The sequence below is a fragment of the Microbacterium hominis NBRC 15708 genome (genome assembly GCF_001592125.1).
Lineage (GTDB): Bacteria > Actinomycetota > Actinomycetes > Actinomycetales > Microbacteriaceae > Microbacterium > Microbacterium hominis.
The window spans coordinates 1-55,555 of the sequence record NZ_BCWI01000020.1 but is presented as its reverse complement, the minus strand read 5'-3'; the positions used below and the strand labels follow the sequence as shown (position 1 = coordinate 55,555).

At 72.5% G+C, this 55,555-nt stretch carries 52 protein-coding genes (1 of these 52 cut by a window edge); 21 read left to right on the top strand and 31 right to left on the bottom strand.

Annotated elements, in window-relative coordinates; translation table 11 throughout:
- The 3 genes in view from rhaI to MHO01S_RS13860 are tightly spaced (at most 1 nt apart) and all read left to right on the top strand, a layout consistent with a single transcriptional unit that may run on beyond the window.
- A protein-coding gene (gene rhaI, locus MHO01S_RS13870; protein WP_060959935.1) for an L-rhamnose isomerase crosses the window boundary here: on the top strand, positions 1-236 show its final stretch. It extends 931 nt beyond the left edge of the window; only the last 236 of its 1,167 coding nucleotides appear in the window; its start codon lies off the left edge, out of view; its stop codon occupies positions 234-236.
- A gap of 1 nt (position 237) precedes the next feature.
- Complete coding sequence (locus tag MHO01S_RS13865) at positions 238-2,274, top strand: bifunctional rhamnulose-1-phosphate aldolase/short-chain dehydrogenase (protein WP_061782478.1); 2,037 nt, start codon at positions 238-240, stop codon at positions 2,272-2,274.
- Positions 2,271-3,683, top strand: a complete 1,413-nt coding sequence (locus MHO01S_RS13860; RefSeq protein WP_061782477.1) for a rhamnulokinase — start codon at positions 2,271-2,273, stop codon at positions 3,681-3,683. Before MHO01S_RS13865 ends, MHO01S_RS13860 begins: the two co-directional genes overlap by 4 nt.
- Before the next feature lie 15 nt (positions 3,684-3,698).
- On the opposite strand, the gene MHO01S_RS13855 is transcribed toward MHO01S_RS13860, so the two are convergent.
- On the bottom strand, positions 3,699-4,280 hold the full coding sequence (locus tag MHO01S_RS13855; RefSeq protein WP_061782476.1) for a DUF1349 domain-containing protein: 582 nt from the start codon (positions 4,278-4,280) through the stop codon (positions 3,699-3,701).
- Positions 4,277-6,331, bottom strand: coding sequence for a beta-galactosidase (locus MHO01S_RS13850; protein WP_061782475.1), 2,055 nt, complete (start codon positions 6,329-6,331; stop codon positions 4,277-4,279). The genes MHO01S_RS13855 and MHO01S_RS13850 overlap by 4 nt, the downstream gene beginning before the upstream one ends.
- A 72-nt stretch (positions 6,332-6,403) precedes the next feature.
- Here MHO01S_RS13850 and MHO01S_RS13845 point away from each other — a divergent pair, with 72 nt between their 5' ends.
- Positions 6,404-7,006 carry a TetR/AcrR family transcriptional regulator gene (locus tag MHO01S_RS13845; protein WP_060959938.1) on the top strand — a complete coding sequence of 201 codons (603 nt, stop codon included), beginning with the start codon at positions 6,404-6,406 and terminating at the stop codon, positions 7,004-7,006.
- Between the two features lie 48 nt (positions 7,007-7,054).
- Positions 7,055-7,408: a hypothetical protein gene (locus MHO01S_RS13840; RefSeq protein ID WP_060959939.1), complete on the top strand. Its 354-nt coding sequence runs from the start codon at positions 7,055-7,057 to the stop codon at positions 7,406-7,408.
- 19 nt (positions 7,409-7,427) lie between these two features.
- Here MHO01S_RS13840 and MHO01S_RS13835 read toward each other — a convergent pair whose 3' ends face one another.
- Both MHO01S_RS13835 and MHO01S_RS13830 read right to left on the bottom strand, forming a co-directional pair.
- A complete protein-coding gene (locus MHO01S_RS13835) occupies positions 7,428-7,775 on the bottom strand; it encodes a hypothetical protein (protein ID WP_061782474.1) in 348 nt (115 codons plus the stop codon).
- On the bottom strand, positions 7,772-8,098 hold the full coding sequence (locus MHO01S_RS13830) for a DUF7882 family protein (RefSeq protein ID WP_061782473.1): 327 nt from the start codon (positions 8,096-8,098) through the stop codon (positions 7,772-7,774). Before MHO01S_RS13830 ends, MHO01S_RS13835 begins: the two co-directional genes overlap by 4 nt.
- Positions 8,099-8,267: 169 nt before the next feature.
- On the opposite strand from MHO01S_RS13830, the gene MHO01S_RS13825 reads away from it, so the two are divergent.
- Positions 8,268-8,756 (top strand): MarR family winged helix-turn-helix transcriptional regulator, encoded by a 489-nt coding sequence (locus tag MHO01S_RS13825; protein ID WP_060959942.1) that lies wholly within the window; start codon positions 8,268-8,270, stop codon positions 8,754-8,756.
- Here MHO01S_RS13825 and MHO01S_RS13820 read toward each other — a convergent pair.
- On the bottom strand, positions 8,741-9,232 hold the full coding sequence (locus tag MHO01S_RS13820; protein WP_060959943.1) for a MarR family winged helix-turn-helix transcriptional regulator: 492 nt from the start codon (positions 9,230-9,232) through the stop codon (positions 8,741-8,743). The genes MHO01S_RS13825 and MHO01S_RS13820 overlap by 16 nt on opposite strands.
- A 75-nt stretch (positions 9,233-9,307) precedes the next feature.
- Between MHO01S_RS13820 and MHO01S_RS13815 the strand changes: the two genes are divergently transcribed.
- Genes MHO01S_RS13815 through MHO01S_RS13805 form a run of 3 tightly spaced genes read left to right on the top strand, consistent with a single transcriptional unit; the run spans position 9,308 to position 13,426 of the window.
- Positions 9,308-10,921: a carboxyl transferase domain-containing protein gene (locus tag MHO01S_RS13815; protein WP_060959944.1), complete on the top strand. Its 1,614-nt coding sequence runs from the start codon at positions 9,308-9,310 to the stop codon at positions 10,919-10,921.
- A gap of 4 nt (positions 10,922-10,925) precedes the next feature.
- Positions 10,926-12,950, top strand: coding sequence for an ATP-binding protein (locus MHO01S_RS13810; RefSeq protein ID WP_061782472.1), 2,025 nt, complete (start codon positions 10,926-10,928; stop codon positions 12,948-12,950).
- Positions 12,947-13,426, top strand: a complete 480-nt coding sequence (locus tag MHO01S_RS13805; RefSeq protein ID WP_060959946.1) for a MaoC family dehydratase — start codon at positions 12,947-12,949, stop codon at positions 13,424-13,426. Before MHO01S_RS13810 ends, MHO01S_RS13805 begins: the two co-directional genes overlap by 4 nt.
- Before the next feature lie 2 nt (positions 13,427-13,428).
- Here MHO01S_RS13805 and MHO01S_RS13800 read toward each other — a convergent pair whose 3' ends face one another.
- Genes MHO01S_RS13800 through MHO01S_RS13785 form a run of 4 tightly spaced genes read right to left on the bottom strand, consistent with a single transcriptional unit; the run spans position 13,429 to position 16,073 of the window.
- Positions 13,429-14,022: a TetR/AcrR family transcriptional regulator gene (locus MHO01S_RS13800; RefSeq protein WP_060959947.1), complete on the bottom strand. Its 594-nt coding sequence runs from the start codon at positions 14,020-14,022 to the stop codon at positions 13,429-13,431.
- Positions 14,023-14,044: 22 nt separating this feature from the next.
- Entirely contained in the window at positions 14,045-14,506 is a 462-nt protein-coding gene (locus tag MHO01S_RS13795) for a MarR family winged helix-turn-helix transcriptional regulator (protein ID WP_223848815.1), read from the bottom strand.
- Positions 14,507-14,532: 26 nt separating this feature from the next.
- On the bottom strand, positions 14,533-15,177 hold the full coding sequence (locus MHO01S_RS13790; RefSeq protein WP_060959949.1) for a GTP cyclohydrolase II: 645 nt from the start codon (positions 15,175-15,177) through the stop codon (positions 14,533-14,535).
- Positions 15,177-16,073, bottom strand: coding sequence for a VOC family protein (locus tag MHO01S_RS13785; RefSeq protein WP_082734181.1), 897 nt, complete (start codon positions 16,071-16,073; stop codon positions 15,177-15,179). The genes MHO01S_RS13790 and MHO01S_RS13785 overlap by 1 nt, the downstream gene beginning before the upstream one ends.
- Positions 16,074-16,252: 179 nt before the next feature.
- Here MHO01S_RS13785 and MHO01S_RS13780 point away from each other — a divergent pair, with 179 nt between their 5' ends.
- Positions 16,253-16,858, top strand: a complete 606-nt coding sequence (locus tag MHO01S_RS13780; RefSeq protein ID WP_061782471.1) for a TetR/AcrR family transcriptional regulator — start codon at positions 16,253-16,255, stop codon at positions 16,856-16,858.
- A 2-nt stretch (positions 16,859-16,860) separates the two neighbouring features.
- On the top strand, positions 16,861-18,528 hold the full coding sequence (locus MHO01S_RS13775) for an MDR family MFS transporter (RefSeq protein ID WP_061782470.1): 1,668 nt from the start codon (positions 16,861-16,863) through the stop codon (positions 18,526-18,528).
- On the opposite strand, the gene MHO01S_RS13770 is transcribed toward MHO01S_RS13775, so the two are convergent.
- Both MHO01S_RS13770 and MHO01S_RS13765 read right to left on the bottom strand, forming a co-directional pair.
- Positions 18,495-19,154 carry a response regulator gene (locus tag MHO01S_RS13770; RefSeq protein ID WP_060959952.1) on the bottom strand — a complete coding sequence of 220 codons (660 nt, stop codon included), beginning with the start codon at positions 19,152-19,154 and terminating at the stop codon, positions 18,495-18,497. The two genes, MHO01S_RS13775 and MHO01S_RS13770, sit on opposite strands and share 34 nt — an antisense overlap.
- Positions 19,151-20,335: a sensor histidine kinase gene (locus MHO01S_RS13765; protein WP_082808089.1), complete on the bottom strand. Its 1,185-nt coding sequence runs from the start codon at positions 20,333-20,335 to the stop codon at positions 19,151-19,153. Before MHO01S_RS13765 ends, MHO01S_RS13770 begins: the two co-directional genes overlap by 4 nt.
- A gap of 131 nt (positions 20,336-20,466) precedes the next feature.
- On the opposite strand from MHO01S_RS13765, the gene MHO01S_RS13760 reads away from it, so the two are divergent.
- Both MHO01S_RS13760 and MHO01S_RS13755 read left to right on the top strand, forming a co-directional pair.
- A complete protein-coding gene (locus tag MHO01S_RS13760; RefSeq protein ID WP_061782468.1) occupies positions 20,467-21,186 on the top strand; it encodes an ABC transporter ATP-binding protein in 720 nt (239 codons plus the stop codon).
- The gene (locus MHO01S_RS13755) at positions 21,183-22,478 is read left to right on the top strand and encodes an ABC transporter permease (protein WP_060959956.1); all 1,296 of its coding nucleotides are present in this window, start codon (positions 21,183-21,185) and stop codon (positions 22,476-22,478) included. The genes MHO01S_RS13760 and MHO01S_RS13755 overlap by 4 nt, the downstream gene beginning before the upstream one ends.
- 12 nt (positions 22,479-22,490) lie before the next feature.
- On the opposite strand, the gene MHO01S_RS13750 is transcribed toward MHO01S_RS13755, so the two are convergent.
- The 3 genes from MHO01S_RS13750 to MHO01S_RS13740 are packed head-to-tail and all read right to left on the bottom strand — an operon-like array spanning position 22,491 to position 25,953.
- Positions 22,491-23,336, bottom strand: coding sequence for a transglutaminase family protein (locus tag MHO01S_RS13750; RefSeq protein WP_060959957.1), 846 nt, complete (start codon positions 23,334-23,336; stop codon positions 22,491-22,493).
- Positions 23,333-24,265, bottom strand: a complete 933-nt coding sequence (locus MHO01S_RS13745) for an alpha-E domain-containing protein (protein ID WP_060959958.1) — start codon at positions 24,263-24,265, stop codon at positions 23,333-23,335. The genes MHO01S_RS13750 and MHO01S_RS13745 overlap by 4 nt, the downstream gene beginning before the upstream one ends.
- Positions 24,259-25,953 (bottom strand): circularly permuted type 2 ATP-grasp protein, encoded by a 1,695-nt coding sequence (locus MHO01S_RS13740; protein ID WP_060959959.1) that lies wholly within the window; start codon positions 25,951-25,953, stop codon positions 24,259-24,261. The genes MHO01S_RS13745 and MHO01S_RS13740 overlap by 7 nt, the downstream gene beginning before the upstream one ends.
- Positions 25,954-26,048: 95 nt before the next feature.
- Here MHO01S_RS13740 and MHO01S_RS13735 point away from each other — a divergent pair, with 95 nt between their 5' ends.
- Positions 26,049-27,587, top strand: a complete 1,539-nt coding sequence (locus tag MHO01S_RS13735; protein WP_061782467.1) for a molybdopterin-dependent oxidoreductase — start codon at positions 26,049-26,051, stop codon at positions 27,585-27,587.
- Between the two features lie 9 nt (positions 27,588-27,596).
- On the opposite strand, the gene rocD is transcribed toward MHO01S_RS13735, so the two are convergent.
- Together rocD and ddaH are read right to left on the bottom strand one after the other, a co-directional pair.
- The gene (rocD, locus tag MHO01S_RS13730) at positions 27,597-28,820 is read right to left on the bottom strand and encodes an ornithine--oxo-acid transaminase (RefSeq protein ID WP_061782466.1); all 1,224 of its coding nucleotides are present in this window, start codon (positions 28,818-28,820) and stop codon (positions 27,597-27,599) included.
- Positions 28,817-29,659, bottom strand: a complete 843-nt coding sequence (gene ddaH, locus MHO01S_RS13725) for a dimethylargininase (RefSeq protein ID WP_060959341.1) — start codon at positions 29,657-29,659, stop codon at positions 28,817-28,819. Before ddaH ends, rocD begins: the two co-directional genes overlap by 4 nt.
- A 94-nt stretch (positions 29,660-29,753) precedes the next feature.
- On the opposite strand from ddaH, the gene MHO01S_RS13720 reads away from it, so the two are divergent.
- Positions 29,754-30,509, top strand: a complete 756-nt coding sequence (locus MHO01S_RS13720; protein ID WP_060959340.1) for a hypothetical protein — start codon at positions 29,754-29,756, stop codon at positions 30,507-30,509.
- Between the two features lie 180 nt (positions 30,510-30,689).
- Here MHO01S_RS13720 and MHO01S_RS13715 read toward each other — a convergent pair whose 3' ends face one another.
- Together MHO01S_RS13715 and MHO01S_RS13710 are read right to left on the bottom strand one after the other, a co-directional pair.
- Positions 30,690-31,163, bottom strand: a complete 474-nt coding sequence (locus tag MHO01S_RS13715) for a GNAT family N-acetyltransferase (RefSeq protein ID WP_061782465.1) — start codon at positions 31,161-31,163, stop codon at positions 30,690-30,692.
- Between the two features lie 45 nt (positions 31,164-31,208).
- Positions 31,209-34,883, bottom strand: a complete 3,675-nt coding sequence (locus MHO01S_RS13710) for a proline dehydrogenase family protein (RefSeq protein WP_061782464.1) — start codon at positions 34,881-34,883, stop codon at positions 31,209-31,211.
- Between the two features lie 130 nt (positions 34,884-35,013).
- Here MHO01S_RS13710 and MHO01S_RS13705 point away from each other — a divergent pair, with 130 nt between their 5' ends.
- Positions 35,014-35,895: a LysR family transcriptional regulator gene (locus MHO01S_RS13705; RefSeq protein ID WP_061782463.1), complete on the top strand. Its 882-nt coding sequence runs from the start codon at positions 35,014-35,016 to the stop codon at positions 35,893-35,895.
- 14 nt (positions 35,896-35,909) lie between these two features.
- Here MHO01S_RS13705 and MHO01S_RS13700 read toward each other — a convergent pair whose 3' ends face one another.
- On the bottom strand, positions 35,910-36,470 hold the full coding sequence (locus tag MHO01S_RS13700) for an acyl-CoA thioesterase (RefSeq protein ID WP_060959337.1): 561 nt from the start codon (positions 36,468-36,470) through the stop codon (positions 35,910-35,912).
- 143 nt (positions 36,471-36,613) lie between these two features.
- Here MHO01S_RS13700 and MHO01S_RS13695 point away from each other — a divergent pair, with 143 nt between their 5' ends.
- Positions 36,614-37,132 carry a GNAT family N-acetyltransferase gene (locus MHO01S_RS13695; RefSeq protein WP_060959336.1) on the top strand — a complete coding sequence of 173 codons (519 nt, stop codon included), beginning with the start codon at positions 36,614-36,616 and terminating at the stop codon, positions 37,130-37,132.
- Between the two features lie 20 nt (positions 37,133-37,152).
- On the opposite strand, the gene MHO01S_RS13690 is transcribed toward MHO01S_RS13695, so the two are convergent.
- From MHO01S_RS13690 to MHO01S_RS13680, 3 genes are read right to left on the bottom strand one after another with little or no spacing between them, the layout of a single operon-like run.
- Positions 37,153-38,604: a cytochrome b/b6 domain-containing protein gene (locus MHO01S_RS13690; RefSeq protein ID WP_060959335.1), complete on the bottom strand. Its 1,452-nt coding sequence runs from the start codon at positions 38,602-38,604 to the stop codon at positions 37,153-37,155.
- On the bottom strand, positions 38,604-39,590 hold the full coding sequence (locus tag MHO01S_RS13685; protein ID WP_061782462.1) for an electron transfer flavoprotein subunit alpha/FixB family protein: 987 nt from the start codon (positions 39,588-39,590) through the stop codon (positions 38,604-38,606). Before MHO01S_RS13685 ends, MHO01S_RS13690 begins: the two co-directional genes overlap by 1 nt.
- A 20-nt stretch (positions 39,591-39,610) precedes the next feature.
- Positions 39,611-40,387: an electron transfer flavoprotein subunit beta/FixA family protein gene (locus MHO01S_RS13680; RefSeq protein ID WP_060958354.1), complete on the bottom strand. Its 777-nt coding sequence runs from the start codon at positions 40,385-40,387 to the stop codon at positions 39,611-39,613.
- Between the two features lie 112 nt (positions 40,388-40,499).
- Between MHO01S_RS13680 and MHO01S_RS13675 the strand changes: the two genes are divergently transcribed.
- Entirely contained in the window at positions 40,500-41,018 is a 519-nt protein-coding gene (locus MHO01S_RS13675; RefSeq protein WP_061782461.1) for a MarR family winged helix-turn-helix transcriptional regulator, read from the top strand.
- Here MHO01S_RS13675 and MHO01S_RS13670 read toward each other — a convergent pair.
- The 8 genes from MHO01S_RS13670 to MHO01S_RS13635 form a co-directional block, all read right to left on the bottom strand.
- Positions 41,005-41,781 (bottom strand): enoyl-CoA hydratase-related protein, encoded by a 777-nt coding sequence (locus tag MHO01S_RS13670; protein WP_060958356.1) that lies wholly within the window; start codon positions 41,779-41,781, stop codon positions 41,005-41,007. The genes MHO01S_RS13675 and MHO01S_RS13670 overlap by 14 nt on opposite strands.
- Before the next feature lie 4 nt (positions 41,782-41,785).
- On the bottom strand, positions 41,786-42,940 hold the full coding sequence (locus MHO01S_RS13665; protein WP_060958352.1) for an acyl-CoA dehydrogenase family protein: 1,155 nt from the start codon (positions 42,938-42,940) through the stop codon (positions 41,786-41,788).
- A 102-nt stretch (positions 42,941-43,042) separates the two neighbouring features.
- Complete coding sequence (locus MHO01S_RS13660; RefSeq protein WP_060958351.1) at positions 43,043-44,212, bottom strand: thiolase family protein; 1,170 nt, start codon at positions 44,210-44,212, stop codon at positions 43,043-43,045.
- Positions 44,213-44,218: 6 nt separating this feature from the next.
- Positions 44,219-45,409 carry a bifunctional 2-methylcitrate synthase/citrate synthase gene (locus MHO01S_RS13655; RefSeq protein ID WP_060958350.1) on the bottom strand — a complete coding sequence of 397 codons (1,191 nt, stop codon included), beginning with the start codon at positions 45,407-45,409 and terminating at the stop codon, positions 44,219-44,221.
- Position 45,410: 1 nt separating this feature from the next.
- Positions 45,411-46,313: a methylisocitrate lyase gene (prpB, locus tag MHO01S_RS13650; RefSeq protein ID WP_060958349.1), complete on the bottom strand. Its 903-nt coding sequence runs from the start codon at positions 46,311-46,313 to the stop codon at positions 45,411-45,413.
- Between the two features lie 67 nt (positions 46,314-46,380).
- Positions 46,381-47,907, bottom strand: a complete 1,527-nt coding sequence (locus MHO01S_RS13645; protein ID WP_061782460.1) for an MmgE/PrpD family protein — start codon at positions 47,905-47,907, stop codon at positions 46,381-46,383.
- A complete protein-coding gene (locus MHO01S_RS13640; RefSeq protein WP_082808087.1) occupies positions 47,904-48,533 on the bottom strand; it encodes a GntR family transcriptional regulator in 630 nt (209 codons plus the stop codon). Before MHO01S_RS13640 ends, MHO01S_RS13645 begins: the two co-directional genes overlap by 4 nt.
- Before the next feature lie 105 nt (positions 48,534-48,638).
- Complete coding sequence (locus MHO01S_RS13635; RefSeq protein WP_061782458.1) at positions 48,639-50,309, bottom strand: PucR family transcriptional regulator; 1,671 nt, start codon at positions 50,307-50,309, stop codon at positions 48,639-48,641.
- A gap of 167 nt (positions 50,310-50,476) precedes the next feature.
- Here MHO01S_RS13635 and MHO01S_RS13630 point away from each other — a divergent pair, with 167 nt between their 5' ends.
- The 3 genes from MHO01S_RS13630 to MHO01S_RS13620 are packed head-to-tail and all read left to right on the top strand — an operon-like array spanning position 50,477 to position 54,790.
- A complete protein-coding gene (locus MHO01S_RS13630) occupies positions 50,477-51,964 on the top strand; it encodes a CoA-acylating methylmalonate-semialdehyde dehydrogenase (RefSeq protein WP_061782457.1) in 1,488 nt (495 codons plus the stop codon).
- 25 nt (positions 51,965-51,989) lie between these two features.
- Positions 51,990-53,357: an aspartate aminotransferase family protein gene (locus MHO01S_RS13625; protein WP_060960221.1), complete on the top strand. Its 1,368-nt coding sequence runs from the start codon at positions 51,990-51,992 to the stop codon at positions 53,355-53,357.
- Entirely contained in the window at positions 53,354-54,790 is a 1,437-nt protein-coding gene (locus MHO01S_RS13620; RefSeq protein WP_060960222.1) for an aminobutyraldehyde dehydrogenase, read from the top strand. The genes MHO01S_RS13625 and MHO01S_RS13620 overlap by 4 nt, the downstream gene beginning before the upstream one ends.
- A 32-nt stretch (positions 54,791-54,822) precedes the next feature.
- On the opposite strand, the gene MHO01S_RS13615 is transcribed toward MHO01S_RS13620, so the two are convergent.
- Positions 54,823-55,555, bottom strand: a 733-nt coding sequence (locus tag MHO01S_RS13615; protein WP_157553793.1) for an HNH endonuclease signature motif containing protein, incomplete at its 5' end; no start/stop codon positions are given.

Below are 55,555 nucleotides of genomic sequence, written 5' to 3'. Positions count from 1 at the left end.
GGGCGCTGCTGCTCGATCGTGACGCGCTGGCCGCCGCCCAGGAGGAGAACGACGTGCTGGCGGCCAACGCGATCCTCATGGACGCCTTCCAGACCGACGTCCGGCCGCAGCTGGCGACCTGGCGGGAGAGCCGCGGGCTGCCCGCGGATCCGATGGCCGCCTACCTCGCCTCCGGCTACGCCCGCACCATCGCCGACGAGCGCGTCGGCGGCGTCCAGGCGGGATGGGGTGCCTGAGATGACGAACCCCACCGCCGCCGCGCTCATCGCGCGCAGCAACCGCCTGGGCTCCGACCCGAAGAACACCAACTACGCCGGCGGGAACACGTCGGCCAAGGGCGAGGACATCGACCCCGTCACCGGCGCGCCGGTCGAGCTGCTGTGGGTCAAGGGCTCGGGCGGCGACCTGGGGACCCTCGCGCCCGAGGGCCTGGCCGTGCTGCGGCGGGACCGTCTGCGCGCGCTGGTCGACATCTATCCCGGAGTCGACCGCGAAGACGAGATGGTGGCCGCCTTCGACTACTGCCTCCACGGCAAGGGCGGCGCGGCGCCGTCGATCGACACCGCGATGCACGCCCTCGTGGATGCCGCACACGTCGACCATCTGCACCCCGACTCGGGCATCGCGATCGCGACGGCGGCCGACGGGCCCGAGCTGACGCGGACGATCTTCGGCGACCGCGTCGTCTGGGTGCCCTGGCGGCGCCCCGGCTTCCAGCTCGGACTCGACATCGCGGCGATCGCCGCAGAGAACCCGCAGGCGATCGGCACGATCCTCGGCGGGCACGGCATCACGGCGTGGGGCGACACCTCCGACGATGCCGAGCGCAACTCGTCGTGGATCATCGACACCGCGGCCGCTTACCTGGCCGAGCACGGCGACCCCGCGCCGTTCGGGGCCGTCCGCGCGGGATTCGACGCGCTCCCCGCCGCCGAGCGGCGCGTCCGGGCGGCGGCGCTGGCCCCCACGATCCGCGGGCTCGTCTCCACCGATCGCCCCCTGCTCGGACACTTCACCGACTCCCCGGTCGTGCTCGACTTCCTGGCCTCGCAGAAGGCGCCCGCCCTGGCGGCGCTCGGCACGAGCTGCCCCGACCACTTCCTGCGCACCAAGGTGAAGCCGCTGCTGCTCGACCTGCCCGCGACGGCGTCGGTCGACCAGCAGCTGGCCCGGCTGCGGGAGCTGCACGCCCAGTACCGCGCCGACTACCGCGACTACTACGAGAGGCACGCGACGGCCGACAGCCCGGCGATGCGCGGCGCCGATCCCCTGATCGTGCTCGTGCCGGGCGTCGGCATGTTCTCCTACGGCGCCGACAAGCAGACCGCGCGCGTGGCGGGCGAGTTCTACGTCAACGCGATCAACGTCATGCGCGGAGCGGAGGCGGTCTCGACGTACACGCCGATCTCGGATGCGGAGAAGTTCCGCATCGAGTACTGGGCGCTCGAGGAGGCGAAACTGCAGCGCCGCCCCGCGCCGAAGAGCCACCAGGGCCGCATCGCGCTCGTGACCGGCGCCGCGAGCGGCATCGGCAAGGCCACCGCGGCACGCCTCGCCGCGGCCGGCGCCTGCGTCGTGGTGGCCGACCTCGACCTCGAGAAGGCCCGAGCGGCCGCCGCCGAGCTCGGGGGCGCCGACGTCGCCGTCGGGGTCGCCGTGAACGTGGCCGACGGCGAGGCCGTGCGGGCCGCCGTGGCCGACGCCGTGCTCGCGTTCGGGGGCCTGGACCTCGTCGTCAACAACGCGGGACTGTCGCTGTCGAAGCCGCTGCTGGAGACGACGGAGGCCGATTGGGACCTCCAGCACGACGTCATGGCGAAGGGCTCGTTCCTGGTGTCGCAGGCCGCGGCATCCGTGCTCATCGCCCAGGGCCTCGGCGGCGACATCGTCTACATCTCGTCGAAGAACAGCGTCTTCGCCGGCCCCAACAACGTCGCGTACTCGGCGACGAAGGCCGATCAGGCCCATCAGGTGCGCCTGCTCGCGGTCGAGCTGGGCGCGCACGGCGTGCGGGTCAACGGCATCAACCCCGACGGCGTGGTGCGCGGCTCGGGGATCTTCGCCTCGGGGTGGGGCGCGAACCGCGCCGCGACCTACGGCGTGAAGGAGGAGGAGCTCGGGCAGTTCTACGCCGCCCGCACGATCCTCGGTCGCGAGGTCGTCCCCGAGAACGTCGCCGACGCCGTCGCGGTGCTGACCGGGCCCGACCTCAGCCGCACCACGGGACTGCACATCCCGGTCGACTCCGGCGTCGCCGCCGCGTTCCTGCGATGACCGCGGCGGTCGCGGCCGTCGACCTGGGCGCGACGAGCGGCCGCGTCATCCTCGGGCACGTCGGCCGGGGCACGCTGGAGACCACGACGATCGCGCGCTTCGAGAATGCCCCGCTGCGCCTGGGCGACGGCCTGCACGGCGACATCCCCGGCCTGTACGCCGCGGCGCTGCGGGGCCTGCGCGACGCGTTCCGCGCCGAGCCCGCGATCGCGAGCATCGGCGTCGACTCCTGGGCCGTCGACTACGGGCTGCTGCGGGACGGGCGCCTGCTCGGCCTCCCGTTCCACTATCGCGACGCGCGCACGGAGCGCGGCGTCGGGAGCGCGCACGCGCGCGTGCCGTACCCCGAGCTGTTCTCCCGCAACGGCCTGCAGTTCCTGCCCTTCACGACGCTGTACCAGCTCGCCGCCGAGCCGCCCGAGGTGCTCGCGATCGCCGACACGGCGCTGCTCGTCCCCGACCTGATCGCGTACTGGCTCACCGGCCGGGCCCGGGCCGAGCTCACCAACGCGTCCACGACGGGGCTGCTGAACGCGCGCACCCGCCGCTGGGACGACGAGCTCGCCGCGCGGCTCGGCGTGCCGCGGTCGCTGCTTCCCGAGCTGATCGCGCCCGGCGAGCGGGTCGGCGCGCTCCTGCCGCACGTCGCGGCGGCGCTGGGCGGGACGGCCCCGGTCACGGCGGTCGGCTCGCACGACACGGCCTCCGCCGTGGTGGCCGTGCCGATGCGGGCGGACGCGGCCGCCTACATCTCCTGCGGAACGTGGGGCCTGGTCGGCGTCGAGGTGGAGCATCCGGTGCTGGACGACGCCGTCGCGGCCGCGCACGTCACCAACGAGGGCGGGGTCGACGGGCGGGTGCGTCTGCTGCACAACGTGATGGGCCTGTGGATCCTGACGGAGGCGGTGCGCGGCTGGTCCTCCGACGGCGCCGGCGCCGACCTGTCGGAGCTGCTCGCGGCGGCCGCGCTCGTCCCGGCCTCCGCCGTGCCCGTGTTCGACGTCGACGATCCGCGCTTCCTGCCGCCCGGCGACATGACGGCCCGTATCGACGCCTGGTGCGCCGAGCACGACGTCGCGCCGCCGCGCTCCCGCGCCGCCTATGTGCGGGCGATCGTGGAGTCGCTCGCCCAGGCCTTCGCCGACGCCGTCGTCACGACGAGCCGGCTGGGGCGTGTCGCCGTGCGCACGATCCACCTCGTGGGCGGTGGGGCCCGCAACGAGTTGCTGTGCCAGCGCACCGCCGACCGCTCCGGGATGCCGGTGCTCGCGGGCCCCGTCGAGGCGACCGCGCTGGGCAACGTGCTGGTGCAGGCACGCGCCGCGGGCGTCGTCAGCGGCTCGCTCGACGCGCTGCGCGACCTGGTCGCGCAGACGCACGCACCGCGTCGCTACCTGCCGCAGACGTGATCGCGGGGCGCGTCGTCAGTGCAGCGATGCGTCGGCGTCGGTGCGCGTCCACTCGGCGAACACGACCTCGAGCCCGGCGCGCATCGGCGCGCACACGAACGGGCCGGCCTGGGCGGCGAGCTCTCCCGCGAACGGCGCGACGCGCACGAGACGCAGCGGCTCGGTGTCGATGCCGGCGCGCACCGTCAGCGCGTCGGGTCCGCGGCTGACCCGCACGCGGAGTCGGCGGCCGGCCCACTCCGGCACCGCGCCGACCGACCAGTCGGACATGACGTCGGTGACGACCGCGCCCACGCCGAGCACCCCGTCCGCGTTCTCGACGCCGGCCTTCATCCACCGCTCGTCGTCGGCGCGCACGAACAGGCCCGCCTGATCGAACTGCGCCGTGAAGTCGGCGATGAAGACGACCTCCATCGCCGTGCCGACCTCGAACGGGGCCAGCAGCGCGTGCTCGGTGTCGTGGATGAAGCCGTAGGCCGTGCGGCGCCAGGCGTCGCTGCCCTCGACCGCGACGACGGCCAGCCCGTCCTCGCGCACCGCCGCCGCCGCGGGCGGTGTGGTCCAGGTGCCGGCGCTCCAGTCGATGCGTTCGCTCATGCGTCCATCCTTCCGTGCGCGCCGGCGAGGGCGGGCTCCTGCGCCGGGATGCTGCGCGTCTCGACACCGCGGGGCGCCACGCGCAGCGCGCCGAGCTCGGGATCGTCCACGACGACCTCGTCGTCGGTGCGGTTGACGACGAAGACATGGCGACGCGCGGCGTCGACGCGGACGATGACCTCGAGACGACCGTCGGCGGCGAGGGGGTCACCGGCCAGCGCGCCGATGTCGCCCGCGAGGCGCTCCAGCACCGCGCGCGCCCCGTCGCGGCCGGTGTCGGCGGAGACGTATGTGGCCGACCCGGCGCCGACGCGGCGACGCGTGACCGCCGGCATCCCGGCCAGATCGCCCGCGGCGTAGGTGTCGAGCACCTCGACATCGTCGGCGACGTGGCTGATCCGCTCGCTCCAGTGCGTCGCGACGGCCCCGGAGGCCAGTCGCGCCGTCTCGTCGGCCAGAAGCGGGACGAACTCCTCGACGGTGACGCCGAGCACCTCCCGCAGCGCCCCGGGGTAGCCGCCGAGCCACACCCGGTCGTGCTCGTCGACGATGCCGGAGAAGGCGGTGGTCACGAGGTGGCGCCCGCTTCGCACCACGTGCTCGAGCCGTGTCCGCAGGGCGTCGGGCACGACGTGCAGCATCGGGGCGACGACGACGTCGTAGCCGTCGAGGGACGCCGCGACGGGGACGACGTCGGCGCGGACGCCGAGATCGAGCAGCGCCCGGTACCAGGCGAGGGTCTCGTCGTCGTAGCGCAGCGCGTCGGAGGGGTGGGAGTCGCGGCCGCTGACCCACCAGGACTCGTAGTCGAAGACCAGCGCGACGCGCGCGCGCTCGCGGTGCGAGCCCGTGACGGCGCCGAGCTCCCCCAGTCGCGCGCCGAGGGCGGCGACGTCGCGGAACACGCGGCTGTGCTCGCCGGCGTGCGGCACCATCCCCGAGTGGAAGCGCTCGCCTCCGGCGCGCGACTGGCGCCACTGGAAGAAGCAGACGGCATCCGCGCCGTGCCCGACGTGGGTGAGGGCGTCGCGCATCAGCTCCCCCGGGCGCTTCGGCGGGTTCACCTCGCGCCAGTTGACGGCGCTGGGGGCGTGCTCCATGAGGAACCAGGGGCGTCCCTCGGCGATGTTGCCCGTGAGGTTGGCCCAGAAGGAGACGTCGTCGCGGCCCAGCTCACCCGGGCGCAGGTAGTGGTCGTTCGAGATGAAGTCGACGTCGCCCGCCCACGTCGGGTAGTCGATGTCGCGGACGTTCTGGGCGACCATGAAGTTGGTCGTGAAGGGGATGTCGGGGGTGAGCTCGGCCAGCACGGCGGCCTCCGCCCGCAGGTGGTCGCGCACGGCGTCCGAGGAGAAGCGCTCGAAGTCGAGGCGCTGGCCGGGGTTGCGGTGGGTGGGCGCCGTGCGCGGCGGCAGGATCTGCTCCCACTCCGTGTAGTGCTGCGACCAGAAGGCGGTGCCCCACGCCTCGTTGAGGGCGTCGAGGGTGCCGTACCGGTCACGCAGCCAGGTGCGGAAGGCGGCCGCGGCGTCGTCGGAGTAGTCGTAGAGGTTGTGGCAGCCGAGCTCGTTGGAGATGTGCCACGCGACGATCGCGGGATGGTCGCGATAGCGCTCGGCGAGGGCCCGCACGAGTCGCAGCGCGTGCGTGCGGAAGACGGGCGAGGTCGGCCGCCAGTGCTGCCGGGCGCCGGGCCACAGCACGGTGCCGTCCTCGGTCTGGGGCAGGATCTCGGGGTGACGCTGCGCGAGCCACGCGGGCGGGGATGCCGTGGCGGTGGCGAGGTCGACGTCGATCCCGTTCTCGTGGAGCAGGTCGATGACCTCGTCGAGCCAGCCGAAGTCGAACTCGCCGGGACGCGGCTCCAGCAGCGCCCACGAGAAGATCGCGAGAGAGACGATGTTCACGCCGGCCTCGCGCATGAGGCGCATGTCCTCCGCCCAGACGTCGCGCGACCACTGCTCGGGGTTGTAGTCCGCGCCGTAGCGCATGCGTCCTGCCCCCGCTGCTCCGTCTCGAACCCAGCGATACTCCCGCGCGTGCGTTGCCATGTCGGCATCCTATAACGAATATCGTGCACATGCACGGTTTTTTCCGAGAGCCGCGCGGTACGCTCTGATGCCATGGCCACCTCGTCGCCCGCTCGCCGCGGGCCGTACGCGAAGTCGGCGGAGCGGCGGTCCGAGATCATCGCGTCGGCGACCGCCATCTTCAGCGCGCACGGCTACCGCGGCGGGTCGCTGCGGCAGATCGCCGCCGAGCTCGGCCTCAGCCTCACCACGGTGATGCACCACTTCCCCACCAAGGTCTCACTGCTGGCCGCGGTGCTCGAGCAGGAGGACGCCGCCGACGCCGACTTCCCCGAGCGTGCACGGCGCGACGGCCTGCTCCCGGCCGTGCTCGGCGTCGTCCGGCGCAACCTCGGCCGCCGCGAGCTCGTGCGCATGTTCTCGATCGTCTCCGCCGAGGCGACCTACCCGGGGCACGAGGCGCACGAGTGGCTCCAGCGCCGCTACGCGTCCGTCATCACGGACTACGCCGCGCTGATCGCCCACGACCGCGCCCGCGGGCGGATCGCGCCGATCCACGACGACGACACGGCCCTGGCGGGCCTCATCGTCACGGGATGGGAGGGGATCCAGATCCGCTGGCTCGCCGACGACGCCGATCCCGTCGCCGCGATGGAGCTCCTGCTGACCTCGCTCCTGCGCCCGCGCACGGCATAATGGGACAGGCGTGCCGCCAGGTGCGTCGACACCCAGGATCGAGGTCCCATGCCCTACCGCAATCAAGCGACGGTCGAAGCATGGGTGCGCGAGTACCTCGCGGGCCACCCGGCGGCCGAGTCGTCGATCTCCGTCCTCGAGAAGGACTACACCCCCGGCCCCGATTCGGGCCTCGTCGTCGTCGCCCTGAGCAACGCCTCCACCGTCACCTACATCCAGCCCGTCGTCCACGACGAGGGCCCGCGATGGGTGGTCACGTTCGAGGCGCGGGCCGACAGCTTCGACCTGGATGCCGCGGGCGTCGCACGCCTGTCCTCCGATCTCGCCGCCGTCGCCGAGCTGTGCGGCTTCCTGCAGGAGCGCACCGAGAAGGCCATCGCCGAGACCGCGAGCGCCTCCTAGCGCCGGCCGGCCGGCGCGCTCACACCAGCGGTGTCGTGAGCACCGCGGTCGCGAGGGCGCCCAGCGCCACCACCCCGCTGATCGCGGCGGCGGTCTGCCACAGCGCCTGCGCGCGGGGCGACGGCTCGGGTGACGGGAGCAGGGGGCGCGCCTCGTGGGCGCCGCCGACGGCGCGCTGCGCCTCCCCGAGCGACGCGTAGCGCCCGACGGGGGTGGAGCGGAAGTCGAACCCCACGAAGTGACCGTCGGGCGTGCACTCGACGCATCCGACGTAGTCGCCGACGCGGGAGGCGACGTAGAAGCCGTCGCTGACGGCCGCCCAGGTCACGCGGCCGGTGGGCGCCGACGCGAGGGCGAGCACGCTCATGCGACGGCCGCCAGTTCGGCACGCGAGGGCACGGCCTCGGCGGCCAGCTCGACGACGATGCCCGCCGCGGAGGCGGCGGCCTGGGCCAGCTCGTTGACGCGGGCCGGCTCGAGGCGGATCGGCTCCGCCGCATCGAACTCGAAGCGCAGCGGGATGGCGCAGTGCACCCAGAGGGCGCTGCGGCCACGCGTCGGCGACGAGAAGGTGAGGCTGAAGCCCTCGGAACGACGCAGCTTCGTCATCGCCACCATCCTCAGGTGAGCCAGGTCGGTGTCGTCGACCTCGATCGCGTCGCTGGTGTTGCCGTAGTACAAGCGTCCCATCGTGACTCCCTCATTCGGTGCGCGTCGGGCTCGGCCTCGCCGCAGCGGTGGATCTGTCGTGAAGTAGGTTATTCCGTGAATAAGTAGTTAGTCAAGCGAGATATATCATGAGCTATATTGGTGTCACCGAACCCTTTACGGGCGCCGACTCTGAGTGGAGGTGAGTGCGGTGACGACCACACACACATCCGGCACGACCGATGTCCTGGATGCGCTCGCGCGCTTCCGGGCCGCGGACGCGCAGATGCATCAGCGCGTCCGGGCCAACGCCGCACTGGGCGAGAACGAACTGCGCATCCTCCAGTACGTCCTCGCCTGCGACCGCGACGGCCTGGACGTCAAACCGAGCGAGATCTCCCGCCACCTCGGCATCAGCTCGGCATCCACGACCGCCTTGCTGGACCGCCTGGAGCGCCTCGGCAGTGTGCAGCGCGTGAACCACCCCACCGACCGTCGCAGCATCCTCATCGCGCCGACCGAACGGGCCGCGGCGGAGGTCGCCGACCTCGTCGACGCCTTCGAGAACCGCGTGGCCGCGGCCATCCGCAGGCTCGACCCGTCGGGGCGGGCCGCCGTGCTGAGCTTCCTGGACGCCGCGACCGGCGCCGCCGACGAGATCGCCGGATCGGTCGTCTCGCGCGACTACGCGTCGATGTGATCCACGGCCACGCGCATCGCATCCAGGAACCGGATGACGGTGTCGCGCTGGTCCTCGTCCATCTCGCGCACGACCGCCATCATGCGCTCGTGCATCGCCGACAGGGTGTGACGCACCTCGAGGTCTGACTTCTCGCTCGACGCGATCAGCACACTGCGCCGGTCCCCCGGGTTCGGCGTGCGCGTGATGTGCCCCGACCTCTCCAGGCGATCCAGCAGCGCCGTCGTGGATGCCGAGGTGATGCCGAGATATCTGCTCAGCGTCACGGGGGTCACCGGCTCGCCCCGCAGTCGCGCCCGGGCGAGGAAGCGCAGGACGAGCAGCTCGTTCTCGCCCATGTCCATCGACTGCTGCGTCCGTCGCCGCATCGCGACCTCGGCCGCCCGGTAGGAGCGCATGGCCTCCATGACCGACGTCGACCGCGCATCGTCGTCCGCGTACCAGTAGGACGCGGGCTGATCGGGCGTCGTGCTCATCGCATCATTGTGCCCCACGCGCGCCGCGCCGTCCCAGAACGGCGCCGACGGTGGACATTCGGCGGCGCAGGCGCTATGTTCCTGATCGGGTTACTGATTGATAACCGAAATGAGGATGCCGTGTCGACGACGACCACGGACGGCTACCGCGCCCTCGTCGCGGAGCTGCGGGCGAAGCGGGAGGCCGCGGCCCTCGGCGGCCCCGAACCGTCGCGGCGCCGGCACACCGCGCGCGGCAAGCTGCTGGCGCGCGACCGGATCGATCTGCTGCTCGACCGCGGCAGCCCCTTCCTCGAGCTCGCCCCTCTCGCCGCCGACGGCCTCTACGACGGCGAGGCGCCCGCGGCCGGGGTCGTCGCGGGGATCGGGCTCGTGCACGGTCGGCACGTCATGGTCGTCGCCAACGACGCGACCGTCAAGGGCGGCACGTACTACCCGATGACCGTGAAGAAGCACCTGCGCGCGCAGGAGGTCGCCGCGGAGAACCGCCTGCCGTGCATCTGCCTCGTCGACTCGGGCGGCGCCTTCCTCCCCCTCCAGGACGAGGTGTTCCCCGACCGCGACCACTTCGGACGCATCTTCTACAACCAGGCCCGGATGTCGCGGGACGGCATCGCGCAGATCGCGGCCGTCCTGGGCTCCTCGACCGCCGGCGGCGCGTACGTCCCGGCGATGAGCGATCAGACCGTGATCGTCCGCGATCAGGGGACGATCTTCCTCGGCGGCCCGCCGCTCGTGAAGGCCGCGACCGGCGAGGTGGTCAGCGCCGAAGAGCTCGGCGGCGGCGTCACGCACTCGCGCATCTCCGGCGTCACCGACCACCTGGCCGCCGACGACGCGGACGCGCTGCGCATCGTCCGCGAGATCGTCGCGACGGTGCCCGAGCCGGCACCGCTGCCGTATCGGCTCGGGCCCGCGGACCCGCCGCTGCACGACCCGGACTCGCTGTACGACGTCGTCCCGGTCGAGCTGACCACGCCCTACGACGCCCGCGAGATCATCGTCCGCCTCGTCGACGGCAGTCGCTTCAGCGAGTTCAAGCGCGAGTACGGCGAGACGCTCGTCACCGGCTTCGCGCACCTCCACGGCCACCCCGTCGGCATCGTCGCGAACAACGGCGTGCTCTTCGGCGAGTCGGCGCTCAAGGGCGCGCACTTCGTCGAGCTGTGCGACCAGCGCGGCATCCCGCTGCTGTTCCTGCAGAACATCACGGGCTTCATGGTCGGCCGCGAGTACGAGCACGGCGGCATCGCGAAGCACGGCGCGAAGATGGTCAACGCCGTCGCGTGCGCGCGGGTGCCCAAGCTCACGGTCGTCGTGGGCGGCTCGTTCGGCGCCGGCACCTACTCGATGTGCGGGCGCGCCTACTCGCCCCGGTTCCTCTGGCTCTGGCCCGGCGCGCGGGTGTCGGTCATGGGCGGGCCGCAGGCGGCGTCCGTCCTGTCCACGGTGCGCGGCGAGCAGCTCGACGCCGCCGGCACCCCCTGGACCACCGCCGAGAAGGAGGCGTTCGAGGCGCCGATCCGTGCGCAGTACGAGCACCAGGGCAGCCCCTACTACTCCACCGCGCGTCTCTGGGACGACGGGGTGATCGAGCCCGCGCAGACCCGCGACGTGCTGGGGCTCGCCCTCGACGTCGTCGCCCGCGCCCCGATGCCCGACGCCGGCTACGGCGTCTTCCGGATGTGATCGCATGAGCGCCCTCCGCACCGTCCTCATCGCCAACCGCGGCGAGATCGCCGTCCGCATCATCCGGACACTGCGCACGCTCGGCATCCGCTCGGTCGCCGTCTACAGCGACGCCGACGCCGACGCGCTCCACGTGCGCCTGGCCGACGAGGCGGTGCGGCTGGGGCCCGCCGCCGCCGCGCAGAGCTACCTGTCGATCGAACGCGTGGTGGATGCCGCGCTCGCCACCGGTGCCGAGGCGATCCATCCGGGGTTCGGCTTCCTCGCCGAGAACGCCGCCTTCGCACGGGCCTGCGCCGACGCGGGCCTCGTCTTCATCGGCCCGTCGCCCGAGGCGATCGAGGTCATGGGCGACAAGATCTCCGCCAAACGCACCGTCGCCGCGTGCGGCGTGCCCACCGTCCCCGGCATCGCCCGCGCGGGCCTCACCGACGCGGAGCTGATCGCGGGGGCGGCGGAGGTCGGCTTCCCGGTGCTGATCAAGCCGTCCGCGGGCGGCGGCGGCAAGGGCATGCACGTCGTCACGGAGGCGGCAGGGCTTCCGGCCGCGGTCGCCGCCGCCCGCCGGGAGGCCGCGGCATCCTTCGGCGACGACACGCTGTTCCTGGAGCGCTACGTCACCGCACCGCGCCACATCGAGGTGCAGATCCTCGCCGATGCGCACGGCACGGTGGTGCACCTCGGCGAGCGCGAGTGCTCGCTGCAACGGCGCCACCAGAAGGTCGTCGAGGAGGCGCCCTCCCCCCTGCTCGACGCCGCGACCCGCGCGCGCATCGGCGCGGCCGCGTGCGAGACGGCGAGGAGCGTCGGCTACATCGGGGCGGGCACGGTCGAGTTCATCGTGCCGGGCGACCGGCCCGACACGTTCTTCTTCATGGAGATGAACACCCGTCTGCAGGTGGAGCATCCCGTCACCGAGATGGTCACGGGCCGCGACCTCGTCGAGCTGCAGCTGCGGATCGCCGCCGGGGAGCCGCTGCCGTTCGCCCAAGAGGACGTGCGCCTGGACGGGCACGCGATCGAGGTGCGCGTCTACGCGGAAGACCCGCGCGCCGGGTTCCTGCCCACCGGCGGTCCGGTCACGCGCGTCGTCCACCCGTCGGGGGCCGGGGTGCGGGTCGACACGGCGCTCGAGGACGGCCTCGTCGTCTCGACCGACTACGACCCGATGCTGGCGAAGCTCATCGCGTGGGGCCCCGACCGGGAGGAGGCGCGCCGGCGCCTCGTGCGCGCGATCGACGGGACGGCGATCTTCGGCTTCGAGACGAACCTCACGTTCCTCCGCCTGCTGCTGGAGCGCCCCGAGGTGGTCTCCGGCGCGCTCGACACCGGCCTGATCGCCCGCGTCTTCGACGAACTGCCCTTCCCCGACGTCACGGAGCGCACCTTCGCGGAGGCGGCGCTCGTGATGCACGCGGCGTCGGCGACCCGGGTCCCCGACGCGACCGTGAGCGGCCCCTGGAGCCGCGCCGACGGCTGGCGTCTCGGCGCGGCGGCGGCCCCGAGCGTGTACGACCTCGTGTCCGCCGACGCCGAGGCCCGCGTGCGGGTGTGGTCCACGCCGCTGCGCGTCGCCGTCGGCGATGCGGCGCCGGTCGCGGCATCCGTGCGGCGGCATGGCGCGGACGGCGGGTCGGCCACGGTCGTCATCGACGGTCGCGGCCGCACCTTCCCGGTCGCTGCCGCCCCCGCGGGGCTGTGGCTGCGCAGCGACGCCGGGGCCGTCCTCGTCTCCGAGCGCACGATCGACGACGCCGCGGACGACCGCGCGGACGCGTCGCCGACGATCGCCTCCCCCCTGCCGGGGACCGTCGTGATGGTGGCCGCGCAGGACGGCGCGCGGGTGCGCGCGGGAGAGCCGGTCGTCGCCGTGGAGGCGATGAAGATGGAGCACGTGCTGCGGGCCGGCGTCGACGGCATCCTCCGCCTGCGCGTCGCGGTCGGCGACCAGGTGGTGCGCGGCGGCGTGGTCGCCGCGATCGAGCCCGCGGACGAGGACGGGCACGAGGACGAGGAGGGGACGACGTGAGCGAGGTCATCCGGCAGCGGGGACTGTACTTCGAGGAGTTCATCGAGGGGGCGCTCTACGTGCACGCCCCGGGGCGCACCGTGACGGAGACCGACAACGTGCTGTTCACGACGCTCACCATGAACACGCAGTCGCTGCACCTGGATGCCGCGTGGGCGGCCGGCACGGAGTTCGGCGAGCGGCTCGTCAACAGCATGTTCACGCTCTCGACGATGGTCGGCCTCTCGGTCGCGCAGCTGACCCAGGGCACGATCGTGGCGAACCTGGGATTCGGGGAGGTGCGCTTCCCGGCTCCCGTGCGTCACGGCGACACGCTGTACGCCGAGACGCTCGTCGTCGGCACGCGGCGGTCCGCCTCACGTCCCGGTCAGGGCGTCGTCGAGCTCGCCCACACGATGCGCAACCAGCGCGGCGAGGTCGTGGCGACCGCGACCCGCAGCGTGCTCATGCGGTGCGCACCGACCGAGGAGGGGTGAGCTCAGGCCTCGTCCCGCAGCGCACGCCGCGCCATCCCGGCGAGGATCCGTGCCGCGTCGTCCCCGCTCGCCCCCGCACTGTGCGGCGTCGAGTTGAGCAGGCCGAAGACGCCGAGCAGGCGGGTCTCGCGTTCGGGCGCGCTCAGGGCCGGCGCGGCGGTGGCGAGCACGACGTCCCACTCGGCGACGTACGCGCGCTGCAGCCGCCGCACCCGGTGGTTGGTGTCGGAGTCGAGACCGGCGAGCTCGCGATCCTGGATGCGGATGATGTCGGGCGCCGCCGTCGCGAAGCCGATGTGGAAGGCGATGAGCTCGTCGAGCACGGCTCCCGCGGCGACGGCGTCGGACGGACCTGTGCCCGCGACGATCTCGCGGCCGCCCTGCAGCAGCCGCTCGCTGGCGTCGACCAGGAGCTCGGCGAGGATCGCGTCCTTGCTCGGGAAGTGCTTGTACAGCGCCGGGCCGCTCATCCCCACCGCCTCGCCGATCTCGACGGTGGTGACGGCGGCGAAGCCGCGACGGGCGAACAGCGCCGCCGCCTCCACGAGCAGTCGCGCGCGCCGGTCGGCCTTCTGCGAGCTGCGCCAGGTGGTCACGGTGCCAGCGTACCGACGCGGCTCACTGGTGCGCCCCGAACCGGTGGTCCGGGTCGAGACGCTCGCCGAGGACGGCCGTGATCCGCGCCAGGTGGGCGAGGTCGTCCGCGGAGAGCGCGTCGACCACGAGCGAGCGGGCCGTCGCGATGTGGCCGGGGGTGGCCCGGATGAGCTCCCGGCGCCCCGCGCCGGTCAGGGTCACCCGGCTCACCCGACGGTCGGTGGGGCACCCGCTCTTGAGCACGAGACCCCGCGTCTGCAGACGCGAGCACACGTGGGACAGCCGCGACAGCGTGGCGTTGGTCGCCTCGGCGACCTCGCTCATGGTGGCCGTGGCCTCCGGCATGCGCCGGAGGAAGGTCATCACCCCGAACTCGTAGTGCGTCAGGGCGGAGTCGCGCTGCAGCTGCGAGTCGAGCGCGCTGGGCAGCAGGTCGCACACGCGGATGAGCCCGAGCCAGGCCTCTGCTTCGGCGGTGGTCATGCGCGGAACGGGATACACCATGATCCTCAGGCCGCGGGGACGTCGATCGTGTGACCGGTGTGGTCCCGCTTGGCACGCAGGTAGCGCGCGTTCGCGTCCGTCAGGTGCACGCCGGTGGCCACGGCATCCGCCACCTCGACGCCGAGCGCGCGCAGTTGCGCGACCTTGTCGGGGTTGTTCGTGAGCAGACGCAGCCGGTGGATGCCGACGGCGTGCAGCATCTGCGCGGCGGCGCTGTAGTCGCGCTCGTCCTCGCCGTGCCCGAGGGCCGTGTTGGCCTCGTAGGTGTCGAGCCCTTCGTCCTGCAGCGCGTAGGCGTCGAGCTTCGCGTAGAGCCCGATGCCGCGTCCCTCCTGCCGGAGGTAGAGGAGCGCTCCGCCGTCCTCGGAGAGCCGCTCGACGGCCTCGCGCAGCTGCGGTCCGCAGTCGCACCGCTCGGATCCGAAGACGTCGCCCGTGAGGCACTCGCTGTGCAGACGGACCAGCGGTGCGCTCTCCCGCGCGCGGGGCCTTCGCCCCTCGAAGCTCAGCAGCAGGTGCTCGGCGCCGTCCACCAGGGCGTGGAAGGTGTGCACGCGCGCCGTCGTCTCGTACCCATCGGAGAAGCGCAGCGGCACCGTCACCGCGGTGCGGACGGTCGCCGCCGGCAGCCCGCCGGCCGTGAGCGCCATCAGGCGCTCCCCTCGGGAAGCACGGTCAGCAGCGTCCCCCACGGATCGCGCAGGCGCACCCCGGCGCCGTCGTCCTGCACCGCGATGCCCGCGTGCCGCGCACGATCGGCGAGCGCGAGCACGTCGTCGCGCTCCGGCATCCGCAGCCGCACGTCGCCGAGTCCGAGCGACACGGCCCGCGGTCCGGCGCCCGCACTGTGCCACGTGTTCAGTCCGATGTGGTGGTGGTAGCCGCCCGCCGAGAGGAACAGCGCGGAGCCCACGTCGATCGACACGTCGAAGCCGAGCGTGTCGACGTAGAAGCGCCGGGCGGTGGGGATGTCGCCGACCTGCAGGTGGACGTGGCCGACGGTGGCCTCGTCGGCGGTCGTGCGGGCCGGGTCGAAGTGCTCGCGGAGGAAGGCGTTGGGGTCGATCGCGGTGTTGCGCGGCATCCATCCGGCGGGCTTGTCCTGCCAGACCTCGGTGGGCAGATCCCAGTACAGCTCGATGCCGTTGCCCTCGGGGTCGTGGAAGTAGAACGCGTTGCTGAAGGTGTGGTCGGTCGCGCCCTCGAAGGTGTCGCCGGCGCGGCGCGCCATCGACATCACGGCCGCCGACAGCGCCGCGCGATCGGGGAACGCGATCGCCGTGTGGTACAGGCCCGCACCGTGGCGGTCGAACGGCGGGAGCTCGGGGGCGTGCGTGAGCGCGACGATCGGGATGCCGTCACGGCCGAGGGTCGCCTGCGCGCCGGACTGGTCGAGGATCTCGAGCGAGACGGCATCGCGGTAGAACGCGGTCTGCGCGTCGAGGTCGCCCACGAGCAGCTCGACGGTGTCCATCCGCGTGGCGTCGGCGGCGGCACCCGCGGTGTGCACCGGCGCGGGCCGCCAGTCCAGGGTCGCGGCCTTCATGCCGGCGCCCCGCCACCGACGACGGACAAGGAGACGATGAGCACGAGCGGTCCTTTCGGTGGGCCGTCGGCGACTCCGAGCGGCGATGGTTGATGCAACAACAAAGTGCGTTCCGCATTCCCCGCGCCGTGAATCCGTGAAATTTGCACTGTCGCCCCAAGAGTGCAAACATGCACTCTGTGACTGAGAGTGCAAACGGATCCCGCGGGAGACGCATCGCCGAGACAGCGGCCGCGCTGCGCACCGCCGCACGACGGCTGACCGCCGCGCACGGACTCAACGGGTTCACGATCGACCAGCTGTGCGCCGACGTCGGGGTCTCACGCCGGACGTTCTTCAACTACTTCGCATCGAAGGAGAACGCCGTGCTCGGGCTCACGCTGCGCGCGCATCTCGAGGAGCTCGACGAGCGGTTCGTGCACGGCGACGGCGACCTGCTCGACGATTACCTGCACCTGCACGCCGCCCGCTGGGCGCTGATGGGCCACACCCGGACGGAGGCCGAGGAGGTCGGACGCCTGCTCGCGGACGAGCCGCGCCTGCACGCCCAGCTGATGTCGATCATGGCGGATGCCGAGGTCAACGACATCGCGCTGGTGCGCAGCCGCCCCGACGCGCCGACCGACCCGCTCGTCGTCGACATGCTCGTGCGGATGATCAATCCGCTCCTGCGGTCCGCGATCGCGGCGTTCTTCGACGAGGAGCACCCCGACTTCCTCACCCTCCTGCGCCGCCGCGCCGACGCGGGCCGCGCCGCCCTCTCCCCGACCTCGCCGAAGGAATGACCATGTCCGCCGCCGCCTCGCCGTCCGCCTCCCCCCTGCTGCTCACCCCGCGGCGCGTCTGGATCATCTTCGGCGCGCTCATCGCCGGGATGCTCCTGTCGAGTCTGGACCAGACGATCGTCTCGACGGCCATGCCCACGATCGTCGGCCAGCTGGGCGGAGTCGAGCACCAGGTGTGGATCACCACCGCCTACCTGCTCGCGACCACGATCGTCATGCCCGTCTACGGCAAGTTCGGCGACGTGCTCGGCCGGCGCCGCTTGTTCCTCATCGCGATCGCGCTGTTCACCCTGGCCTCGGTCGGCTGCGCGCTGGCGAGCGACTTCTGGATGTTCGTGTTCTTCCGCGCCGTGCAGGGGCTGGGCGGCGGCGGCCTGATGATCCTGTCGCAGGCGATCATCGCCGACATCGTCCCCGCCTCGGAGCGCGGCAAGTACCTCGGCCCGCTCGGCGCCGTCTTCGGCCTCTCCGCGATCGCCGGCCCCCTGCTGGGCGGGTTCTTCGTGGACCACCTGACCTGGCAGTGGGCGTTCTACATCAACATCCCCGTCGGCATCGCGGCGTTCGTCATCGCCCTGTTCGCGCTGACGCTGCCCGACAAGCGCGCGACCCGCCGGATCGACCTCCTCGGCATCGTGCTGCTGTCGATCGCGACGACCTGCCTCATCTTCTTCACCGACTTCGGCGGCGACACCGACTTCGGCTGGACCTCGCCCGCCACCTGGGCGTGGGGCCTGGGGCTGCTCGTCGCGGCGGGCGGCTTCGTCCTCGTCGAGTCCCGCGCCGAGGACCCCATCATCCCGCTCCACCTGTTCCGCAACCCGGTGTTCCTCAACGCGACGGCGATCGGACTGACGCTCGGCATCGGGATGTTCGCGGCGATCGGGTTCGTGCCCACGTTCCTGCAGATGTCCTCCGGCACCTCGGCGGCCGAGTCGGGGCTGCTGATGGTGCCCATGATGGCGGGACTGATGGGCACCTCCATCGCCTCCGGCATCCTCATCAGCCGTTCGGGGCGCTACCGGATCTTCCCGATCGTGGGCACGCTGGTGACGGGCGCGTCGATGATCGCGATGACGACGCTCACCGCGGCGACGCCGATCTGGCTCATCTGCGTCTTCCTGTTCTTCTTCGGCGCGGGCCTGGGCCTGATCATCCAGGTCGTGGTCCTGGTCGTGCAGAACGCGGTGCCCGCCGCCGAGGTCGGCACCGCCACCAGCACCAACAACTACTTCCGCGAGGTGGGCGCCGCCCTCGGCACCGCGGTGTTCGGCACCCTCTTCACGACGCGGCTCACCGACAACCTCCGGGACGTCTTCTCCTCCGCGGGGGCCAGCGCGTCGGAGTCGGCGGCGGCCACCGCGAACCTCGACCCGCAGACGCTCGCGACCCTTCCCCCGGAGGTGCGCGACGGGATCGTGAACGCCTACGCGGACGCGCTCGCGCCGGTGTTCTGGTACCTCGTCCCCTTCATCGCGCTCGCCTTCGTGCTGGCGCTCACGCTGAAGCAGATCCCCCTCTCCGACGTCGCCGGTCTCGTCGCGCGCGGCGAGGCGATCGGCGGCGCCGAGGCCGAGGAGCGCGAGCGGGAGCAGCGCGCCGCCGCCGGCACCGGCGCCCCGGCGACCGGTGACGATCAGGACCCGGGCGCGACCAGCCCGCTCTCGTAGGCGGCGATGACCAGCTGGGCGCGGTCGTGCGCGCCCAGCTTGGTCATCACGCGCTTGAGGTGGGTCTTGGCGGTGTGCGGCGAGATGAACAGCTCGGCCGCGATCGCGTCGTTGGAGCGGCCGCGGGCCACGAGCACGAGGATCTCCCGCTCGCGGTCGGTCAGCGGCGCGAGCGAGCGGGGCGCCGCGACCGGGGCCGTCGAGCGCACGAACCTGCCGATGAGCGCGCGGGTGGCCGCCGGCGAGAGCAGCTCATCGCCGGCGTGGACCGCGCGGACGGCGCGACCGATCTCCTCCGGCTCGGCGCCTTTGCCCACGAAGCCGCTCGCTCCCGCGCGCAGCGCCGCGACGACGTACTCGTCCTCCTCGAACGTGGTGAGGATGAGCACGCGCGTGTCGGCGAGGGCGGGGTCGCGGCAGATCAGGGTGGTCGCCTCGATGCCGTCCATGCGCGGCATCCGGATGTCCATGACGACCACGTCCGGCCGTCGCCGGCGCACCTCCTCGACGGCGCTCTCGCCGTCCGTCGCCTCCGCGACCACCGTGATGTCCGGCTCGCCGTCGAGGAGGTCGCGCACGGCGGTGCGGATGAGCGCCTGATCGTCGACCACGACCACGGCGATCACGAGGCGACCACCGCATCGATCGGCAGCCGCGCCGCGAGCCGGAAGCCGCCCGGCGCGCGCCCCGACTCGAGCCGGCCCCGCACGGACCCGACGCGCTCCTTCAGCCCCAGCAGGCCGAACCCGGATGCCGGGCCCGACTCGACCGGCAGGCTGCGGTCGACGGGGTTCGTGACCACGACCTCGAGCGCGTCGTCCTCGAGCCGCAGGAGGACGTGCGCCCGCGCGCCGGCCCCGTGCTTGAGCGCATTGGTGAGCCCCTCCTGGATCACCCGGTACGCGACGATGTCGACCGCCAGCGGAAGCGGGGTGTCGGCGAGGTCGCCGCGTTCGTCGCGCAGCACCACGTCGAGACCGGCGACCCGCACCGACTCCACGAGCTCCGGCAGCCGGGCCAGCCCCGGCTGCTCCCGCAGCGCGGTCGTCTCATCCGCGCGCAGCACGCTGAGCATGCCGCCGATCTGGCTGAGCACGTCGCGGGACGCCGTGCGGATCGTCGAGAGCGCCTCCCGCGCCCGCTCCGGGCGGGAGTCGAGCGCCGCCGAGGCCACCCCCGCATTGAGGCTGATCACGGAGATCTGGTGGGCGACCGCGTCGTGCAGATCGCGCGCGATGCGCAGCCGCTCCTCCGTGACGCGCCGACGGGCCTCGGCGTCGCGGGTCTGCTCCGCGCGGCGGGCGCGGTCGACGACGGCCGTGAGGTACGCGCGGCGCGAGCGGACCCCGTCGCCGACCGCGGCCGCGAGCGCCAGGGCGAGCCCGATCTGCAGGAACCGCGTGTCGGCTCTCGTCGCGACGGTGACCCCGATGCCCACGCCCACCACGACGGCGACCACGATCGCGGCCGCTGCGACGGCGGTGCGACGGGAGGTGTCGCGGGCGACGATGAACATCGCCACCAGCGCCGCGAGCGCCGCCCCGGGAGAGTTCGTGCCGCACACCAGCGCGGCGACGTAGGCGGCCGCGCAGAGCGCGAGCGTCACCACCGGCCAGCGCCGCCGCAGCAGCAGCGCCGGGGCGGGCAGGAGGACGAGGACGAGGACGAGCGGAGTCGACGGCCGCAGCTCCGCCATCGGCAGGGGGAGCAGGGCGGGGAGGACGATGAGCACGACCAGGACGACGTCCGCCGCCCACGCCGGGCCCACGGGGTGGGGCGGCGGGAAGGTGTCGTCCGGTGAGCTCACGACTCCAGTCTGACGCCCCGGGCACCGCAACGGATCGCCCCGGCGAGGGATCCCGGCATCCCCCGCCTGGGGTACGCATCTGCCGCAGCGACGGGATGCCGCCGCGCCCGCCGACGGGAAGGCTGGTCGTCATGACATCCGATGCGGCGCCGTCCGCGCCCCCGCCCCTGCTCTCCGTCCACGACCTGCACAAGTCCTACGGCCGCGGCTCCGCGCGTTTCGACGCTCTCCGCGGCGTCAGCCTCGACATCCGGCGGGGAGAGAGCATCGCGATCGTCGGCAAGAGCGGTTCGGGCAAGTCCACGCTCATGCACCTGCTCGCGCTCATGGACGCCCCCACCAGCGGGCGGGTGCTGCTCGACGGCGTGGATGCCGACACCCTCCGCGGCCGCCGCCTGAACCGCACCCGCAACAAGACGTTCGGGTTCGTCTTCCAGCAGTTCTTCCTGACCTCCAGCGCCTCGGTGTTCGACAACGTCGTGCTGCCGCTGAAGATCGCGGGGGTGAGCCGCGCGGAGCGCCGCCGCCGCGGCATGGCCGCCCTCGCCGAGCTCGACATGGCCGACAAGGCGCGCAACAAGGCGACCGCGCTGTCGGGCGGGCAGAAGCAGCGCGCCGTCATCGCGCGTGCGCTCGTGAACGATCCCGACGTGATCTTCGCCGACGAGCCCACCGGCAACCTCGACTCGGCGACGGGAGCGGTGGTCGAGGACATCCTCTTCCGCCTCAACCGCGAGCACGGCATCACGCTGATCGTCGTCACCCACGACGAGGAGCTCGCGGCGCGCTGCGACCGCCGCGTCCAGATCCGCGACGGCGTGCTCGTCCCCGACGAGAGGAGCGCCGCATGAAGACCGCCGATCTGCTGACCACCGCCGTCGGCAACACGTTCCGCTCGAAGACTCGCACGATCCTCACCATCCTCGCGATCTTCGTCGGCGCCTTCACCCTCACCATCACGAACGGGCTGGGCACGGGCATCAACCGGTTCATCGACAGCACGGTCGCCTCCTTCGGCGCCTCCGACGTGCTGACGGTGACCAAGACCGTCGCGGCGACCGGCGGCGGCCCGCAGGAGTACGACCCCGACGCCGTCGCGTCGAGCCAGCCCGGAGCCCCCGGCGGCGGCACGGCGTCGGTGACGGCGCTCACGCCCGACGACATCGCCGCGATCACCGCCACCGACGGCATCCTGAAGGTGGAGCCGGTGCGCACCGTGACGGCGGACTACATCCAGTACGCGGACGGTCCCCGCTACGTCGCGAGCGTCGGGACGCTCGTCGCCGGTCAGACCCTGCAGCTGGCCGCCGGAGCCGCACCCGACGACGCCGACGGCACGCCGCAGGTCGCCATCCCGCTCGCCCTCGTGGAGCCGCTCGGCTTCGCCGACGCGGAGGATGCCGTGGGCAAGACGGCCACGATCGCCGTCACCGACCCCCTGCGCGCGCAGCACACCGTCACCGCCCGGATCACCGGGGTCACCGAGGCGGCCTTCGCCGCCGGCACCTCCGTCACGCCGAACACCGCCCTCACCGATGCGATGTTCGCGCTGCAGAACGACGGCGTGCCCCAGGACCAGCTGGACCGCTTCGCGAGCGCCGACGCCTGGGTGTCCGCCGACGCGACGCCGGCGCAGCTCGACGACGTCAAGGCCGCGCTGTCGGCGCAGGGGTACACCGCCACGACCGTCGCCGATCAGCTCGGCACCTTCACCGCCGTCATCAACGGCATCGTGCTCGTGCTGAACGCGTTCGCGGTCATCGCGCTGCTGGCGGCGAGCTTCGGCATCGTCAACACCCTGCTGATGTCGGTGCAGGAGCGCACCCGGGAGATCGGGCTCATGAAGGCGATGGGCATGGGCAGCGGCCGCGTCTTCACGCTGTTCAGCCTCGAGGCGGTGGTCATCGGCTTCCTCGGCAGCGCGATCGGCGCGCTGGTCGCGATCGTCGTCGGCACGGCGGTGAGCGCCCAGCTCGCGACGAGCCTGTTCTCCGACCTGCCGGGCCTCGAGCTGATCGCCTTCGACCCGGTCTCCATCCTGGTCACGACGCTGATCGTGATGGGCATCGCGTTCCTGGCCGGCACGCTGCCGGCCGCGCGGGCCGCGCGGGCCGACCCGGTCGAGTCGCTGCGCTACGAGTGACGGCGCGGGGCGCTACGCCTCCCGGGTGACGGTGACCTTGACGTGAAGGTTGCTCTTGAACGGGCCGGCGTAGACGCCCCGCAGCGGCGGGACGTCGTTGTAGTCGCGGCCGCGGCCGACGAGCACGTGGCGGTCGCCGATCTCCACGTTGTTGGTCGGGTCGAAGCCCTGCCAGCCGCCGGAGAACCATTCGACCCACGCGTGCGACTCGCCCGTCGTGGGCGCTCCGACCTCGGCGTCCGGGTCGGGGTGCAGGTAGCCGGAGACGTACCGGGCGGGGATGCCGACCGCGCGCAGGGCGCCCAGCGTGATGTGGGTGATGTCCTGGCAGACGCCCTTGCGCTCGGCCCAGGCCTCGGCCCCCGTCGAGTGCACGCCGGTGATGCCGTGCATGTACTCCATCGCGTCGCCGATCGCCGTGGCGATCTCCACCGCCGCGCGGGCCGGCTCGGCGTGCCGGCCCGCGATCGAGCGGGCCAGCTCCACCACGTCGGGGTGCGGCGCGGTGCGCACGGACTGGCCGAGCATCTCGACCGTGCCGATGGAGCGGGCGCTCTCGGCGGCCAGGCGCTCCCAACTCAGTTCGGGGAACTCCAGCGGACGCGGCCGGACCTCCACGAGCGAGCGCGCCGTGATCTCGAGGTCGCGGTGGCCCGCGAGCACGTCGAACGCGGCGACGCGCGTCCCGAAGTAGTCGAGGTAGTAGTTGACGCTCGTCGACGGGTCGATGTCGAGCTGGGAGCTCAGCACGAACTGGCTGTCCGTGGAGATCGGCAGCATCCGCGCCTCGTTGTAGGAGGCGCCCACCTCCCCCTGGTACGCGAAGCCGGTGGTGTGCTCGATCCGCAGGCGCATCATGAGGTCTCTCCGATCCAGCTCGGCTCGGCGTGTGTCGGGAAGAACCGCCCGCGGATGGCCTCCGACGCCTCTCGGGTGACCTTCTGGACCCGCTCCATGTGGTCGGGCAGCTCGCTGAGGATCTCGCCGATGGGACGGTACTCCAGGTCGTTGCGGATGCGGCCGAGCGCGCGCAGCACCGTGTTCGAGTGGCCGACGCGGTCGGCGACGGGGTCGATGGCGCGCATGCACGCCTCGGCCTGCGCGATCGAGTAGATGATCGAGCGCGGGAACAGACGGTCCAGGAGCAGGAACTCCGCCGCGTTCGACGCGCTCGGCATCCCGCGATACGTGCGCAGGTACGCCTCGTACGCGCCGCACGAGCGCAGGATCGTCGTCCAGGACGGCCCCGAGGCCTCGGTCAGCGCACGCGTGGCGAGCAGCCGCGCCGTCATGTCGGTGCGCTCGATCGAGCGGCCGAGCGTGAGGAACTGCCAGGCCTCGTCGCGGCTCGTGGACGAGTCGGTGATCCCGACGGCGAGCGCGGAGCGCTCGCGCACCCACTGGAAGAACTCGTGCACCTTCTCGTTGTGCAGCCGCCGCGGCATCCGCGAGTTGGTGGTGTTGAGCGTCTCCCACAGCTCCGTCGACACGATCTCGCGGGCGCGGCGCGCGTTCTCGCGCGCCGCCTGCACGGCGTAGGCGATGCTCGACGGGTTGGCACGGTCGACGGCGAGGCTCGTGAGCACGTCGGAGCGGGTGACCTCGGTTCCCGCCGGCGGCGGCACGGAGCCCATGACGCCCATGAGCGAACGGCAGGCCGTGTCCTCGTCGATCCAGGGATCCTCCAGCAGCAGCTGCAGGTGCACGTCGAGGATGCGGGCGGTCCCGTCGCTGCGCTCGATGTACCGTCCGATCCAGAACAGGCTCTCCGCGATGCGACTCAGCATCCGTGCTCACCCCCGACGGGACGGGAGGCCTGCTGTTGCTGCTGCTCCTGCTGCTCGCGCGTGGTGCGGGGGCGATCCTGCGGCGAATGGGACTGCTGCCCCTGCGCGTCGTAGATGATCGGGATCGCCTCGGTCACCGACGCCTGGTCCGCGACCAGCCCGGCGAGGCCCCCGGAGGTCTGCACGGCGTAGTCGCCGCGGCGGGGCGCCTCCCCGCCGACCACCCACGTGTCCTTCGAGCCGCCGCCCTGCGACGAGTTGACCACGAGCTGGCCCTCCGGCAGCGCGACCCGGGTGAGCCCGCCGGGGAGCACCCAGACCTCGTCGCCGTTGTTGACGGCGAACGGGCGGAGGTCGGCGTGACGGGGCCGCATGCCGTCCTCGACGAGCGTGGGGATGGTGGAGAGCATCACGACGGGCTGCGCGATCCAGCCGCGCGGATCGCGGATCAGCTTCTTGCGGAGCTTCTCCAGCTCGGCCGGCGACGCGTCGGGCCCGACGACCAGTCCCTTGCCGCCGGAGCCGTCGACGGGCTTCACGACGAGCTCGTCGAGCCGGTCGAGCACCTCCTCCAGCGCCTCGGGCTCCTCCAGCCGCCACGTGTCGACGTTCTTGAGGATCGGCTCCTCGGCCAGGTAGTAGCGGATGAGGTCGGGCACGTACGTGTACAGCAGCTTGTCGTCGGCGACGCCGTTGCCGACCGCGTTGGCGATCGTGACGTTGCCCAGGCGCGCGGCCAGCATGAGGCCGGGAGCTCCCAGCATCGAGTCGGCGCGGAACTGCAGCGGGTCGAGGAAGTCGTCGTCGACGCGGCGGTAGATCACGTCGACGCGGCGCGGTCCCCGCGTCGTGCGCATGAACACCTTGCCGCCGACGCACTGCAGGTCGCGACCCTCGACGAGCTCGACGCCCATGAGGCGCGCGAGCAGCGTGTGCTCGAAGTAGGCGGAGTTGTAGACGCCGGGGGTGAGCACGACGACATTGGGGTCCTCGATGCCGGGCGGGGCCGACGCGCGCAGGGCCTGCAGCAGCTTGTTCGGGTAGTCGCCGACCGGGCGCACCCGCATGGAGACGAACAGCTCGGGCAGCGTCTGGGCCATGACCCGCCGGTTGGAGATGACGTAGCTGACGCCCGAGGGCACCCGCACGTTGTCCTCGAGCACGCGCATCTCGCCGTGCTCGTCGCGGATGAGGTCGATGCCGGCGACCTGGATGCGCACGCCGTTCGCGGAGTGGATGCCGGCGGCCTGGCGGTAGTAGTACTGGCTCGACGCGATCAGCGCCGCCGGCAGCACCCCGTCGCGCACGCAGTGCTGGTGACCGTACGCGTCGTCGAGGAACGCCTCGAGGGCGCGCACCCGCTGCTGGACGCCCTTCTCGATGTGCGACCACTCGTCGTACTCGATCACGCGCGGCACGGCATCCAGCGGGAAGGGCCGTTCCTCGCCCGCGAAGTCGAAGGTGACGCCCTGCGCCAGGTACGAGCTGGCGAGCGACTCGGTGCGCCCGCGCAGCTCTTCCTGCGTGAGTCTCGCGAGCGCCTGATGCAGCTCGCGGTACGCCGCGCGTGAGGTCGTCGGGGCGCCGGAGGACGCCGGCGCGGTGAACATCTCGTCGAAGGCGGGCACGCCCGAGACGGTCTTGCGTGGAGCCAGCGTCGAGCCGTATCCGTCGAACAGGTCACCCATGCCATGAGCCTAGTCCGGGCCGTGTTTCCTGAGTGTGACGATGGATGCCGCGGCATCCGCACCCTCATCGCGCCCCCGCGACTTAGGATCAGCGCATGCGCACGCGATCACGAGGTCGAGCCGCGCTCGCCGGCGCCGCCGCGGCGGCCTTCGGAGCGGGCCTCGCCGAGCTCACCGGCGCGATCGTCGGCGCCAGCCCGATCGCCGCCGTCGGCGGAGCGCTCATCGACCTCGCGCCGCCGTGGGGCAAAGACCTCGCGATCGCCCTGTTCGGCACCGGCGACAAGGCGGCCCTGGTCACCGCGGTCGCGATCGTGCTCCTGCTGCTCGGCGCCGCCGCGGGCCTGCTCGCCGTGCGCTCCCGCGGAGCCGCGCAGACGCTCGTGGTCGTGCTCGGTCTCCTCGGCGCCGGAGCGGCCGTCACCCGGGCGGATGCCGCGGCCCTCGCCGTCGTGCCGCCGGCGGTCGGCGCCGGGGCGACCCTCCTCGCTCTGAGCGCTCTCGTGACGCGCGCGATCGCCGCGGCCCCGCCCGCGACCGCATCGGACACGGATGCCGTGGGCCCGGGCGCCTCGCGCCGCACCTTCCTCCTGTGGACGGCCGGCGCGGCAGCGACCGGCGCGCTGGCCGCGGTCGGCGGATGGGCGCTGCAGACCGGTGCGCGCGCCGCCACCGCCGTCCGCGCCGCGATCACCCTGCCGCGGGCCGCCGCCGCGGCGACCGTGCCGGCGGGGGCCGACCTCGGCATCCCGGGATTGGCACCCGTCATCACCCCGAACGCCGGCTTCTACCGCATCGACACGGCGCTCGCGCTGCCGCAGATCGATCCGGCGACGTGGCGGCTGCGCATCCACGGCAAGGTCGACGAGGAGATCGAGCTGAGCTGGGACGAGCTGCTCGCACTCCCCCTCGAGGAGAGCGTCACGACGCTCACGTGCGTGTCGAACGAGGTCGGCGGCGACCTGATCGGCACCGCGCTGTGGCTCGGATACCCGATCCGTCACCTCCTCGCCCGCGCTGGCGTGCAGGCGGATGCCGACATGGTGCTCTCGACGTCGGCGGACGGGTTCACCGCGGGCACCCCGCTGGAGGCGCTGACCGACGAGCGCAACGCGATCCTCGCGGTCGGGATGAACGGCGAGCCGCTGCCGATCGCGCACGGCTTCCCCGTGCGGATGGTCGTGCCGGGCCTGTACGGCTACGTCTCCGCGACGAAGTGGGTCACCGACCTGGAGGTCACGCGGTTCTCCGACGCCCAGGGGTACTGGACGCCGCGCGGCTGGTCGGAGCGGGGACCGATCAAGCTCGCGAGCCGCATCGACGTGCCGCGCCGCGGCGGCACCGTCGCGGCGGGAGAGAGCGTGATCGCAGGCGTGGCCTGGCAGCAGCACGTCGGGGTGCGCGGCGTGCAGGTGCGCATCGACGACGGCGACTGGCAGGAGGCGACCCTCGCGACCGCGATCTCCGCGGACACCTGGGTGCAGTGGTCGCTGCCGTGGCAGGCGAGCCCCGGACAGCACACCATCACGGCGCGCGCGATCGGCCCCGACGGCGAACCGCAGACGCAGACGGCCGCCCCGCCAGCCCCCGACGGCGCGACCGGCTGGCCCCGCGTCGAGATCACCGTCGCCTGACGGCGGACCTCAGCCGGCGAGCACCAGCCGCAGCTGCTCGACTGCCCAGTCGAGCTCGGTGCCGCGCACGACGAGCGGGGGCGCGATGCGGATGGTCTGGCCGTGGGTGTCCTTCACGAGCACGCCGCGACCGCGCAGCTTCTCCGCCACCTCGCGTCCGGTCCCGTGCGCCGGGTCGATGTCGACGCCGGCCCAGAGCCCCGCGACGCGCGTGGCCGTGACGCCGTTGCCGATCAGCGGCTGCAACGCCTCCTCGAGGTGCGCGCCGAGGGCGAGCGCCCGGGTCTGGAACTCGCCGGACGCGAGCATCTCGACCACCTGCAGGCCGACGGCGGCGGCCAGGGGGTTGCCGCCGAAGGTCGAGCCGTGCTCGCCGGGACGGATGACCCCGAGGACGTCGCGGTCGGCGACGACGGCCGACACCGGGACGATGCCGCCGCCCAGCGCCTTGCCGAGCAGGTACACGTCGGGCACCACGTCTTCGCGGTCGCACGCGAACGTCGTGCCGACGCGGGCGAGGCCCGACTGGATCTCGTCGGCGATGAACAGCACGTTCTCGCGGTCGCACATCTCGCGGATCGCCCGCAGGTACCCGTCGGGAGGGATGACCACTCCCGCCTCGCCCTGGATCGGCTCCACGAGCACGGCCGCCGTCGTCTCGTCGATCGCGGCGGCGATGGCCGCGGCATCCCCGTACGGCACCCGGACGAACCCGGGGGTGAACGGCCCGAAGTCGGCGCGCGCCTGCTCGTCGTCGCTGAAGCCGACGATCGTCGTCGTGCGGCCGTGGAAGTTGCCGTCCGCCACGATGACGGTCGCGGCCCCGGCGGCGACGCCCTTCACGCGGTACGCCCACGCGCGGGCGACCTTGATCCCCGTCTCGACCGCCTCGGCGCCGGTGTTCATCGGGAGCACGAGGTCTTTGCCGCAGAGCGCGGCGAGCGCCTCCGCGAACGGTCCGAGCCGGTCGTTGTGGAACGCGCGGCTGGTGAGCGTCACCCGCCCCAGCTGTGCGCTCGCGGCGGCGACGAGGGCGGGGTGGCGGTGCCCGAAGTTGACCGCGGAGTACGCCGACAGCAGATCCAGGTAGCGTTTGCCCTCCACGTCGGTCACCCAGGCGCCTTCGCCCCGGGCGATGACGACGGGCAGCGGATGGTAGTTGTGGGCGACGTGCGCTTCCTCGGCGGCGATCAGGGTCGCGGTGACGTCGTCGGGCTCGGTGGTGGTGCTCATCGCTTTCCTCGCAGTTCGAGCGTGCAGCATTTGATGCCTCCGCCGCCGAGCAGGAGCTCCGACAGATCGATGGGGACCGGCACGTATCCCCGCTCGGCCAGGTGGGCGGCGAAACCGGTCGCGCGCGGCGAGACGAAGACGTGACGCCCGTCGGATGCCGCGTTGAGGCCGAACACCGCCCCGTCGGCGTCGTCGACGCGGATGGCGTCCGGGTAGCGGTCCTCCAGCACGCGCACCGACGGCTCGTCGAACGCGGAGGGCAGGTAGGCGATGTTCGCGGCATCCACCCCGCCGGGGCCCTCGACGGGGTCGAGCACGCAGATCGCGGTGTCGAGGTGGTAGAACCGCGGGTCGACGAGGCGCAGCGACACGACCTCGCGCCCGAAGACCTCCGCGACCTCGCGGTGGCTGTCGCCGGTGGAACGGAACCCGGTGCCGGCGAGGATCGTCTGCCCGACGAGCAGGAAGTCGCCCTCGCCCTCCTGCACCTCGACGGGCTCCACGACCTCGAGGCCGTGCGCCGCGAACCAGTCCATGAAGGGGCGCTCCTCGCCGCGGCGCTCGGCCACGCGGAAGCGCACCCCGAGGGCCCGTCCGTCGATGACGAACCCGCCATTGGCGGTGTAGACCATGTCGGGAAGCCCCGGCAGCGGGTCGATCAGCTCCACCTCGTGCCCCTGCGCCCGATACGCGTCGTAGAGCGTCTGCCACTGCGCGACGGCCTTCGCCGTGTCGGTGGGCAGGGCGGGCTCCATCCACGGGTTGATGCGGTAGCTCACCGTGAAGTGCTCGGGCCGGCACATCAGGTACCGGCGGTGCTGCGCGATCCGGTCGGGCATTCTCGCTCCTCGTTCCACGCCAGGTGTCCATTGTGCCAGACGGCCGTTCGGCGCCCCCGTTGCGGAGCGCATGCAGGTGAGTAGATTTCTTCTCATGGCCCGGCGAACGGGGGACGAGACGCGCGCGCTGCTGCTGCGCGTCGGGATGCAGATGCTGCTCGAGCGCGGCGTCTCCGCCGGCGTGCAGCACATCCGCCTGCAGGAGGTGCTGCGCCGCGCGGGGCTGACCACCGGCGCCGCCTACCGTCTCTGGGCCGATCAGAACGACTACCAGCGCGACCTCGCGGTGTCCATGGTGCGGCTGCGGCTGCGCACGAGCCCGACCGCGTACGCGCGTGAGGCGGTGGAGAAGCTCGTGGCGGAGGGCGCCGACGGCGACGATGTCATCCGTGCCGCCGCCGCGGCGCACGTGCAGAGCATCTCCATCGACGCCGACCGCCCCGACCACGCGCTCGACGCGCAGCAGTTCCTCGTGACGCTGGCGCTGCGGGCCACGGCGGAGACCTGGCCCGAGCTGAAGGAGGCGAGCCGCGAGCGTCACGACGGCTCGATCGCCGCGTTCGCGGAGTTCTACGTCTACCTCATGGAGGCGTACGGGCTGCGGATGCGCTCTCCTCTGACGGTCGAGGACTTCACGGCGGTGATGGCGGCGATGTCGGAGGGCTTCGCACTGCGGGCCGTCGAAGGCATCCCGCATCCGACGTTCGAGGTCGGTGCGGCGGAGGACATCCCCGAAGGCACGTGGACGCTGTTCGCGCTCGGCGTCCGGGCCCTCATCTCCGGGTTCATGACGCCGATCGAGGATGCCGGGCGCCCCGGCGCGCACTCCGGGAGCTCTGGGGTCGAGTGATCCCCCCGGCCCCAGAGCGACACTCCCCCCGGCGTGTCGGATGACGGCACGACCTGATGCATCCTCGAAGGACGATGTCGCCGTCCGGCGCTCCCCAGTTGCGCCATAGATATCGTCGCTCGCACGACCTTCCATCGCCAGAAAGATAAGTTGTTTCTCTTCCGGGTGGGACGGCGTGACTCAGCCGAGAACCTTCACGAGGATCTCGTCCGTCTCGGTGGCGGTGCGAGAGGCGCCCTGGGCATCCACGTACTCGTAGGTCACTGTCGAGAGCTCGCCCGTGGGGGCGTAGCCCAGCCGCCGATAGAGACGCCGCGCCTCGGGATTGTCCACGGCGACGCCCATGGCGATCCGGCGATGCCCGCGCTCGCGCGACCAGTTCTCCGCCGCGACGACGATCGCACTGCCGATGCCGCGGCCGCGGACGTCCGGCCGAACGTTCAGGTTCTTCAGCTCGATCCGCACCGTGCGGAGGCCGAGCTGTCCCGAGCCGACCGGCCGATCGCCCAGCCATGCGACCAGCAGGATGCTGTCGCCGAGGGACTGCAACCGCCACATCCCTCGGACGAATCCCTGGCCGGGCGGCTCGTCGGATTCGATGCGATCGACCTCGGACGCCGCGAGCGCGCGGACCTGCAGAGACGTCTCCGGCATGTGCGGCATCATGCCACGACCCCGGGCGGGACGTCCCGTCGGCACCTAGATCACGTCCTCGCTCCACCGGTCGGGGTTGCCGAAACGGTGCGCCGTGATCGAGATCGCCTGTTCGTGCAGGAACGGGAGCAGCTCGACCCGCCCCGCGGTCGTCACCTCGCCGTCGTACACGGCGAGGTCGGGGTCGCCGTCGGTCGCCGCGACGAGGACGCCGTGCGCGGCCGCGACCGAGCCCACCGGTCCGACGAACCGCACGCGCGGCCATCCGTCCTCCTCGCGCGTCGCCGCGAGGCGGGCGATCCACTCGTCGTCGGTCTCGACGTAGACCGCGACGTCGACGTCTCCGAGCGCGCGGCGCACCCCCGCGGGAAGCCCGACCGGAGCGCTGATCGTGATCTCGCCACCGGCGCGCACCCCTGCGACGACGACCCGGAGGAGCGCGTGCCACGCGGCATCCTTGGTGGCGCGGATCGCGACCGGCACGGGTCGGTAGCGGAAGAGGTTGCGCTCGATCACCAGGTGCGAGACGTCCTTGACGCGCCCGAACTCACGATCCCAGGCGACGGCGTCGGAGAGGGCGCCGCGGCGGAGCCACTCGAACGCCTCGTAGTCCAGTGACGGCTGGGCGGCCTCGATGAGCGCGGTGATGCGCGCGTCCAGACCCCGCAGGTGCAGCGTCGACGACGGGGGCCCGCCGGCCGAGGGACGCCAGGAGCCGAGCCCGATCAGGTAGTTCGGCCCGCCCGCCTTCGTGCCCGCTCCCACCGACGAGCGCTTCCACCCGCCGAAGGGCTGGCGCTGCACGATCGCCCCCGTGATGCCGCGGTTGACGTAGAGGTTCCCCGCCTCGACCTCGTCGAGCCACAGCTCGAGATCGGCGGGATCCTGCGTGTAGAGGCCCGCGGTCAGCCCGTAGGCGACGGCGTTCTGCAGCTCGATCGCCTCCGCGAGGGATGCCGCGTGCATGATCCCGAGGACCGGGCCGAAGAACTCCTCGAGATGCGTCCGCGACCCCGGGCGCACGCCCACGCGGATGCCGGGCCGCCACAGCCGTCCCGCGTGGACGGGGTCGGCCGCATCCACCGGCTCCGGTGCGACGAGCCAGCTCTCCCCCTCCTCCAGGGTGGTCAGCGCCCACTCGAGCTTGCCGCGCGGCACCTCGATCACCGGCCCCACCTCGCTGAGCGGGTCGGACGGGGGTCCCACCCGCAGCGAGCGCACGGCGTCGACCAGCTGGCGGGCGAAGCGCTCGGACCGGGCGACCGGACCGACCAGGATTGCGAGGGATGCCGCGGAGCACTTCTGTCCGGCGTGACCGAACGCGCTCTTCACGAGGTCGGCGGCGGCGAGGTCGAGGTCCGCCGACGGCATGACGATCATCGCGTTCTTCCCGCTCGTCTCGGCCAGCAGCGGCAGGTCGGGCCGCCACGACCGGAACAGCCGCGCCGTCTCCCACGATCCCGTGAGGATGACGCGGTCGACGTCGGGATGCGCGATCAGACGCTCACCGAGCTCCCCCTCGTCGAGGTCGACGAGCGCGAGGACGTCGCGGTCGATGCCGGCGCCCTCCAGGGCCTCCCACAGCGCCTCGGCGACGACCGCGGCGCACCGCCGGGCCTGCGGAGCGGGCTTGAAGACGACGCCCGACCCCGCCGCGAGCGCCGCGATCACCCCGCCCGAGGGGATCGCGACGGGGAAGTTCCACGGCGGCGCGACCACCGTCAGCGCCGCCGGGACGAAGACGGCTCCCGCGACCCGGTCGAGCTCGCGCGCCGTCGCGGCGTAGTAGTTCGCGAAGTCGACGGCTTCGCTGACCTCGACATCCGCCTCCGCGAACACCTTCCCGGTCTCGGCGGCGGCGACCTCGATGAGCCGGCCGCGACGCGCCTCGAGGCCGCGTGCGGCGGCCTGCAGCACCGCGGCGCGATCGTCGGCCGGCACCGCGGCCCACCGCGCGCCGGCGCGACGGACCCGGGCGACGACCTCGTCGAGCGCGGCCGGGTCGTCGATGCGGGCCGCGGCGATCGCAGCCTCCCCCGCGGTCGAGCCCTCCACCCGCGACAGGATGTCCGCCGCCCACGCGCGGTTCGCGGGCAGCGCGGGGTCGGTGTCGGGGGCGTTCGCGAAGCCGGGAGCCCCCTCCGCGGCGGCGCTCTCGCGGAGGTCGAACACCGCGGTGTCGACGAAGGCACCGCCGTCGTCCCGGCCGCTCGCGATGCCGAGGACGACCTGCGTGAGGTCGGCGTCGGCGTCGGCATCGGCCGGCGCCGGCCGGGTGACGGCGAGGGGCGCCTCGGATGCGACGGCTTGCGCTCCGCGGTCCTGCGTGCGGAGCGGGCCGGCCGGCAGGGCCGCATCGACGGCGCGATCGAGCGACGCGAGGAAACGGTCGCGCTCGCGGGCGAACATCGCGGGATCGTCGGCGAGGTCGAAGGCCGCGGAGAGGAAGTTGTCGCTCGACGCGTTCTCCTCCAGGCGGCGGACCAGGTAGCTGATGGCGACGTCGAACTCGTCGGGGCGGACGACGGGCACGTAGAGGAGCACGTGGCCCACCTCGGCCGAGACCGCCGCGACCTGCCCCTGCGCCATGCCGAGCAGCATCTCGAACTCGACGTCGGCGCGCACCCCGCGCTCACCGGCGAGCAGCCACGCGAAGGCGATGTCGAAGAGGTTGTGTCCCGCGACGCCCAGCCGGACGGCGCGCGTGTTCTCCGCTCGCAGCGCCTCGTCGAGGCAGCGGATGTACCCGGCGTCGGCGTCGAGCTTGCTGGCGTGCGTCGCGAGCGGCCAGCCGTGCATCGCGGCATCCACCCGCTCCATCGCGAGGTTGGCGCCCTTGACGAGGCGCACCTTGATGCGCGCGCCGCCGGCATCCACGCGCTCCTGCGCCCACGCGGTCAGCCGCCGCAGCGCGGGCAGCGCGTCGGGGAGGTAGGCCTGCAGCACGATGCCCGCCTCGAGCCGCTGCAGCCGCGGGTCGGCGAGCAGACGGGTGAACACCGCGATCGTCAGGTCGAGGTCGCGGTACTCCTCCATGTCGAGGTTGATGAAGGTCTGCGTCGCGTCCGGACCCGGTGCGGCTGCGGCCGTCAGATAGAGCGGCAGCAGCCGCTCGACCACCTTCTCGACGACCTCGTCGAACGCCCACATCGAGATGTGGCTGGCGATGGCCGACACCTTCACTGAGACATAGTCGACGTCGTCGCGGCGGATGAGGTCGTGGATGCCGTCGAGCCGCGTGCGCGCCTCGTCCTCGCCCAGCACGGCCTCGCCCAGCAGGTTGAGGTTGAGACGGGCGCCCGAGGCGCGGATCGCGGCGAGGGCGGGGCCCAGCTTGTCGGGCCGGGCGTCGACGATGAGGTGGCCGACCATCTCGCGCAGGGCACGGCGGGCCAGGGGCACGGTCGGCGCGGGCAGCAGCGGTGCGAGCGCGCCGCCGGTGCGGACGGCGGCGCGGAGGTACCAGGGCAGGAAGCCGGGCACGAGCGGGGCGACGCGCTGCAGGTTCGCGGCCGCGGCGCCCAGCGACTCGGGCCGCATCACGCCGTCGACGAAGCCGATCGTGAACGGCAGGCCGTGCGGGTCCTTCAGCAGCCCGGCGAGACGCGCGGCGGCCGGGTCGACGTCCGCCGCGGCGGACTCGTCCACCCAGCGGCGCGCGAGCGCGACGGCGCGCTCGGCGAGCTCGGATGCCGAAGGGGGCGCAGTGTCGTCGTCCATCACGCTTCCAGAGTGCACTGTGTCCATGCGTCCAGCGTGCGGCACGCATATGATTCGGCAAAAGCGATGATCCTCGACGGATATCGTTCGATGAGACCGATGTTTTTCCCGGCGGGTGCGAGGAGCGGACATGTTCGAGCTGCGGCGCCTGCGCCTGCTCCACGAGCTGGCGCAACGGGGGACCATCGCCGCCGTCGCACAGGCCCTCTCGTACAGCCCGTCCACCATCTCGCAGCAGCTCGCGCAGCTGGAACGCGACGCGGGCGTGGCTCTTCTCACCCCCGACGGTCGCCGCGTCCGTCTCACCGCGCACGGCGAGACGCTGGCCGCCTTCGCGGCGCGCGCCCTCGCCGCGGACGAGGAGATCCGCGGCGAGCTCGAGGAGCTGCAGGCCGGCGTCGCCCCGGTGCGGGTCGCGGTGCTGCAGACGGCGGCGCGCACGATCGTCCCCTCCGCCCTGACCCTGCTCGCGGCGCGGGCTCCCGGGCTGCGCGTCGAGCTCGCCGAGCTGCCGCCCGAGGAGGGCCTCTTCGAGCTCGGCGCCCGGGGGTTCGACCTGGCGATCGCCGAGCAGTACCCCGGGCTGACCCGGCCGCATCGTTCCGAGCTCGACCGCGACGTACTCGGCTCCGACCCGATCCGGCTCGCGACCTCGGGCGAGCCGCGCCCGCTCGCCGCGCTGGGCGACCGCCCGTGGGTGATGGAGCCCCGCGGGACCGCGGCGCGGGAGTGGGCCCTGCAGCAGTGCCGCGCTGCGGGTTTCGAGCCCGACGTGCGCTTCGAGCTCGCCGATCTCGGCGGGCACGTCGAGCTCATCGCGGCCGGTCACGCCGTCGGGCTGCTGCCCGACCTGCTGTGGGGCGGCGGCGTGCCCCGGGTGCGGTTGACTCCTCTGCCGGGCGATCCCGTCCGCGAGATCTTCACGGCGGCGCGCCGCGCCAGCCGCAACCGGCCCGGCATCCGGGCCGTGCGCGACGCGCTCAGCGACGCGTTCGCCGCACGCTCACGCTGAGGCCGGCGCGAGGATCAGTCCCACTCGCTGGGGGCGGGGGCCTTGGTCGAGGGCAGTGCGCTGTCGCGCGCCCAGTCGGCGACCCACTGCGGCAGCGGCGGGAGGTCGTCCGGGCGCTGCAGCGCCTCGAACAGCTCGTCGGTGTTGACCACGCCGCCGCTGCGGCGCAGGAACCGCGCGCGCACGATCATCTCGGCGTAGACCTCGCCGTCGACGACGGCCCGGTGCATCTGATAGACCGCCTTGTCGTCGTGACCGTAGAGCCGCGACTCCACCGTGAACCGCTGCCACAGCTGCAGCGACTTGCGGAAGGTCACCGTCTCGCTCGCGACCACCGCGTACCACCCCTGGGCGTTCATGGCGTCCCAGATGCCGGTGCGGATGAGCAGATCGAAGCGCCCGAGGTCGAAGAGGGAGGCGTAGCGGCCGTTGTTCATGTGACCGAGCAGATCGATGTCGGTCGGCAGGGTGCGCAGCCGCAGTCGTCCCACGCTGCGCGGCGGCATCGGCCCCCGACGGTGCAGCAGCACCTTCGCACGCCAGATCGTCAGCAGGGTCCGCCACCACACGTTCACGAAGCGCGATGCTAGCGGGTTCGACAGGGGTCAGCGGAAATCCGTTGTGGGCATCCCACAGTCCGCTCGACGCGTCCCGGGACGCGCTGTGGGCCGGGCTGCGCCGATTTCGCGAATTCCGAGGGCCGCCGTAGAGTCTGGCCATGGCAGCCACCACCGACTTTTCAGCGCAGACCGACACCGTCGTCCGTCCCGTTCGCGACGTCGATGCCGAGGCCCTCGGACGCGTCCACGCCAGCTGCTGGCACGAGACCTACGACCATCTGATCAGCAAGGCCGCACTCGAGAACGTCTCGCCGAAGCGCCTCGCCGAGCTGTGGACCCACTGGGCGCAGCAGGGCCCCGAGTTCAAGATGTTCGCCGCCCTCGTCGACGGCGACATCGTCGGCTTCGTGGGATCGGGCCCCGCGCGCGACCGCGACGCCCCGCGCACCCGCGAGCTGTACTTCATCTACCTGCTCGACCAGTTCCACGGCACCGGCATCGGCCAGCAGCTGTTCGATGCCGCCGTCGAGCCCGGCGAGGAGCTGTACCTCTGGGTCGCCGAGGACAACCCTCGCGCGCACCGCTTCTACGTGCGCAACGGCTTCGCCCTCGACGGCGCGAGCCACACCGAGCCCTTCCTCGGCGAGACGCTCACCGAGGTCCGTTTCGTCCGCTGACGGCGTCCGCCGGGGGACGGTCAGCGTCCGCTGACCGTCCCGAACAGACGCGCGATGGGCGCCAGCACGAGCGGCCGCGCCGCCACCCAGGCTCCGGCGATCACGACGAGCGAGACGACGAACAGCCAGAATCCGGTCCAGTTGTCGGCGTAGGCGGTCGGATCCACGGAGCCCTGCGCGGCGTACATGTGGTTGAGGTTGCGCAGCGCCCCCGTCGCCAGCACCAGCACGACGTGGATCACGATGAACACCACGAAGAACAGCATCACCGGGAAGTGCACCTTCCGCGCCCACTCGATGGGGTAGGCGGCGCTGAGCGTGAGGTTCTTCTTCGGCCACATCCCGCTCATGCGGTAGCCCGTGATCGCCGCGAGCGGGGCCGCGATGAAGACGGTCGAGAAGTACGCGAGCTGCTGCAGCGAGTTGTAGTTGACCCAGCCGTTCTCGGTGGGCCAATCCAGCGACACGTACTGCAGCGCGGCGCTGAGCGCGTTGGGGAACACCTCCCAGCTCGTCGGCACGATCCGCATCCACTGCCCGGTGACGAACAGCAGGACGATGAAGACGGCGCCGTTGACCAGCCACAGGATGTCGAGCGCCTGATGGAACCAGATCGTCAGGCTGGTCTTGCCCTTGGGGTTGTTCTTGGGCGCCCAGAACACGGTGGGACGCTTCTCGCGACGGATGGTGAGGCCCGAGCGGATGATCAGCACCATCAGGAACACGTTGAAGAAGTGCTGCCAGCCCAGCCAGGCGGGGATGCCGACGGGGGCGCCGTCGGGAAGGTGGTACTCCCCCGGGTAGGTCGCGAGGAAGTCCCGCATGCCGTCCAGGCTCAGCAGGAACCTCACCGCGAGCACGGCCATGCCCGCCGCGAACAGCAGTGCGAGGCCCCCGACGACGACGGCTCCGGCCCACTGCGTGCGGGTGAACGGTCCGACCCGTCGCGGCTCGGTCTTCGGGATGGGGCGGTGGGACACCGCGCGCCCCGCCCACGCGCTCCGCGGTACCGTCAGCGGCGCGCGGGGGCCTTCGGGCACCGCCGAGACCGCGGGTGCAGCGGTCGGCGCGACGACCTCTGCCGGTGCTTCCGCCATCGGCACCGTCGTGTCTGCCGGCGGCCAGGCCTCTCCCCCGGCCACGCGCGGCAGCCCGCGCCGCACCCCGACGCCCTGCTCGCGCACGGGCTCGGCGACCTCCGCGACGGCGGCGACCTCCGCGACGGCGGCGACCTCCACGACGGCAGGAATCTCCGCTACCTCGGGCCAGGGCTCTCCCCCGGGCGTGCGCGGGAGTCCGCGCCGCACCGCCGAGGACGCGGCCGGAGAGGGCGCGACGGCCGCAGCGGGGGCCGCCTCCGTCACCGTCTCCACCACCGCCGCCTCAGCGCTCCCGGTGTCGAGGGGCGGCCACGGCTCGCCTCCGGCGACGCGGGGAAGCCCCCGGCGCACCGACGATCCTCCCGTCGCCATCAGGCCTTCCTGGCTTCGAGGGCCGCGATGAGCTGCGGGACGACCGTGAACACGTCCCCCACGATGCCGAAGTCGGCGATGTCGAAGATGGGGGCGTCGCCGTCTTTATTGATCGCGACGATCGTCTTGGCGGTCTGCATGCCCGCCTTGTGCTGGATCGCGCCGGAGATGCCGAGCGCGACGTACAGCTGCGGCGAGACGGAGACGCCGGTCTGGCCGACCTGGTGCGAGTAAGGGACGTAGCCGGCATCCACGGCCGCCCGCGAGGCACCCACCGCGGCGCCGAGGGTGTCGGCGAGCTGCTCGACCAGCGCGAACTTCTCGGCCGAGCCGAGTCCGCGCCCGCCCGAGACGACCTTCGCGGCGCCGCGCAGCTCGGGCCGCGACGACGCGGCGACCTCCGCCTCGAAGCCGGTGATCCGCGCGGCGGGCGCGCCCGAGGCGGCGACCTCCAGCGGCACGGCCTGCGCCGCCGTCGACGCGGCGCGCGCGTCGACGGCTCCCTGCCGGACCGTCACCACGAGGGTCCCGAACGTCGGCGCGCTCGTGACGTTGTACGACCCGCCGTAAACGGAGTGCTGCGCCAGCACGCCCTCCTCGTCGCGGGCGACGCCCACCGCGTCCACCGCGAGCGCCGAGCGGGTGCGCGCCGCGAAGCGGCCGGCGACGTCGCGGCCCTCGATCGAGTTCGACACCAGCACCGCGTCCGGCTGCACGAGCGCGGATGCCGCGGCGAGCGCGTCGACGAGCGGGACGGTGAGGGCGCTGTCCGCACCGCCGAGCGGGGCGGTCAGCACGAGGGGCGCGCCGAGCGCGCCGGCGGCCTCGACGAGCGCCGCGTGGCGCGACTCGTCGGCGACGACCAGCGCGACGGGCGCACCGATACCGGCGGCGGCCCCGAGGAGCCCCGCGGCCGAGCTCGCGAGCTCACCGGCCGGGGTGACGTCCAGCAGGACGAGGATCGAATCCGCGGCGAAGTCCACCATGTCGTTTCCCACCTTGTTCCTCAGGCCAGTCTGTTCTCGACGAGGAACGCGGCGAGCTTGTCGGCGGCATCCCCCTCATCGACGATCTTCACACCCGCGCCGCGCGGCGGCTTCTGTCCGACGGCGGTCATGATCGACTGCGGCGCGGAGGCCGGGTCGACATCGACGTCGAGGTCGGCGAGCGAGACCGTCTCGAACGGCTTCTTCTTCGCCGCCATGATGCCCTTGAAGTTCGGGAATCGGGCGTCGGGCAGCGCCTCAGTGATCGAGATCACGGCGGGCAGCGGCGCCGTCACGCGTGCCGTGCCGAAGTCGGTCGCCCGCGTTCCGGCGACCTCGCTCTCGCCGATCTCGACCGACGAGAGGGCGGTGGCCTGGGGCACCTGCAGATGCTCGGCGATCATGGCGGGAAGCACCCCGCCCGTGCCGTCGGTGGAGAGGTTGCCGGTGATGACGAGGTCGAACCCCGCCCGTCGGACGGCGGCGGCCAGCACGGCGGCGGTGACGCCCAGGTCGGCGCCGGAGAGCGCGGGGTCGACGACCTGCACCGCGGACGCCGCCCCCATGGCGAGACCCTTGCGCACGGTCGCGGCGGCATCCTCGGAGGCCATCGAGACGACCGTGACCTCGGTGCCGGGGTGCGCGTCGGCGTAGCTCAGCGCCACTTCGAGCGCCCGCTCTCCGATCTCGTCGAGCACGCGGTCCGAGGCGCCGCGGTCGGCGAGACCGGTCTCGAGATCGAGCCTCCGGTCGCCATAGGTGTCGGGGACTTCTTTGACCAGCACCACGATCTTCATCGGTTCTCCTTCACGACGCACTCATTCTAGAAGGTGCGACTCAGTATCGCATCCGTTGACACTGAGGCTCACGCGCTAGCGTGAGAGCACACACCCGCTCCGAGGAGGACCCGTGAACCGTGACCCGTCGCCGCGCCGCGACCCCATCGCCGAGGCGCGCCGGCAGTGGGTGGAGCACGGCTGGGCGGATGCCGCGGCCGGCATGACCGCCGTCACGAGCATCATGCGCGCCCACCAGCTGCTCCTGGCCCGTGTCGATGAGGCGCTGAAGCCGTTCGCCCTCACCTTCGCGCGGTACGAGCTGCTGACCCTGCTGAGCTTCACCCGCGCGGGGCGGATGCCGCTGTCCTCGGCGGCGAGCCGCCTGCAGGTGCATCCCACGAGCGTGACGAACACCGTCGATCGGCTCGAAGCAGCCGGACTGGTCACGCGCGAGCCCCACCCGGGCGATCGGCGTGCGACGCTCGTCGCACTGACCCCGGCGGGACGCGAGCTGGCGGCGCGTGCCACGGCGGCGCTCAACGCCCGCGTGTTCGCGGCGCCGGGCCTCGACGACGGCGACGTGGAGGCGCTCATCGCGATCGTGGCGCGGCTGCGCGCCGGCGCCGGCGACGTGGTCAGCGATTCGTGAACCTCGGTGCGCGCTTCTCGCGGAAGGCGGCCATGCCCTCCTTCTGGTCGTCGAGGCCGAACAGCGACGTGAACACCTGCTTCTCGAACCGCAGCCCCTCCGCACCGGTCGTCTCCAGCGACGCCCGCAGCGACTCCTTGGCGGCGTAGAGCACCGGCAGCGACTTCGCCGCGATCTGATCGGCCATGGCCTCCGCCTCGGCGAGCAGGTCGGCGGCGGGGACGACGCGCGAGACGAGGCCGGAGCGCTCGGCCTCCGCGGCATCCATCATGCGGCCCGTGAGGACGAGCTCGGCCGCCTTGTAGTAGCCGATCGCGCGCGGCAGGCGCTGGGTGCCGCCGAGACCGGGGATGACGCCGAGCGTGATCTCGGGCTGGCCGAAACGCGCGGTGTCGGCGGCGAGGATGATGTCGCACGCCATCGCCAGCTCGCACCCCCCGCCGAGTGCGTACCCCGCGACGGCGGCGATGACCGGCGTGCGCACGCGCGAGAAGGCCTCGAGACCGGTGAAGGGGCTGCGCAGCGACATCTCGACCGGCGACTTGTCCTCCATCTCCTTGATGTCGGCACCGGCGGCGAACGCGCGCTCCGACCCGGTCACGACGATGCAGCCGATCTGCTCGTCGGCGTCGAACGCGACGGCCGCGTCGGCCAGCTCGCCCAGCAGCGTGGAGTTGAGCGCGTTGAGCGCCTCGGGGCGGTTCAGGGTGATCCACCCGACGCGGCCGCGGGTGGAGACGAGGAGGGTGGAGTAGTCGCTCATGTGCTCATGCTCCCAGAACATCGCGGCCGATGATCACGCGCATGATCTCGTTCGTGCCCTCCAGGATCTGATGCACCCGCAGATCGCGCACCACCTTCTCGATGCCGTACTCCTGCAGGTAGCCGTAGCCGCCGTGCAGCTGCAGCGCACGGTTGGCGACCTCGAAGCCGGCATCGGTCGCGAAGCGCTTGGCCATCGCGCACTGCACCGCGACGTCGTCGGCGTGGGTGTCGATCGCGCGGGCGGCGTCGCGGACGAGCGCGCGGGCCGCCTGCAGCTGGGTCGCCATATCGGCGAGCGCGAACACCACGCTCTGGCGTTCGGCCAGCGCCTCGCCGAACGTGAAGCGCTCGTGCACGTAGCGCACGGCACGATCGAGCGCCCACTGGGCACCGCCGACGGAGCAGGCCGCGATGTTGACGCGGCCGCCGTTGAGACCGCTCATCGCGATGCGGAACCCGCCGCCCTCGCTTCCCAGCAGAGCGGATGCCGGCACCCGCACCTCGTCGAGGATCACCTGGCGGGTGGGCTGCGCGTTCCACCCCATCTTGCGCTCGTTGGGGCCGAAGCTCAGCCCCACGGCGTCCGCCGGAACCAGGAAGGCGCTGATCCCGCGCGCCCCGGGCTCGCCGGTACGGGCCATCACGACGTAGACCGCGGCGTCGCCGGCGCCGGAGATGAACTGCTTCACGCCGGTGAGCACGTACGCGTCGCCGTCGGCGATCGCACTGGTGGTGATGGCCGCGGCATCCGAGCCGGCACCGGGCTCGGTGAGGCAGTAGGCGCCGAGGTCGCGCAGGGTCGTCAGCCGCGGCAGCCACTCGTGGCGCTGCGCCTCGGTGCCGTGGGTGTCGATCATCCACGCGACCATGTTGTGGATGCTGATGTAGGCCGCGATCGTCGGGTCGCCCATCGCCAGGTGCTCGAAGATCAGCGCGGCGTCCTCGCGCGCGAGCCCGGTGCCGCCGACGTCCTCGCGCACGTACAGTCCGCCGAGCCCCAGCTCACCGGCGTCGGCGAGCACGTCGCGGGGGAAGTGCTTGTCGCGGTCCCACTCCAGAGCGTGCGGCTCGAGCCGGGTGCGCGCGAACTCGCGCACCGCGTCGAGGATCGCTCCGCGCTCATCGGCGGAGAGCGAGGGGGTGAAAGTCATGCTCATCGCGTCACGCCCTTGTGAAACAGATCGACAGCCAGAATCGTGCCGGGTAGGGCACAGCGATCATTTTACATGGACGTCCTAGTAAATGGGACGCCGCCCCCCCTACAGCCGTTCGATGATCGTCGCGTTGGCCATGCCGCCGCCCTCGCACATCGTCTGCAGGCCGTAGCGACCGCCCGTGGCCTCGAGGTGCGCGAGCAGCGTTCCGAGCAGGCGCGTGCCGCTGGATCCGAGCGCGTGACCGAGCGCGATCGCCCCTCCCCACGGGTTGAGCTTTGCGGCATCCGCCCCGAGCTCTGCCGCCCAGGCGAGGGGCACCGACGCGAACGCCTCGTTCACCTCGTAGGCGTCGAGGTCGTCGATCGTCAGCCCGCTCCGCTCGAGGATGCGCCGCGTCGCGGGGATCGGCCCCGTCAGCATCAGGAGGGGATCGTCGCCGACGACCGCGAAGGCATGGAAGCGGGCCCGGGGTGTGAGCCCGAGCTCGAGCGCCTTCTCCTCGCTCATGATCAGCGCCGCGGAGGCGCCGTCGGTCAACGGCGAGGAGTTGCCGGGGGTGATCCGCCAGTCGATCTGGGGGAAGCGCTGCGCCGCGGCATCCGTCCGGAAGGCGGGCGCCAGCCCGGCCAGGGCGGCGACGGTCGTTCCCGGTCGCACCGTCTCATCGGCCGTGACCCCGGCGACCGCGAGCATCTGCGAGGCGAACCGGCCCCGCGCCTGCGCCTCGGCCGCCCGCTCGTGGGACTCCGCCGCGAACGCGTCGAGCTCTTCGCGCGAGAACCCCCAGCGCGCGGCGATGAGCTCCGCGGAGACGCCCTGGTTCACGAGCCCGTCGGGGTAGCGCGCGTGCAGCCCCGGCGAGAAGGGCGAGCCCGCGACGGAGGCCGCGACACCCAGCGGCACCCGGCTCATCGACTCGACGCCTCCCGCGATGACCACGTCGTACTGGCCGGAGATGACGCCCTGGGCGGCGAAGTGCGCGGCCTGCTGGCTCGATCCGCACTGCCGGTCGATCGTCGTCGCCGGCACCCGCTCGTCGAAGCCGGCGGCGAGCACCGCCTGCCGGGCGACGTTCATCGTCTGCTCGCCGACCTGACTGACGCAGCCGAGCAGCACGTCGTCGACCTGCGTCGAGGCGAGCCCGTTGCGCGCCAGCGTCGCGCGCAGCACCTCGGCCGCGAGGTCGACGGGATGGATGCCGCTGAGCGCCCCGCCCGGCTTACCGCGCCCGGACGGGGTGCGCACGACGTCGACGATGACGGCGGTGCGCATGTCCGCTCAGCCCTCGGCTTCGGCGGCCCGCAGCGCGATCGACGAGGTGCCGGCCTCGTCGACGAACCCGTCGACGTGCCGCTCGTCGACACCGCTGTAGGCCGACAGGGGGCGGATGAGCGCGTTGGATGCCGCCTGCTCCCTGATGTGGGCGGTCCACCCGACGACCCGCGCCGCGACGAACAGCGGCGTGAAGGTGAGCGTGTCGAAGCCCATCAGGTTGTACGCGGGGCCCGACGGGTAGTCGAGGTTGGGGTAGATGCCCTTGCGCTCGACGAACTCGCGCTCGAGCGTCGCGTAGAGCGCTTCGACGTCGGGACGGTCGTAGTGGACGATGAGCGTGTCGAGGGCGGCCTTCATCGTCGGGACGCGCGAGTCGCCGTGCTTGTACACGCGGTGGCCGAAGCCCATGATCTTGCGCTTCTCGGCGAGGGCGCGATCGAGCCACGGCCCGACGTTGTCGGCGTCGCCGATCTCGTCGAAGATGCGCAGGACGGCCTCGTTCGCGCCGCCGTGCAGCGGCCCCTTGAGCGCTCCGATCGCCCCCACGACCGCCGAGTACAGGTCGCTGAGGGTCGAGGTGATCACCCGCGCCGTGAACGTCGACGCGTTGAAGGAGTGCTCCGCGTAGAGGATCATCGAGCGGTTGAAGGCGTCGACGACGACGGGGTCGAACTCCTCGCCGAAGGTCATCCAGAGGAAGTTGGCCGCGTAGTCGAGGTCGTCGCGTGGGGCGATGGGCTCCTGGCCGCGGCGGCGGCGCTGTCCGTAGGCGACGATCGCGGGCAGGGCCGCGAACAGGCGGATGCTGCGGGCGAGGTTGTCGGCGGGCGACCCGCTCGCGTCGAGCACCGAGCCGGTGCCGGCGAGGTCGCGGGCGCCGAGCACGCTGACGGCGGAGCGCACCTCGTCCATCGGGTGCGCGTCGAGCGGAGTCAGCTCGATCACCGCCCTGACGTCGTCGGCGAGCGCGCGGTACCGGCGCTCGGTGGCCCGCAGCTCGGCGAGCTGGTCGGCGGTCGGCAGCTCGCCGTTCCACAGCAGGTAGGCGACGGCTTCGGCCGGCTGCGTCGCGGCCAGCTCGTGCACCGGATAGCCGCGGTAGAGCAGGGAGTTCGTCTCCGGGTTGACCTTGCTGATGGCGGTCGTGTCGGCGACGACGCCCGCCAGTCCCTTGTGGATCTGCTGGTCGCTCATGTCACTCCTTCGTGATCTGGAAGTCGAAGATGCTCGAATCGAAGTGGTTGTAGCCCTCGTAGTCGATGAGGTCGTACAGCTCGGCGCGATGCTGCATCTCGCCGAGACGGGACGTGAGACGCCCCTCGTCGTTCAGGGTATCCAGCGCGCGGGAGGCCGCGCCCATCGCGATCCGCAGGAGGGAGACCGGCCAGATCACGATCTGCACGCCCGCATCCCGCAGCTGGTCGACCGTGAACAGGTCGCTCTTGCCGAACTCTGTCATGTTCGCGAGCACCGGCACGTCGACGGCGGCGCACACGGCCTCGAACTCCGAGAGGTCGCGCATCGCCTCGGGGAAGATCGCGTCGGCCCCGGCATCCACGAGCGCCTTGGCGCGGTCGACGGCGGCGTCCAGGCCCTCGATCGCACGGATGTCGGTGCGCGCCATGACGAGGAAGTTCGGGTCGCGGCGGGCGTCGACGGCGGCGCGGATGCGCTGCAGCGCGGTACCGGTGTCGACGACCTGCTTGCCGTCGAGGTGGCCGCAGCGCTTCGGGTTGACCTGGTCTTCGATGTGCGTGCCCGCGAGCCCCGCGTCCTCGAGCGTCTGGATGGTGCGCGCGACGTTCATCGGCTCGCCGAAGCCGGTGTCGGCGTCGATGATCGCCGGGAGCTCGGTCATGCGGGCGATCTGCTGGCCGCGGCCGGCGACCTCCGTGAGGGTCGTGAGCCCGATGTCGGGAAGCCCGAGGTCGGCGCTCAGGACGGCGCCGGAGATGTAGACGCCCTCGAACCCCTTCTGCTCGATCAGCCGCGCCGACAGCGGGTTGAACGCGCCGGGGAAGCGGACGAGCTCTCCCGCGCGCAGGCGTTCGCGCAGCAGGCGCCGCTTCTCGGATGCCGGGGTCTGGCTGTACAGCATCAGTCGGCTCCGTCCTGGGTACTCCGGTCGTTGAGCGAGGAGCGGAGCGACGAGTCGAAACGGAGCATCAGAACAACCCCTTCGGGCTCGGGACCGAGGCCAGCACGCCGTCGCGGGCGACGATGTTGAGCTGCCGCACCTCATCGGCGGTCAGCTCGGGCAGTCGCTCGGCGAGGGCGAGGAACCGCTCGATCTCGGCGGGCTCCAGCACCGGCTCGGCGAGCAGGCGGAACTTGCGGATGTAGTCGGCGCGGGCGAACGGGCGCGCGCCGAGCGGGTGGGCGTCGGCGACCGCGATCTCGTCGACGATCGTCGAACCGTCCGTGAGACGGATCTCGACGCGTCCACCGAAGGCCTTCTCGTCGGGGTCGTCGGAGTGGTAGCGGCGGGTCCACTCGGCATCCTCGGCGGTCGTGATCTTGTGCCACAGCGCGACGGTGTCCTCGCGTGCCGCCCGCTCGGGCAGGTACGAGTCGACGTGGTGCCAGCCGCCGTCCTGCAGGGCGACGGCGAAGATGTACGGGATCGAGTGGTCGAGGGTCTCGCGGGAGGCCGCCGGGTCGTACTTCTGCGGGTCGTTCGCGCCGGAGCCGATCACGTAATGCGTGTGGTGGCTGGTGTGCAGCACGATGCTCTCGACGTTCGCGGGGTCGGCGAGCTCGGGATGGGTGCCGTGGAGCTTTCGGGCCAGGTCGATCCAGGCCTGCGCCTGGTACTCGGCCGAGTGCTCCTTCGTGTAGGAGTCGAGGATCGCCCGCTTGGGCTCGCCGGGGGCGGGCAGCGGCACGTCGTACGCGGCGTCCGTGCCGTCCAGCATCCAGGCGATGACGCCGTCCTCGCCCTCGTAGATGGGCGACGGCGAGGTCTGCCCGCGCATCGCGCGGTCGACGGCCTCGACCGCCATCTTGCCCGCGAACGCGGGGGCGTGCGCCTTCCACGTGGAGATCGCGCCCTTGCGCGACTGACGGGTGGCCGTGGTCGTGTGCAGGGCCTGCGCGACGGCCTGCGCGACGGTGCCGGCGTCGAGGCCGAGGAGCGTGCCGATGCCGGCGGCCGCAGACGGGCCGAGGTGGGCGACGTGGTCGATCTTGTGCCGGTGCAGGCTGATGGCGCGCACCAGATCCATCTGGATCTCGTAGCCGGTCGCGATGCCGCGCACCAGCGCCGCCCCGTCGGCGCCGACGTGCTGGGCGACGGCGAGGATCGGCGGGATGTTGTCGCCCGGGTGGGAGTACTCCGCGGCGAGGAAGGTGTCGTGGTAGTCGAGCTCGCGCACGGCGACGCCGTTGGCCCACGCCGCCCACTCCGGGCTGGTGCGCACGTCGTCGGGCTCGCCGAACACGGTCGCGCCGTGTCCGCCGCGCGACACGGGGTGGTCGAGCGCCTGCGCGCGGGCGGCGGTCACGGGGCCCCGGGTGAGGGATGCCGCGGCCACCGCGGCATTGTCGATGACGCGGTTGATGATCATCTCGACGACCTCGGGCAGGGCGGCCACCGGGTCGGCGGCGACCTCGGCGATCGCGAACGCGAGCTGATCCTCGCGCGCGAGGTTCTCCTCGCTGCGGTGCACACGGACGTGGTGGGTGACGGTCATGGGGTTCCTTCCAACGAGGCGAGGATCGCGGCGAGCGCGTTGTGCAGGTGGACGTGGGTGGCGTGCGCGGCGAGCTCCGCGTCGCCGGCCCCGATGGCCGACGCGATGAGCCGGTGCTCGGCCACGGACGCCGCGAGCCGCTCGGGGTTGTCGCGTGCGAGGCGGCGCACGCGCACGAGGTGCGTGCGGACCGTCTTCAGCGCCGCGGTCAGGTAGTCATTGGCGACGGCGAGATCGAGCGCGTCGTCGAAGCGCGCGATGAGGGCGTAGTAGGCGTCGGGGTCGGCGGCGGCATCCGTGGCGGCGAACTCGGTCGCCAGCGCGGCGAACGGCGGCGTGGCCCCGGAGCGGACCGCCAGGCGCGCGGCGGTCTCTTCGAGCGCCCGGCGCACCTCGAACAGCTCGCGGATGTCGTCGGCGTCGAGGTCGCTGACGACGGTCATGCGCGGCGACGCCTGCACGACGAGCCCGTCCGCGGCGAGCCGGCCGAGCGCCTCGCGCAGCGGCGTGCGGCTCACGCCGAGGCGCACCGACTGCTCCACCTCGGCGAGCACGGCACCGGGGCGGAGGACGCCGGACTGGATCTCGTCGAGGAGAGTGCGGTAGGCCCGATCGCTCGCGCGCACGACAACTCCTCTCGTCGCCATCACTGTATACAAAAGTGGCTCTGAGGGGAAGTCATCGACCCCGAACTGCTACTAGTGCATACAGAAAGTCGCGCGCGCCGCGGTTCAGTGGGGAACGTGGAGCCGATGGGTCAACACGGCGAGGTGTAGGGCCGCGACCTGCTCGCCGTCGTCGAAGTCGATGCCGAGCAGGTCTTCGAGCAGGGCGATGCGCTGGTAGAAGACCGAGCGCGACAGGTGCGCCGCCTCCGCGGCCGCCGTGCGGTTGGACGGGTGCGCCAGCAGGGCCGCGAGCACGTCGAGCAGGTCGCCGCCGCGGCCCCGTGCCTCGGCCAGCACCGGGGCGAGCATCCGGTCCGCGTGCGCGACGAGGCGATGATCGTCACGCATCGCGGCGACGACCCGGGTCAGGGGCCGCTCGACGGTGCGGCGCCCGTCGCCCTCGCGGTCGCGGCGCGCGCTGCGGATGCCGTCGTCGGCGGCGACGAGGTCGATCGTCTCGCGCAGCGCACCGACGAGCAGGCCCATGCCCCGCTCGTCCTCGACGGAGGGGATGGCGACACCGGGGCCGAGCACGACGCGCGGCCGCGCCGGGCGCGACGGCAGGGTCGTCGCAGAGGCGCCGGCGGAGGCGGTGGCGACGCGCAACGCCTCCTCCAGTGCGGCGGCGAAGGCGTCGGCGCGATTGTCCGCGGCGGTCGCGGCGCGGGCGGGGACGGTGAGCAGCACCGGCGTGCGGACGAGGCCCGACCCGTCCTCCAGCGTCGCGCTCGAACCGCACACGGCACGCGCACCCAGCGCGGCGGCGGCGACGTCCGCCGCGGTCGCGACACCCACGGCATCCTCGCGACCGGCCGGGGCCAGCGCGACGAGCGGGAACGCGACGACGCCGGCGAGGGGCAGGCCGGCCGCGTCCAGGCGGGCCGCCGCCGCCCCGAGGCTCGTGAACCGGCCGTCGACGAGCGCGTCGACGACGCGGCGGCGCCCCAGCCGGGACCACTCCTCTCCCCCCGGATCGGCGAGCCGGCCCAGGGCGAGCGCCGTGGCCGCCTGCTCGAGGACGGCCTCCCGTCCGGCCGGGTGCGGTGTTCCGGGCAGCGCGACGAGCCATCCCCACCGGATGCCGCGGGCTTCGACGGCGACGATCGCCCGCCCCTCGTGGTCGGGGGCCGCCGCGGCCGCACGCGACCGGCGCCCCCAGCCGCGGAGGGTCTGCGTCTCGATCGCCCCGCCGACGTGGGCGACCACCACCTCGTGCGCGACGGTCTCCAGCACGACGGGGGCCGCGAGGGCGAGCCCGACCTGCTCGACGATGAACTCGGCCGGCGCTCCGCGCAGCGCCAGCCCGGTGAACAGGGTCCGTACCGCGTCGCGCGCCTCCAGCGCCGTCGTCTGGTCGGCGATGATGCGACGGTGCACGGCCTCGGTGATCGTGACGAACTTGACCTCGCGGTGGAGGGCGACCAGCGCGAGGCCCGCCGAGCGGGCGGCATCCGCGAGGACCGCCGGCACGTAGCGGTAGTGCGAGCCGAGCTCGAGCACGATGCCCGCCGCGCCGACCCGGGCCAGCTGCGTCACGAACCCGGCGAGCAGGGCGGGGTCGTCCGGCCAGCCGGAGCCCGTCGACAGCAGCAGCTCGCCGCCTTCGAGCAGCCGCGCGACGTCGGCGCTGTCGGAGACGTGGACCCATCGCACGGCGGCGCCGAGGGCGTCGCCGCCGACGACCACGACGGGCGCTCCGGCGGAGAACACCGCCAGGGCGAGCACCTCCGCCACGGTCGGCAGAACCGTCGTCGGACGTTCTGTCCGGGAAACGTCTACATCGTGACGAACAGACACCTGCGCCTCCCCCATCGCTGAGTCAGCATAAGCATGGCACGTGCCGGTCGATCTGTCCGACCCGCGTACCCGCCCGTCGTCTCCCCTCTCGTCAGGAGCCCCGCATGGATCTCATCCGTCACCACGTCGCCGGCCGATCGACCGGATCGGCCGAGCGCACCGGCCCCGTCTACGACCCGGCGACCGGCGTCGTGCAGGCGGAGGTCGCGTTCGCCTCGACCGCCGAGACGGATGCCGCGATCGCGGCGGCCGCCGCCGCGCTGCCGGCCTGGCGGGCGACGAGCCTCATCAAGCGCGCCGACGTGTTCTTCCGCCTGCGCCACCTCCTCGTCGAGCGGGCGGACGAGCTCGCCGCCATCATCACCGCCGAGCACGGCAAGGTGCTCTCCGACGCGAAGGGCGAGATCAGCCGCGGCATCGAGAACGTCGAGTTCGCGGCGGGACTCGTCCATCTGCTGAAGGGCGAGCACGCCGAGCAGGTCTCGCGCGGCGTGGACGTGCACTCGGTGAAGCAGCCGGTGGGCGTCGTGGGCGCGATCACCCCGTTCAACTTCCCGGTGATGGTTCCGCTGTGGATGACGGCATCCGCCATCGCGTGCGGCAACACCGTGGTGCTGAAGCCGAGCGAGAAGGACCCCTCGGCCGCGCTCTTCCTCGCGCGGCTCTACGAGGAGGCGGGCCTGCCGGCGGGTGTCCTCAACGTCGTGCACGGCGACAAGGTCGCCGTCGACGCGATCCTCGACTCCCCCACCGTCCGCGCCGTGAGCTTCGTCGGCTCGACGCCGATCGCACGCTCGATCTACGAGCGCGCCGCCGCGAACGGCAAGCGCGTGCAGGCCCTCGGCGGCGCCAAGAACCACATGGTCGTCATGCCCGACGCCGACCTGGATGCCGCGGCCGACGCCGCCGTGTCGGCCGCCTACGGTTCGGCCGGCGAGCGCTGCATGGCCGTCTCCGTGCTCGTCGCCGTCGGCGACGACGTGGCGGACGCGCTGGTCGAGAAGGTCGCGGAGCGCATCGCCGGGCTGACCATCGGCGCGGGCACCGACCCGGCGAGCGAGATGGGCCCGCTCATCACGCGCGAGCACCGCGACAAGGTCGCCGCGTACGTCTCCGGCGCCGCCGCCGAAGGCGCGACGGTGGTCGTCGACGGCACGACGCAGCAGTTCGAGGGCGACGGCTTCTTCATCGGCGTCTCGCTCGTCGACCGGGTCGCTCCCGGCATGAAGGTCTACGACGAGGAGATCTTCGGCCCGGTGCTCTCCGTCGCGCGCGTCGCGACCTACGACGAGGCGGTCGCCCTCATCAACGCGAGCCCCTTCGCGAACGGCACCGCGGTGTTCACGCGCGACGGCGGCACCGCCCGCCAGTTCGAGTTCGACATCGAGGTGGGGATGGTCGGCGTCAACGTGCCGATCCCCGTGCCGGTGGGCGCGTTCTCCTTCGGCGGGTGGCGCAACTCGCTGTTCGGCGACTCGCACATCTACGGCCCCGAGTCGATCCACTTCTACACGCGGAGCAAGGTCGTGACGACCCGCTGGCCCGACCCCAGCGAGAGCCAGATCAGCCTCGGCTTCCCCAGCAACCACTGACCCCGCGGCATCCGAAGGAGACACCATGAGCACCATCGCCCCCGACGCCGACCCCGCCGCCGACGCGGCCGTCCGCGGCGACGACCGCCGCCACGTCTTCCACTCCTGGAGCGCGCAGGCCCTGATCGACCCGCTGCCGGTCGCGGGCGGCGCGGGTGCGACGTTCTGGGACTACGCCGGACGCAGCTACCTCGACTTCTCGTCGCAGCTGGTGAACCTCAACCTCGGCCACCAGCACCCCGACCTCGTCGCGGCCATCCAGGAGCAGGCCGGGCGCCTGGCGACGATCCAGCCGTCGATGGCGAACGACACGCGCGGCGAGCTGGCGCGGCGGATCAGCGAGATCTCCCCCGACGGCTTCTCGAAGGTGTTCTTCACCAACGGCGGGGCGGATGCCAATGAGAACGCGGTCCGGATGGCGCGCCTGGTCACCGGCAAGCGCAAGGTGCTCGCGATGTACCGCAGCTACCACGGCAACACGTCGACGGCCATCACGCTGACGGGCGACCCGCGCCGGTGGGCGAACGAGCCGGCCGACGCGTCCGTCGTGCACTTCTTCGGTCCGTACGCCTACCGGTCGCCGTTCCACGCGGACTCCCCGGAGCAGGAGGCCGAGCGGGCGCTCGCGCATCTCGAGCAGACGATCATCCTGGAGGGCGCCTCGACGATCGGCGCGATCATCATCGAGTCCGTCGTCGGCACCAACGGTGTGCTCATCCCGCCGCCCGGGTATCTGCCGGGCGTCCGCGAGCTGTGCGACCGCTACGGCATCGTGTACATCGCCGACGAGGTCATGGTCGGCTTCGGACGGCTGGGCACCTGGTGGGGCTTCGAGAACTTCGACGTCGTGCCCGACCTCATCACCTTCGCGAAGGGCGTCAACTCGGGCTACGTGCCGCTGGGCGGCGTCGTCGTCTCCGACCGCATCGCGGCGCACTTCGACACCGTGTCGTTCCCCGGCGGGCTCACCTACTCGGGACACCCGCTGGCGTGCGCCCCGGGGATCGCGACCTTCGAGGTGTTCCGTCGCGACGGCATCCTGGAGCGCGTCCGCGACCTCGGCGAGCGTGTCGTGCGTCCGCGACTGGAGCAGATGGCCGCGCGGCATCCGTCGGTCGGCGAGGTGCGCGGACTCGGCCTGTTCTGGGCGATCGAGCTGGTGCGCGACCGGCAGACGCGCGCGCCGCTGGTTCCGTTCAACGCGGCGGGAGCGGATGCCGCCCCGATGGCCGCGTTCGCCGCGGCGTGCAAGAAGGCGGGGCTCTGGCCGTTCACGCACTTCAACCGCGTGCACGTGGCGCCGCCCTTGATCGTGTCGGAGGACGACCTCGTGCGGGGCCTCGACATCATCGACCGCGCGCTCGAGGTCACCGATGCCGAGGTGGCATCGTGACGCCGTCGACGACCGTGCTCCGCAACGTCGTCGACGGCGTGCCGGTCGCCTCGGCCGGCGCGGCCCTGCCGCTCGTGAGCCCGGTGACCGGCGAGGTGTACGCGCACGCGCCGATCTCGACGGCGGACGAGGTGGATGCCGCGTTCGCGGCGGCATCCCGCGCCTTCGAGACGTGGAAGCGGACGACGCCCGCCCAGCGCCAGCTGCTGCTGTTCCGTCTCGCGGATGCGCTCGAGGCGCACGCGGAGGAGTTCGCCGATCTGGAGTCGCAGGACACCGGCAAGCCCCGGGCGAGCCTCGTGGCCGACGAGATCGTCCAGTCGATCGACCAGCTGCGCTTCTTCGCGGGCGCCGCCCGCGACCTCGACGGGCGGGCGGCGGCCGAGTACGCGGAGGGGTTCACCTCCTATGTGCGCCGCGAGCCGATCGGTGTGGTCGCGCAGGTGACGCCGTGGAACTATCCCCTGAACATGGCGGTGTGGAAGATCGGTCCGGCCCTCGCGGCGGGCAACACCGTCGTGCTGAAGCCGAGCGAGACGACGCCGCAGACGACGGTGCGCCTCGCGGAGCTCGCCGCCGGGATCCTTCCCGCGGGTGTCTTCAACGTCGTGCTCGGCGACCGGGAGACCGGCCGGATGCTGGTCGAGCATCCGACGCCGCAGCTCGTCGCGATCACCGGCTCGGTGCGCGCCGGGATGCAGGTGGCCGCGTCGGCCGCGCAGGACCTCAAGCGCGTGCACCTCGAGCTCGGCGGCAAGGCGCCGGCGCTGGTGTTCGCCGACGCCGACCTGGATCGCGCGGCGCGCGGCATCGTGGAGGCCGCGTTCTTCAATGCGGGACAGGACTGCACCGCCGCGACCCGCGTGCTCGTGGATGCCGCGGTGCACGACGACCTGGTCGCGAGGCTCGTCGCCCACACGCGCGACCACGCGAGAGCCGGCGCGCCGGACGACCCCGACGCGTTCTTCGGCCCGGTGAACAACCCCGACCAGCTCGCGCGCGTGCAGGGGTTCGTCGACCGGCTGCCGTCGCACGCGTCGATCGCGATCGGCGGACGCCGGCAGGGCGAGACGGGCTGCTTCTTCGAGGCGACGATCGTCACGGGTGTGCGCCAGGACGACGAGGTGGTGCAGCAGGAGATCTTCGGCCCGGTGCTCACGGTGCAGCCGTTCACGTCGGAGGAGGACGCGCTCGCGCTGGCGAACGGGGTGCCGTACGCCCTCGCGGCGTCGGTCTGGACCCGCGAGCACGCCCGAGCGCTGCGGTTCTCGCGCGACCTCGACTTCGGCTGCGTGTGGATCAACGCGCACATCCCCTTCGTCTCCGATATGCCGCACGGCGGCTTCAAGCACTCCGGGTACGGCAAGGACCTCTCCGTCTACGGCTTCGAGGACTACACCCGCATCAAGCACGTCATGGCGAGCCTGGACTGACGCACACGCACACGGCCGGACCCCGCTCGGCGTCAGAAGGGTGGTGGCTCGGCCGGCGTGGGTTCGGGGACGAATCTCACCAGGCTGGGTGGGTGGTCTTCGTAGTGTCGTCCGGTGGGTGAGGTCCATTGGAGGGTGCCGTGGCCGAGGTGTCGGACCTGCCAGGCGGTGTGGTGCTTCACGGTGTGGTGGCGGCGGCACAAGTGGGCGAGGTTGTCGGGTGCTGTGGGGCCGCCGTGGCTGGCGGGGGTGGTGTGGTCGCGGTCGCACCGGTGGGCGGGGCGGGTGCAGCCGGGGGTGCGGCAGCGTTCATCCCGTGCAGCCAGGTAACGGCGGATCTCGGCGGACGGCCGGTACCGGTCCACGGCGACGGGGATGCCGGTGGTCGGGTCGGTGAACACGCGATCCCAGCCGGGTGCGAGCCCTGCCAACCGGCGGGCAAGCCCCGCGTCGATGGGCCCGTACCCGGTGAGCAGGGCCGGGCCGCTGTTCGGGTCGCCGGCGAGGGTCAGGGCAGGGACCGTCACCTGAATCTGCGCCGTCACCGCTTCCACTCCGGCACCGGTGGCTCGGGTGGAGGCAGTGGCGGTCAGGAGCAGGTCGGTGAGGACGTCTGCACGCACCTGCGCCAGCGTGCGGGTGTCTGCATGAGCGCAGGGGCGGGAGCCGGTGATGACCCTCTCGCCGTGCGGTGCGTCGTCCGTGTCCACGCCGGCATCCGATGAAGCACCCCCGTCATGGTGCGGGACGTCCTCGTCGGGCTGC

Coding starts and splice junctions, on each gene's coding strand:
- MHO01S_RS13865 (WP_061782478.1), top strand. CDS start 238: ATGACGAACCCCACCGCCGCCGCGCTCATCGCGCGCAGCAACCGCCTG.
- MHO01S_RS13860 (WP_061782477.1), top strand. CDS start 2,271: ATGACCGCGGCGGTCGCGGCCGTCGACCTGGGCGCGACGAGCGGCCGC.
- MHO01S_RS13855 (WP_061782476.1), bottom strand. CDS start 4,280: ATGAGCGAACGCATCGACTGGAGCGCCGGCACCTGGACCACACCGCCC.
- MHO01S_RS13850 (WP_061782475.1), bottom strand. CDS start 6,331: ATGGCAACGCACGCGCGGGAGTATCGCTGGGTTCGAGACGGAGCAGCG.
- MHO01S_RS13845 (WP_060959938.1), top strand. CDS start 6,404: ATGGCCACCTCGTCGCCCGCTCGCCGCGGGCCGTACGCGAAGTCGGCG.
- MHO01S_RS13840 (WP_060959939.1), top strand. CDS start 7,055: ATGCCCTACCGCAATCAAGCGACGGTCGAAGCATGGGTGCGCGAGTAC.
- MHO01S_RS13835 (WP_061782474.1), bottom strand. CDS start 7,775: ATGAGCGTGCTCGCCCTCGCGTCGGCGCCCACCGGCCGCGTGACCTGG.
- MHO01S_RS13830 (WP_061782473.1), bottom strand. CDS start 8,098: ATGGGACGCTTGTACTACGGCAACACCAGCGACGCGATCGAGGTCGAC.
- MHO01S_RS13820 (WP_060959943.1), bottom strand. CDS start 9,232: ATGAGCACGACGCCCGATCAGCCCGCGTCCTACTGGTACGCGGACGAC.
- MHO01S_RS13815 (WP_060959944.1), top strand. CDS start 9,308: ATGTTCCTGATCGGGTTACTGATTGATAACCGAAATGAGGATGCCGTG.
- MHO01S_RS13810 (WP_061782472.1), top strand. CDS start 10,926: ATGAGCGCCCTCCGCACCGTCCTCATCGCCAACCGCGGCGAGATCGCC.
- MHO01S_RS13795 (WP_223848815.1), bottom strand. CDS start 14,506: ATGACCACCGCCGAAGCAGAGGCCTGGCTCGGGCTCATCCGCGTGTGC.
- MHO01S_RS13790 (WP_060959949.1), bottom strand. CDS start 15,177: ATGGCGCTCACGGCCGGCGGGCTGCCGGCGGCGACCGTCCGCACCGCG.
- MHO01S_RS13785 (WP_082734181.1), bottom strand. CDS start 16,073: ATGAAGGCCGCGACCCTGGACTGGCGGCCCGCGCCGGTGCACACCGCG.
- MHO01S_RS13775 (WP_061782470.1), top strand. CDS start 16,861: ATGTCCGCCGCCGCCTCGCCGTCCGCCTCCCCCCTGCTGCTCACCCCG.
- MHO01S_RS13760 (WP_061782468.1), top strand. CDS start 20,467: ATGACATCCGATGCGGCGCCGTCCGCGCCCCCGCCCCTGCTCTCCGTC.
- MHO01S_RS13755 (WP_060959956.1), top strand. CDS start 21,183: ATGAAGACCGCCGATCTGCTGACCACCGCCGTCGGCAACACGTTCCGC.
- MHO01S_RS13750 (WP_060959957.1), bottom strand. CDS start 23,336: ATGATGCGCCTGCGGATCGAGCACACCACCGGCTTCGCGTACCAGGGG.
- MHO01S_RS13745 (WP_060959958.1), bottom strand. CDS start 24,265: ATGCTGAGTCGCATCGCGGAGAGCCTGTTCTGGATCGGACGGTACATC.
- MHO01S_RS13740 (WP_060959959.1), bottom strand. CDS start 25,953: ATGGGTGACCTGTTCGACGGATACGGCTCGACGCTGGCTCCACGCAAG.
- MHO01S_RS13735 (WP_061782467.1), top strand. CDS start 26,049: ATGCGCACGCGATCACGAGGTCGAGCCGCGCTCGCCGGCGCCGCCGCG.
- rocD (WP_061782466.1), bottom strand. CDS start 28,820: ATGAGCACCACCACCGAGCCCGACGACGTCACCGCGACCCTGATCGCC.
- ddaH (WP_060959341.1), bottom strand. CDS start 29,659: ATGCCCGACCGGATCGCGCAGCACCGCCGGTACCTGATGTGCCGGCCC.
- MHO01S_RS13720 (WP_060959340.1), top strand. CDS start 29,754: ATGGCCCGGCGAACGGGGGACGAGACGCGCGCGCTGCTGCTGCGCGTC.
- MHO01S_RS13715 (WP_061782465.1), bottom strand. CDS start 31,163: ATGCCGGAGACGTCTCTGCAGGTCCGCGCGCTCGCGGCGTCCGAGGTC.
- MHO01S_RS13710 (WP_061782464.1), bottom strand. CDS start 34,883: ATGGACGACGACACTGCGCCCCCTTCGGCATCCGAGCTCGCCGAGCGC.
- MHO01S_RS13705 (WP_061782463.1), top strand. CDS start 35,014: ATGTTCGAGCTGCGGCGCCTGCGCCTGCTCCACGAGCTGGCGCAACGG.
- MHO01S_RS13695 (WP_060959336.1), top strand. CDS start 36,614: ATGGCAGCCACCACCGACTTTTCAGCGCAGACCGACACCGTCGTCCGT.
- MHO01S_RS13690 (WP_060959335.1), bottom strand. CDS start 38,604: ATGGCGACGGGAGGATCGTCGGTGCGCCGGGGGCTTCCCCGCGTCGCC.
- MHO01S_RS13685 (WP_061782462.1), bottom strand. CDS start 39,590: ATGGTGGACTTCGCCGCGGATTCGATCCTCGTCCTGCTGGACGTCACC.
- MHO01S_RS13680 (WP_060958354.1), bottom strand. CDS start 40,387: ATGAAGATCGTGGTGCTGGTCAAAGAAGTCCCCGACACCTATGGCGAC.
- MHO01S_RS13670 (WP_060958356.1), bottom strand. CDS start 41,781: ATGAGCGACTACTCCACCCTCCTCGTCTCCACCCGCGGCCGCGTCGGG.
- MHO01S_RS13665 (WP_060958352.1), bottom strand. CDS start 42,940: ATGAGCATGACTTTCACCCCCTCGCTCTCCGCCGATGAGCGCGGAGCG.
- MHO01S_RS13660 (WP_060958351.1), bottom strand. CDS start 44,212: ATGCGCACCGCCGTCATCGTCGACGTCGTGCGCACCCCGTCCGGGCGC.
- MHO01S_RS13655 (WP_060958350.1), bottom strand. CDS start 45,409: ATGAGCGACCAGCAGATCCACAAGGGACTGGCGGGCGTCGTCGCCGAC.
- prpB (WP_060958349.1), bottom strand. CDS start 46,313: ATGCTGTACAGCCAGACCCCGGCATCCGAGAAGCGGCGCCTGCTGCGC.
- MHO01S_RS13645 (WP_061782460.1), bottom strand. CDS start 47,907: ATGACCGTCACCCACCACGTCCGTGTGCACCGCAGCGAGGAGAACCTC.
- MHO01S_RS13630 (WP_061782457.1), top strand. CDS start 50,477: ATGGATCTCATCCGTCACCACGTCGCCGGCCGATCGACCGGATCGGCC.
- MHO01S_RS13625 (WP_060960221.1), top strand. CDS start 51,990: ATGAGCACCATCGCCCCCGACGCCGACCCCGCCGCCGACGCGGCCGTC.